Source organism: Salinivibrio sp. AR640 (assembly GCF_001995405.1).
Lineage (GTDB): Bacteria > Pseudomonadota > Gammaproteobacteria > Enterobacterales > Vibrionaceae > Salinivibrio > Salinivibrio costicola.
The window spans coordinates 1-57,671 of record NZ_MUFD01000019.1; the positions used below are offsets into that span (position 1 = coordinate 1).

The window sequence follows — 57,671 nt, forward strand, 5'->3', positions numbered from 1 at the left end:
AGTAAAAAAGTAAAAACTCTAAAAAATAAATAAAAAGATGTTTTCTTTATTGCGTTTAAATCATTAAAAAAACCACATATAAATAATTAAAATATAGAATTATTTTTAATGATTGTGCATCAGTGAAAGCTTAGTACCGCTAGCACATGCGCTAACATGCAACCTCATCCATCTGCCTACGCCCTCCTCCGTTAGTAACAAAATTGTGAATAAGCGCAGTTTCGCTTGCTGTTTTAATCCAGGTAGTGTGATCGTCGCAACGTGACAACGTCGGTCAAGACAATGTGGTGTGCGCTGGATCGGCTTAAGCTGATCGTTCAAATTAGTTCTCTCCCCCTCCTGATCTCCTCCTTATTGCAAGCGTTACAAGCGCAAATAAGGAGGATGTGCCTGTTGTCTATTTGAGCAACACTAGAAACTCTGATCGTCACCGTCGGCTCGCGTTATCTGTTGTGCCATTGCTCGCTAGCACGACACCCATCGTCACGCCGCTCGACGACCTCCGAATTTTTTCTTTGTGCGGAAAGTGATTATGAAAAAATTGCGTCACCTCTCTATCAGCCAACGAATCAGCCTAACGGCCTCTGCAATCGTGTTAGTCGGTCTGGGTTTGGTCAGCACCATCTCTCTTTCAACGCTGAATACCAGTCAATCAGCAATGTCATCTCAGGTGACAGAGAATGTGAAGCGGGATCAGGTGATAAAAATGCAGAATCGGGCAACAGCACTCAGTGAAGAGATTCATGCCTACATCGCCTCTCCCCTCGATACGGTGCGAACCATTGCTCAGATATATACGTCAGAAGCGGAAAAGAATAAGTCATCACGGATCCTCGATCGTGATGATATTCCTAGGATCATGTATTCGATTTTGAAACGTCAGCCTGAGTGGCACAACATCTATACCGAGTGGCAAAAAAACGTCTTAGGGGCCGATGCCTTTTATTATGGCGATCCAACCAGTGCAGCGGATGGACGCTATGTACCGTCTGTATCGGTGGATGAGAACGGAGAAATGCGTCTTCGAGCCGCTCAAAACTTTTCAGAATCCAACCCTTGGTATCAGTGCCCGGTGAGCACACAGAAAGATTGTATTACTGATCCAAGAACGGCTCAGATTAATGGTAAGACACAAACGGTGTTCGATGTGACAACTCCCGTTTTTCGCTTTGATAAAACGGTTGCTATGGTGGGAAGTACGCTCAAAACCTCGCAAATCCAATCACTCTTAGCCAAACGTGCCGATAATGACGGGGAACTATTTGTTATCAGTCAAAATGGTCGGATTGTGGCTAGTACCGATCAGCACGTTCAACATGGCGCTGCGGTCTCGGGACTTTCCTCTCCTGCTTACCAACCACTTTCTAACCTTCTAAGCCAGAAGGCAACAAACCAATTCAAGCAAACCGATTCGCACTTTTACGTATCGCAACCCATTGAGTTTGGCAATATGACCAAGACCTGGTCGGTGATGATTGTGACCCCTATATCTGCTGCTATGGCACCGGTGACGCAACTCAATCAAATGATGACCGAGGCCGAGACGCATATCCAAAACACCATCTATCTGGTAAGTGGTATCGTGCTGATTTTGGCGTTTATCATCATTCAAGTCGTCATCAAACGCCAATTGGCGCCGTTAACCAGTGTTGATCACTCCATTCAGGCAATTGCGCAAGGCGGTGGGGATTTAACTCAGCGTTTATCCGTCACGGGTAAAACCGAGATTGATAGTATCAAACAGTCAGTCAATCAGATGCTGGATGCGCTACAGTCGATGGTTGGCGAAATTCAGCAAGCAGGTGGACGCTTATCGGATACCTCAACGACGGCTAACCATGCGATCACCGATGCGCACCAAGCGCTATCTGAAAATACGGAGACCTTGCATCAAGCGGCGACGGCCATGGAACAACTAACAGCAACGTCCAAAGATGTGGCAACCAACTCTGAGGCCTCCAAAGAAAAAAATGCCGCGGTGGTGTCGTCACTGAATCAATGTATGGATAATGTGACCAACAACGTAGCGCGCAATCAAACAGCGAACAATGATCTACAAAAAGCCAACAGTTTTGTCAGCGAAGTCAAAGCCAGTGGTAGCGATATTGCCGCACTACTCGATGATATTCGTGGCATTTCGGATCAAACGAACTTATTGGCGCTCAATGCCGCGATTGAGTCAGCACGCGCCGGTGAAGCTGGCCGAGGATTTGCGGTGGTCGCTGACGAGGTACGCGCGTTAGCCCAGCATTCACAAAAATCTGTCGATCAAATCGTATCGACGCTTGAAACATTCAACCAACTATTGACGGATATTGAAGCGGTTATCCAGCAAGGTGAGCGCGGTGCCGCAGAGGGTTATCAAGCGAGTGTCTCCGTGCAGCAGACCTTAAACGAGATTGTTGATTTGGTACACCAGCTCGGCGATATCAATTATCAAACCGCAGGCGCAGCCGAGGAGCAAAGTGCCGTTTCGCAGCAAGTGGCCGAAAATATCCAAGCCCTTTCACAACGTATAGAGCAAACCTTATCGCTCAGTGAGCAAGCACAAGGCGCAAACCATACGCTGAACCAAGAAGCCACCACCATCCGTCAGCTGGTCGAGACGTTCAAAGTCTAATCCGGCGCACTCTCTTGATCGCAAAAAGGGCACCATTTGCAGGTGCCCTTTTTATTTGCTGTCTAGAATCGCTATGTGATGAAACGTCACTTCAAAGCTCGATTACTGCCGATCTAACTGTGCTTTCATCGCGTCACGAAAGACTTGGTCAGCGTCAGTAATACCCAATTGTTCGGCGTCACGTAATAAGCCCATGGCTTTGTCGACATCGTTATCTGCAACCGCGGTTCGAATAGCCTGGTGGTAAAAAGTCACGCTTTCTTGTTGCGGATTACCTGAATTTAAGGCCTTGATAGGATAGCTGCTTAAGCGTTCATCGTCACTTGCATAACTCGCATACTGGGTAGTGTGAATAGACATTATTAGTTTACCGACGGCGACACGCTGGTAAACGGGATCGGTGACCATAGGCATCGGCTCCCCAAACTCTTTTGCTCTTACTTTTGCTGGGTGGGGAATAACGATTTTGCTACCTAATTTGCGCCGATCCGCGTAAATGACCATATAACGGACATTTTTAGTATCAAAATTTGCGACTAACTGGCTTGGCTTAGTTAGATCAGCCGATTGTGTTTTAAATTTACTATAAGTGACTTTTTCAACAACCTCATAGTTTTTATTTAATAGCAACACATTAGGGCTGAATACTTGGCCATTTTGCATCACCGACTTTATTGTGACATGCGCTGATTCTGTTCGAGGGCTAAATACAAAACTTTTCGAATAACTACTCCCTTCGTCAAAGTTAAAGACGGCTGAGTGGTTATCCAAAGAAACATTCAGTGCTTCAGTTTCTTTTAGTGGCACGAWAGAAAGCTGTTTTAGCGATTCACAGCAACTGGCATTATCCGCCGGCATTAGCGGCAACTCTTGAGTCACAGACGCAGAACAACCGGAAAGTAATATCGTCACTATGGCGACACTTAAATATTTAATACTCATTTTATTTTTACAACAAAAATTCATTATATAGACCTCTAAAAAAGGCGACCAATAGGGTCGCCTTAATCTAAATAGTGATTGCTGAGTGATTAGAACCAGATTTCTGCTTCAATACCAACTCTTGTCTCATCACCCTCGGCATCTTTGCTCCAGTTATACGTATCTTCACTTGAGCTCATGTAGGTGACAAACGGTTTGATTTGTGGGCGCCCCCAGTAGTCGGCATTAGCTGTAAATACAGGAGCAAATGTTGCGGTGAAGAAGCTTGTATCCGCATCTTCCCTTCCCCATGTTCCATCTTCCCCCAAGCTCTCAACTGCGTAAGTTAATATAGTTTCGAAACGCAAATTCTCATTGACTTTGTAAGATGGAGTGGCTCCAAAGAAGAACCTCTGAACGCCATCTTTGGAGCCCCAAACAGATTCTGTTTTGTCGTTGTACAGCTTCCAGTAAACAACCTCTGTGCCAAGCTGCAAGTTATCTGAAACATTAGCTACACCGTAGGAAGTAAAGAATAGAGATTCATCATCTTTGCCCCAGCCATCAACCCACTGACCGAAGTTTAAGCCTTTTGTACTAGCTATTCCTTTACCATACGTTAGCGCTGTTGTAGTCCAACCATCAAAGCCGTAATAGTCACGAGAATACGTAATACCTAGACCCAGTCCATCTTCTGCTGTTTGGTCTTCGTCAACATTTTCTCGCGACATAAATTTAATATCGAAATCAAAACGTCCGTCGAGGGCTTCAAAACCAGAATAATAGAGGTCTAAAGATGTCAACGTAGTGCTACTGTCGTTATCATCAGTTTTATCCTTTTTAGATTCGAAGCTATCACCTGGGTCGACAGAGACTAAAGCAACACCCATGTTTTCGTACTGGATACCACCACCTACACCAGATGATTGCTTCCAATATTCTTTTGTAATTATGCCTGCTTGACGGTTCAAGTAGCGTTTACCAGCCCAAATGCTCGTTCCTTCAGCGAAGTAAGGTAGGTCACCTAACTCAACATACGCTTCTTTAAATTCAAGCTGTCCTGATTCACCAAATCCTTCGCTACCGGAAGAGGATGTATAGAAGCCTCGGCCACTACCTTCATTATTACCATACTCGGTTTTTACTACGTACTTGGACCAAGCTCCATTATCATAATTGTCACCGCGAGTTACCGTGAATTCAACTTGATTTGGATTCCCTGAAAAAGAGGCACCTGCGGCACGATAGTCACGACGATGTGTATATGATTCATCTAAATCCAAAGATTGACCAACATTATATAGCAAATGACCATACCCATTTACTTGCCAACCTTGTTCAACTTTGTCTTCAGCTAAAGCAGAACCCGCTGCGAAAGAAGCTGCAACAGCCGCCGCAATTAAACTTACTTTTCTCATACCTTACTCCATAATGCGCCTTTTTTACGTGTCTCTTCACACCGGCAGTGGGTAGTGGAAAAAGACAGTGTATCCAAGGCTTAGCTTTCTTCGTTATCCTGGAATTATCCTATCCCTGAGCGGTCATTTTGGCGTCATCCGGCCGTGCGATTTCAGGGGGAGGAGGAGAAAGGATGAGTGAGAGCCAATTATCTAAACTTGTCGAGCTGAGTCACTGAACGAGGGCGTAATTGGTAATTATTTTTCGCTAAACAGGCCTACAAAACGTCGACATGATCACTATTAATAGATTTATTCTTAAAGGCATGAAACTTAATTACATACTGGGCAATCATCATAAATGTGACATCAGATTGAATTGTTTATGATTAAAAGCTCTAATGGTAGCGAGTCTAATTTAATGGTGTTATTTATGTCGATTTGTTTTCCTGCTCCTTATTCATTAGGGGCTCAGTTATACGGCTCAGGTTGTCGATTTACTTTGTACGCACCAGACCAGGACTGCGTGCATTTATTGTTGTGGCATCAAGGGCACCAACCTCAGCGGCTCGCCATGCGCGAATACAAACGTGGTTATTGGACAAAAGAGGTCGCTGATGTGGTTGCAGGGCAAGATTACAGTTTTGAAATCTCACATAATGGCCAAACATGGTGCGTGGCCGATCCGTATGCGCAAGCGGTGATTGGCCCTTTAAGCTATCAGCCTCCTTATACACCATCGCAAAGTACATTACTGGCGCGCTGCCAAGTTGTGGATCATGCGCCATTTGATTGGCAAGGCGTGTCATCCCCTCAGCGTCCAATGTGCGACACTGTGATTTTTGAAACTCATGTTAAAGGGCTGACTCAGCAGTACCCGGATGTGGAGCCGGCGGAAAAAGGGCGTTACTTGGGTTTAATCTCACCAGCGATGTTGGCGTTTTACCAAAAACATCACATTAATTGCCTGCAACTGCTTCCTATCACCGCCTGCTTACCCGAGCCGCATTTACTCAGCCAGCAAAAAACCAATTATTGGGGCTATAACCCTTATGTTTGGATGGCCCCGGATCCGCGTTATGCCGAAAAGGACGCGGTTAATGAGTTGAAAACAGCAATACGCGAGCTACATCGTCACGACATTGAGGTGATTTTAGACGTGGTGTTTAATCATACCGCGGAAGGTGGCGACGGTGGACCCATACTGCATTTTAAAGCGATCGACCAGGGAATGTATCTCCAGGATAACCAACAGCTGCGCAATTATACCGGTTGTGGCAATACCCTTGATTTACGCCATCCTGCCGCGCTAAAACTGGTGCTCGATACCTTGCGTATGTGGGTCACCCACTATCATGTGGATGGGTTTCGATTCGATCTCGCCGCCACTGTGGGGCGAGACGGTGAGGCTTTTCATCCACATAGTGCCTTTTTCCACGCTATTGCCCAAGATCCGATCCTTTCTACCGTCAAACTGATTGCTGAACCCTGGGATATTGGCCCCAATGGTTACCAGTTAGGCCAGTTCCCTGCAAATTGGGCCGAGTGTAACGATAAAATCCGCGATACCACCCGCAGTGTATGGCGTGGCGATCCAGGCAAGTTACAAGATTTTGCTACTCGTCTTATGGGATCGCGTGACTTTTTCAGTGCCAGCCACTGGCCCGATCATTTGCCGATTAACTATGTCACCTATCATGACGGTTTTACCCTGCAAGATATGGTCAGTTACGCCAAACGACATAACCACGCGAACGGTGAGAATAATCGAGATGGTCACGGTGACAACCGCTCTGCGAACTATGGCATCGAAGGACCGACAGACGATCCCACAATCATGACTGTTAGGGAGCAGCAAAAGCGTAATATGATCGCGAGTATTTTGTTCTCATTGGGCACCCCGCATATTCTGACCGCGGATCTCATCAGTCACTCGCAACAAGGCAATAACAATGCCTATTGCCAAGATAACCCCACGAGTTGGCTAAACTGGCAAACGCAGAATCACGCTTGGTCAAATTGGTTTGCTACCATGATTGCGCGTCGCAACGCTATTGTGCCGCGCTTTATTGATGCATTGAGTGGCACACAGCGCCATTTAAATCAGATTGCGTGGCGCCATTCGAATGGCGATCCGATTCAAGATCACCAATGGCCAAACCTGCAAGCGCTCAGCTGTCAGATCACGCTCGGCGCGCATCACCCTGACGCGGGTCAATCAATGCTTATAGCCATTAATAGCAGCGACACCGCCCAAGCGTTACGGCTACCGAGTGATCACCAATGGCGCATTGTCTGTGATACGGCGACCGATGAGACGACTGTCACTGCACCAGAAGCATTCCAACGCTTGGCAGCAAAGAGCTTTTTAGTCTGTATTGACGGTGATTGGCTTTAGCCTAATATCCCCCGCATCAAAAAAGGCAGCTGTTATCAGCTGCCTTTTACGTGGTTCTTAACAATCAATAGTGGGTTGAGGGTTACCCTTTCACGCCACCTGCGGTCAAACCACCCACTAACCAACGTTGCGCTAGCAAGAAGACACCGGTAATCGGTACAGCTGACAGCACGGCTGCCGCCGCGAAGTCGCCCCACAGGTAATTTTGCGGATACAAGTACTGCTGCATCCCTACCGCCAAGGTATAAGAGTCGACATCCGATAACAGAATCGAAGCCACCGGTACCTCACCCACGGCCATAATAAATGCCAGAATAAAGACCACCGCCAAGATTGGTACTGAGAGCGGAAGTAGTACCAGCCTAAAGGCTTGCCATGGCGTGGCCCCATCCAAAGCCGCAGCCTCTTCGAGGGAGCCGTCAATGCTTTCAAAGTACCCTTTAATGGTCCAGACGTGCAACGCAATCCCGCCTAAATAGGCAAAGATCAAGCCGCCATGAGTGTTGAGCCCTAAAAATGGAATGTACTGACCTAACTTATCAAACAAGGCGTAGATAGCCACCAATGCCAGCACTGCCGGGAACATTTGGAAGATCATCATTGCATCGAGGATAGTCTGCTTACCTTTAAACCGCATACGGGCAAAGGCGTATGCCGAGGTGGTAGACAGCACTACAATAAATAACGAAGTAATGCCTGCAACCTTCACCGAGTTCCATAACCACAATAAGACGGGGAATGGTGGAGGAGTGACTGTGCCATCCGGATTAGTCACCGAGAAACCCAGTGCTAACTTCCAGTGCTCCAGTGACGGATTTTTCGGGATCAAACTCCCGGTAGCAAAATTACCCTCACGGAAGGAAATCGCAATAATCATTAACAGCGGGAATAAAATCAGCGCCAAAAATAAGCACAGGCCGATATGGGTTGCCCAGACGCGATATTTTAAGGATTTACCTTGTACCATTGCCATATTAAATATCCTTACTGCGTGTTTTTATGTGCCAAGCGCAGATTCACCAGAGCTAAAGCGCCAACTAAAATGAAAATCAGCGTCGCAATCGCACTCGCCAAACCAAAATCCTGACCGCCACTGCCTTCAAACGCAATTCGGTAGGTGTAACTGACCAGCAAGTCGGTATAACCGGCCGGTTCAGATGTACCAATTCGACTCGGTCCACCCTCTGTCAGCAACATAATCATCACAAAGTTATTGAAGTTAAACGCAAAGGCTGCAATCAGCAGAGGCGTGAGAGGCTTGATCATCATCGGCAATGTGATGCGGGTAAAGTTTTGGATGAAATTCGCGCCGTCAATGGCCGATGCCTCATAGAGATCATCCGGAATGGCCTTAAGCAAGCCCATACAAAGAATCATCATATAAGGAAAGCCCAGCCAAGTATTGACCGTTATCACCATACTTCTGGCCATTACAGGATCTGAGAACCAATTAGGACTGATCCCAAACAGAGCCTCTAATACCATGTTGATTTCACCGAAGCTTTGATTATATAAACCGCGGAAAATCAAAATAGAAATAAACGCTGGCACCGCATAAGGCAGAATAAGGAGGAGACGATAAATAGACTTACCCCTCAACTCTTCCCACTGCACAAGGCTGGCAAGAGTCAAACCAATAATAAGTGAAAAGCCTACCGATAAAACAGAAAAGACAATCGTCCAAATAAAGATGCCAATAAAGGGTTCTTTAATCCCATCATCCGTCCATACACGCTCAAAGTTATCGGTACCAATTTGGACGATATACCCTGGTGAAATGGTATCGCCAACAAATTCGCCGGCATCGTTAACCGCTTGGTAATAACCGATTTCATCATTTGGCTTGAGTGTTTCACCGGTTTGGTTGTTGATCAGTGTACGACCATCATCTTGCAGGCTGTAAAGCGGTTGAATGGCAGCAAACGTCCTTAAACCGCTCATCCGAATGATTTGATCATCGCTGCGTTTAAGTTCGAGAGCGCTGAGTGCGTCTCGATTTTGGATCACCGCTCGTAATGTCGCTTTTTCGCCCGAGATACTGTCGACTGGCGTTAACGCCAGTGTTTGGGCCGAGAGGGTTGCAAACTCAAACGGTTTGGTGGCGTAACGAGCCTCCGGCATCTCCACCACAAGACGCGCGCCTTTATCCGTTTGGTAAAGAGAAAACGGATAGCTATCACCACCTTGGAAGGTTCGCTCTAGCAATACCGACTGAGCGCGTTCGAAAGATAACTGGTTGGAGGCACTATAATTGGTAAGTGAAAGCCCCACGGTGTATACCAATGGGAAAATGATGAAAAGAATCATTCCCGCGATACCTGGATAAATGTATCGGTGGGCATATGTCTTTTTACTACCAAAAATGTACAGCGCTAACGCGGTTAACACCACGGTTAACAGGGCAAAAGCAGTTTCACCACGCGAATACATTAAAACGGTGGCATAACCGTTAATAATAGCCACAGAGGCCAGCAGCGCCCATTTGATGAACGCTTTTGTGCTGCTGGGCAAAGAAGAGCCTGACGTTGTCATAGCTTGAGAACCTTGGACTGACTGCATAAGGAACGCTACTCACTTAATTCTGAAGTGTGCAGGGAGGACGCATCCCCCCTGCAGATAGAGCTTATTTAACCATTTGTTTTTCTGCGTCGTTAAGAGCAGCTTCAACGCTTTGACGGTCATCAACCACGTTGATAATTGCGTTTTTGGCTGCCGCCCAGAACGCGTTCATTTGCGGAATGTTTGGCATTACCTCGCCATGCTTAGCGTTTTCCATGGTTGCCGCAATGCGCGGATCTTTAGCAAGTTCCGCTTGATAAGCATTTAACGCCACCGCACCCAGAGGCTTATCCGCATTCACAGTTGATAGGCCTTCATTGGTCAGCAAATAGTTTTCAATAAACTCGACGGCGAGTGCCTTGTTTGGTGACGCGGTGCTAATACCGGCACTTAACACGCCAACAAAGGGCTTAGAGGCTTCACCTTGGAAAGTTGGTAAGGTAGCCACACCATAATTAATGCCTGACTTCTCAACGTTCCCCCACGACCATGGGCCATTGATGGTCATCGCTGTGTCACCCTTGTTAAACGCAGCTTCAGAAACGGAATAATCCATATCAGAAGAAATCACGCCATCTTTGACCATCTGCTTCATGAAGTTCAGTGCATCGTGAACCCCTTTATTATTGATGCCCGCATCTTTGACATCATAACCCGTTGCGGTTTGTTTAAACGCATAGCCGCCATCAGCCGCCATTAGTGGCCAAGTAAAGTAGGGTTCTTTTAAGTTCCACATGATGGCCGATTTGCCTTGCTCTTTGAGCTTGGCATCTATCGCAACCACGTCTTGCCACGTTTCTGGCGGGTTAGGGACAAGATCTTTGTTGTAGATAAGAGACAGTGACTCCACGGCCACCGGATAACCGACGTATTTGCCTTTGTATTTGACCGCATCCCAAGCAAAATCGACCATGCCGTCTTTTAAACGATCCGACGGACGGATTTCTGTCAATAAGCCTGACTCGGCATAGCCGCCAAAGCGATCGTGCGCCCAAAATACGATGTCTGGACCATCGCCCGTTGAAGCAGTTTGCGGGAACTTGTCTTGCAGGCCATCAGGGTGAACCACGGTTACAGGAATGCCCGTGTCTTGTTCAAAACGGTCACCCACTTCGGCAAGGCCGTTATAACCTTTGTCACCATTAATCCAAATGGTCAGCTGGCCTTCTTCGATATTCGCATTTGCACCAAATGAGCCAAGTGCAATCAGGGTACCGAGGGCAACAGCACTAAGTGATTTATTCATCTTTCTATCCTTCTTCTACTGAGGTGTAGCACGATTCCATGGAGGATGAGCTGTGTTTCAGGCTCTATCATGGGTAATTCCTCTTCATTCCTCATCATCCTGGTCTCTACGCCCTACACCTATGCGAGCGAATTCGTGATCCATATCGCTCGTCACTAATGATGCGGCTCACAAAAATAAACTGAACGTGATCAAGTTCAACTAATTAACTCAGATTTTTGTGAAGTACGCCCTCAAATTATTTTAGGTAGGAGAAAATCCTCCTCCCCGCCTACTCCCCCTGTAATAATTGATGATAGGAGGATGCAGGGCTAGCGCAGATAAGACACACTGAGTCTCATCAAAAAAGCATGAGTGGTATTTTCCCTAGTGTGGCTAATTAATCATCAACGAACGTTAAACAAAAGCGGTAACGCTTATAACGACCCACATTGATAACATAACCACGTATCATGCAAATTGAGCCGAATTAATGAAAAGCGATTGAGGGCGAGCGACATGGCAAGTGTCACGTTTAAAAACGTTTGTAAAGCGTATGACAACGATGTAATGATTTCTAAAAACGTTGACCTAGAGATTAAAGATGGCGAATTTGTCGTCTTTGTCGGTCCTTCTGGTTGCGGTAAATCCACCTTATTGCGCTGCGTTGCCGGGTTGGAAGATATTACGTCGGGCGACCTTTACATTGATGATCAGCGAGTAAATGATATTGAGCCATCTAAACGTGGCGTCGGCATGGTGTTCCAATCCTATGCTCTTTATCCCCACTTAAACCTCTACGACAATATGTCATTTGGTTTAAAGCTGGCAAAAGCCAATAAGGCTGAGGTAGATAAACGCGTGCATCAAGCGGCGGAGATTTTGCAACTTGGTCACTTATTAGATAGACAACCAAAATCCCTGTCGGGCGGCCAACGTCAGCGCGTCGCCATTGGCCGCACCCTGGTGTCTCAACCACAGGTTTTTCTACTTGATGAACCCTTATCGAATCTCGATGCCGGGTTACGGGTGCAGATGCGTGCACAAATCACCAAGTTACAACGTCAGCTTGGCTGTACCATGATTTATGTGACACACGATCAGATCGAAGCCATGACCATGGCCGATAAAATTGTGGTGCTAGATGAGGGCCGTGTCGCGCAAGTGGGCAAACCGCTTGAGCTATACCACTACCCACAAAACCGCTTTGTGGCCTCGTTTATTGGCTCACCAAAAATGAATTTCATGAGCGTATTCATCGCAGATGTTGAGCCGACTCGGGTCAAAGTGCAGCTAAGTGAGGGGGCTAGTTTCTGGATACCGGTCGATGGCAAAACCGTCACCCGCGGTGATCGTATGTCGCTAGGCATTCGCCCAGAGCACTTAATCGCCGCCAAAGACGGTGATGCCAAAATCGAAGGAGACGCGACCATCGTTGAGAAGTTGGGTAACGAGACGCAAATTTATCTCAACCTAGAAAGTGCCGATGCAGATGTGATCTATCGTCAACTCGATACGGTTGAGATTGAGCCCGGCGAGAAGTACGCAATTGGTATTCCCGCTCACCGCTGTCACTTGTTCCACAGCGACGGCCGCGCGTGCAAGCGTCTACACCGTGAAAACGGCGTGACCTTCGTTGACGAAGAAGATGCGGCATAAAATGGCGCCTTAAAGATAATGATTAGGCCGCATACGCGGCCTTTTTTGATGGATTCAACCTAGAACAAGGCGGTAAACGGTACAGTGAACATCGCGGTGCAGTCTGCGCGAGGCGACAAATAAAAACGCACCAAGAATTAACTTGGTGCGTTCCTCGTTGGGTCGTCTAGCGTGGTTTGAAGTTGTTCACCCTTGCCAGCGATAAAAAACCGTGGCTAACGGTGGCAAATTGAGCGTCAGTGATTGGGGTTGCTCATGTGCTGATATTTTATCCGTACTCACTACTTGGTAAACCGGATAGCCACTGCCCCAAAATGCCTCATCATCGGAGTTTAATACCAGTTGGTAGTCGCCACTCATCGGTACACCTAGGTGAAAACCATCACGTGGTACAGGCGTGAAATTACTCACCACCAGCACTCGCGAGCCATCATCGCCCAACCGCTCATGGGCCATGATACTGATATCTGCCGCATCTTTAACTCGCCATTCAAATCCTGTCGGATCGCAATCGAGTCGGTACAATGCTGGCGTCGACACATAAAGATCATTGAGGGCTTTCACCAGAGCCTGAACACCTTGGTGGCGTTCATACTGCAACCAGTGCCACTCAAGTTGACTATCGTGATCCCACTCTGCTGTTTGACCAATTTCCGCCCCCATAAAATTCAGTTTTTTTCCGGGTTGACCATACATATAGCTCAAATAGGCGCGTAAATTAGCCGTTTGTTGCCACTCATCGCCAGGCATTTTGCCCATCAGAGAGCCTTTACCATAGACCACTTCGTCATGCGATAGCGGTAACACATAGTTCTCACTAAACGCATAAACTAATGGGAAGGTCAGCGTATCGTGATGATAGCGTCGATGCACCGGTTCTTCACGAATATAAGTCAAGCTATCGTGCATCCAGCCCATATTCCATTTGAATCCGAACCCAAGCCCTCCCATATACGTGGGCGCAGACACGCCAGGAAATGTGGTGGACTCTTCAGCAATCGTCATCGCATTGGGAAAATAGTGATAAACCGACTCGTTCACCCATTTTAGTGTCGCAATCGCGTCGTAATTCTCGTTTCCACCGTCAGCGTTGGGGAGCCATTGGTCATGCTCACGCGAATAATCGAGATAGAGCATCGACGCGACGGCATCCACGCGTAGACCATCAATGTGAAATTGATCGAGCCAATACAGCGCATTATTAACTAGAAAACGGCGCACATGATCTTTACCCATATCGTAGAGATGGCAGTGCCAATCATTATGCCAACCGCGACGCGGATCAGGATCGTGATATAAAGGCGTACCATCAAAGTACGCAAGCCCATGATCATCGGTGGGAAAATGCCCCGGCACCCAATCAAGGATCACGCCAATCCCTGCCTGATGGCATTGGTCGACAAAATACTTAAAATCATCCGGCGATCCGTAGCGGCTGGTCGGTGCAAAAAGCCCTATGGGTTGATATCCCCACGACCCATAAAAAGGGTGCTCACTGACGGGCATTAGCTCCACATGGGTATAGCCCATATCAACCAGATACGGCACTAAGCGCGCAGCAAGGTTGCGATAACCCAGCATTTGGCCATTTTCATCATGTTGCCACGAGCCAAGATGTAACTCATAAAACGACAAGGCTTGTTGATGCTTTGCGGTTATGGGTCGTTGCTGCCACTGATGATCGTTCCATTGATAAACAGACTGATCATAAGTCAGTGACGCAAACGAGGGATAAGGCTCAGCGTACGCCCCGTAAGGATCGGCTTTATGGGGTAAACCCTGTCCGTCAGGACCGGTTAAGGCGTATTTATAGCGTTGGTGTGTGCCAAGGTTGGCAATAAACCCGACCCAAAAGCCATCTTCAATGGGCGTCATCAAGGCGGTATCAGCTTGCCATTGGTTCCAATCGCCAATCACGCTAACCGATTGCGCATGAGGGGCAAAGACAATAAAACGCACGCCTTCAATAGGCTCACCGTTAACCGGCAAGGTCATAGGATGCGCACCCATGAGCTGATGCGCATAGCGAGGATTGTGCAAGGCCGCGAGATCGATGTCGTAGTGATCGGGGTGCGTATAGTATGGTGTCATCGAGGAAGAGGAATGTGACACAGAAGGCTCCTTATAGAAAAACGCTCCATCCCATGTGTGTTGGCTAGCACTAAGGATAGAGCGTGGTCGCGTGGTGATCAGGCGATCAAACGGATAGATGACTCGCGTGTAAGCGTACCCGCGAAAGATCCTTCGCCAGTTGATTTAACTCTTCGCGGCTAAACAACGTATCTAGGTTCACAGAGAGTTTACGTCGCCAGTTAGGATACTCATCAACCGTACCAGGGATATTAACTGGCTTGTCCATTTCTAACCAATCTTCAAGCTGCACACTCAACAGCGCAGATTGGCCGGCTGCGACATGCAATTGTAGTGCGCGACACAAATAGCCATCCATCGGCACATAACGCGCATCTGCCCCTACACCTTCCGGCAACATGCCATGCCAACGAACACTGTCTAAGATCCCTTGTTTCGCTTTTAAGCGATCATCAAACAACTGCTGAAGCTGTGCTTCGTCCGGATACAAGCCCAGCTCTTGACCCATTTTTAAGTCATCACAATGCCAAAATCCCCGAATAGTTGGCATATCATGAGTGGAAAGTGTTGCCATCGCTTGCTCGGTATAATGGGCCGGTGAAATAAATCCACCATCTTCTTCTGACGTTTCAAAGAAGAACACTTTATAAGAATGCACACCCGCATCGCTCAGCAACGCACCAATTTCGTCAGGCACCGTGCCTAAATCTTCACCAATCACACTGCATTGATGACGGTGTGATTCAAGTGCCAAAATAGCAAGCATGTCTTTTACTGGGTAATATAAATACGCGCCTTCGCTGGCATTTTTGCCTTTCGGGATCCACCATAAACGCAACAGACCTAGCACATGGTCAATCCTTAATGCACCACAGTGACGCATATTGGCACGCAACAGTTCAATATAAGCATGATAACCCGAAGCTTGCAGCGCTTGTGGATCAAACGGTGGTAAGCCCCAATTTTGTCCTCGCGGCCCCAACATATCGGGTGGCGCGCCAACACTGGCGTCAAGCACGAGTGGCGAGTTATCTGACCATGTTTCACTTCCCGCATCTGAAACACCCACCGCCAAGTCGCGATATAAACCGAGCGCCATACCTTGTTCTTCGGCGATCGCTTGTGCCTCTTCGATTTGGATTTGAGCAATCCACTGTAAATACATATACAGCTGGATGTCATCATGGTGCTGTTCAATAAAGGCTTGCGTCGCCGCATTCTCATAACGACGGTACTTTTCTGGAAACACCGGCCAGCCCCACATATTCTCGTCGTCTGCGCGCAAGTATTGATGCAATGCATCAAAGGTCGCTTGCTGTTTTAAGCTGTCACCACCTTGCTCAATAAAGTCTAAGAAAGCGCGGCCACGATGCGTCTGTTGCAGCAACTCCCGCTGTTTAAACTCCTCAAACAGTAACGGCAATACCGCCATCTTCAATGCGGCAACTTCACTATAATCGACCCAATGGGTATCACGTACGGCCTGTAATCGACGTTGAAACGCGGCACTGCCCACCAGTTGCTGCGCTTTGGCGCTCAATGAAAACTCTCGCACCGCGCTGACATCGATATACAAAAGATTAAGCCAGCGACGCGATGACGGGCTATAAGGACTCGCGGCTTCAGGATTGGCAGGGAAAAGCGCATGAATGGGGTTCAGACCAACAAAATCTGCCCCGCGTGACGCCAATTCACTGACCAACTGTTTGAGATCGCCAAAATCACCGATGCCCCAATTATGTGGAGTGCGTAAGGTGTAGAGCTGAATACTCGGCCCCCACATTTTTTTGTGCGCATTCAGTTCAGGTTGTTTATAGCACTGAGAAGGCGCCATAATTAACGTCATCTGATAGGGAGATTTGCGGCGCTTTCGGTTTACAAAGAGACGGTGGTAGCCCCAAGGTAGCGCGCACGGTAAGCTAAAAACGAGCGGGCCACCCTCACTGCGTTCATCGCGAATAATTTGTGACTGAAGATAACCTTCAAAGCACTCGCCCTGTTCGGTTTCCAAACGCCAACTAAAATCACTGTCTCTGGCACTGGTGCCAAGGTAAAGCGCAATTTCAACCGGTTCGTTGTCTTGCACCACCTGTACGGGGGCAAGCACATCCGTTTTATGTTTTCTCTCCGCTGATGCCAACAACGCATCATCATGACGTGTGTCATAGCCAAGTGACGTTAATAAATCATGTAAGGTACTGTCTGGCACCGCCGCTTCTGTGCCCCAAGCACTGATATAACGGTCGGCAAGGTTCGCCATGTGTGCGACTGTCTTTAATGCAGATTCTTTCATCGCTTTCTCCGAGGGGTCTGCCCCCTTCTTTTATTGGGCAATATTGTTGTCATTATTATCAGGTGGCAAGGCGAATCCCTTGCCACCTATCAGGTTGTTAACCCGTTATATTGCAATTAGCAATTAGCGTTTGATCGCTTTTAGCTGCCAAATATTATTAACATAATCACGGATGGAACGGTCAGAGCTAAACTTACCAACCAGCGCGGTGTTAAGAATGGCTTTGCGTGCCCACTGCGACATGTCTCGATAATCACGATCAATGTCATTGTGTGCGCGGACATAATCAGCAAAGTCAGCCAAACATAAGTACGGGTCACCACTTGTCATCACGCTGTCAAAGACAGGGCGCAGCAAACCAGGCTGCCCTGGCGTGAAGGTTTCATCCAATAGGCTATCTAAAGCGGCTTTTAGAAGCGGTTGATTTTGGTACGCTGTTTCGGGTTGATAGCCTTTTTGGCGTAATTCGGTGACCCCATCAACATCTAAGCCGAAGATATAGATATTATCGTCACCCACTTCTTCACGGATCTCGACGTTAGCGCCATCCATGGTACCAATGGTCAAGGCACCGTTAAGGGCCATTTTCATATTACCCGTACCCGACGCTTCTTTACCGGCCATAGAAATCTGCTCAGACACATCGGCGGCTGGAATGATAATTTCTGCCATGCTTACGCGGTAGTCTGGAATAAACACCACTTTAAGCTTATCGCCAACGCGTGGATCGTTATTGATCGTTTCGGCCACCTTGTTGATAGCGAAAATGATCGATTTTGCCAGTTCATAACCTGGGGCTGCTTTGGCAGCAAAAAAGACCACTCGTGGCGCCATGTCAAAGTTTGGCTCGTTGAGCAAGCGCTGATAGAGCGAAATCACATGCAATAGATTCAAGTGCTGACGCTTATATTCGTGTAGACGCTTGATCTGAACATCGAAAATCGCATCGGTGTTAAGCGTGATATCGAGGTTGGATTTTACCCAGTCAGCAAGGCGCTGTTTATTGCGCTTCTTGACCGCCATAAAGGTTTTCTGAAAATCAGCGTCGTCAGCATATTGTGCAATCTGCTCGAGTTGCTCAAGCTGTGCTGGCCACTGCTCGCCAATTTTTTCACTGATCAAGTTTGATAAATCAGGATTACAGAATTTCAACCAACGACGCGGTGTAATGCCGTTTGTCACATTTTGAATGCGACCTGGATAAAGCGCATCAAACTCAGGGAATAAATCACGTTTAACCAACTGTGAGTGCAAGGCCGCGACACCGTTGACAGCATAAGAGCCAATCACACACAGATTCGCCATGCGCACCATGCGCTCACCTTGATCATCGATCACGGATAACACTTGCTGTTTGCGCACATCACCAGGCCACTTTTGCTCCACGTCTTGTAAGAAACGATAGTTGATCTCGAAAATGATCTCCATATGGCGAGGAAGAAGCTCTGCCATGAGCGATTCACTCCACGTTTCAAGCGCTTCAGGTAATAACGTATGATTCGTGTAAGCGAAGGTACGGCTAGCAATGGCCCACGCTTCATCCCAACCTAAGCGATAATCATCTAGCAACACACGCATCAGTTCCGGAATGGCGATCGTTGGGTGAGTATCGTTAAGCTGAATGGTTTCATACTCCGGCAACGCCGCCAGCGCATGGCCGGCTTCCAAGTGACGGCGAAGAATGTCACCCACTGAGGCGGCGCTATGGAAGTACTGCTGCATTAAACGCAGCGTCTTGCCCGAATCATGGTTATCGTTGGGGTAAAGGACTTTAGTCAGGTTACCCGCATCAATATCTGCTTGCTGCGCATGGGTGTACTCGCCCGCATTAAAAGCATCAAGCGCGAACGGTGTCAGTGCTCGACCTTCCCACAAACGCAATGGATAAACGGTGTTACTTTGGTAACCGACAATGGGTAAGTCCCAAGGCATTGCCTGGATTTTCAAGCTTGGCACCCATTGACGATAGGTATGCCCCGCTTCCTCAACAACCTCAACATGGCCATAGAAACCAATGGTTTGAGTCAGGTCCGGACGGACGACTTCCCAAGGGTAGCCTTCTGGCTCACGCCATGCATCAGGCGCTTCTTGCTGCGCCCCTTGATCGAAAGATTGGCGGAAAAGGCCATACTCGTAGTGTAAGCCATAGCCAACTGCTGGATATTGCTGTGCCGCAAGTGAATCCATAAAACAAGCAGCGAGACGCCCAAGCCCACCGTTGCCGAGTGACGGGTCACGCTCTTGCTCTAATAAGTCGGTAAGACCCAGGCCGAGTTCACCAACGGCCTCAGCAATCACATCGTATAAACCCATGCTAATCAGGTTGTTGCCCGTCAAACGGCCAATGAGAAATTCAAGAGATAAATAGTTAACGCTTTTTGCCTGTTTGATCGCTTGATCGTTTTCAGTCGCCACCAAGTCGCCTGTTGTGTGCTCAGCCAATGCACGCCCTAAGGCAAGGTACCAATCGCGTTGTTGAGCGGTTTCAGGTGCGTGACCTAGCTGGGTCAAGTGTTGGACCATGCTGATTTTAAACGCACTTTTATCAAAGGCATGTTGCTGTTTTGGGGTCATGTCATAACTCTCAATAATGGAATGAAACCTTGATGGCTATTCATCCTGCCCAACTCGAGAGTAACAAACATCCTCCCACTCACAGTGACGGAAAGGAGGAGATAGCAGGGCGTAGAGAGCTGTGTCACACACCAACAGTGAGCCGCCTCTCATCAATCCTAGCATCCACATACAAGCCAGTGATCAACATCACGTTATGGGACAAAAAGCATTCGAAAAGCAGCATGAAAAGTAAGAAATCACTTTTGTTATTTTTGTGCGCCAGCGCAAATTCTATATTTTCCAGGACACATAAATGTACAAAGCTATTTTAAAGGATAGCGAAAACAAAAAACTATTGTGATATAAATCACAAATATAGGGCGTAGATGCACCATTCTAGAGCAATCAACACAAGAGTGGAGAGAGATCATAGTTTGCTATCTAGGAGTCGCATAGACTCCAAGGAGGATAAAGCAGTGTCGCGCTGAGGGGCCGGCACCGTATTTGAGGTTAAGGACAGTGTGTTATGTGGATCCCATCAAAACTTACTCGACCAGGTCGGCTTTATAACGCCATATTGCGCCCTCGGGTGCTCGATATGCTACAACAAGCGCCTCACTATAAATTAGTGATGTTCCGCTCCCCCGCCGGCTATGGCAAAACAACCATGGCCGCACAATGGCTGGCTGATCAGTCCCATGTTGGCTGGTTTAGTATTGATGACAGTGACAATGATAGCTTCCGCTTTATTAACTACTTGTTACAAGCCCTGCATCAAGCCACGCAAGAAGGCTGCGCAAACACCATTAAGCTTGCTGAGAAGCGCCAATTCTCATCGCTTCGTGCACTTTTATCCGATGTGTTTGCCGAGTTAGCGAATTTTCATGCCACCAGCTATCTGGTATTGGATGATTATCAGCTTATTGATAACGAAGAAATCCATGAAGCCATGCGTTTTTTCATCAAGCACATGCCGGATAACCTCACTTTGGTCGTCACTTCACGAGCCAACCCGCCATTGGGCACCGCGAACTTGCGTGTTCGTGACTTAATGATCGAAATCGGGAACGAATTACTCGCCTTTGATAACGAAGAGACCACCCGCTTTTTTAATCAACGCGTGGCCGATGGGGTCGATGAGTCAACCGCCAATGCCTTGTGTACCTACGTTGAAGGTTGGCCGTCAGCATTGCAACTGATTGCGATTCAAGCACAGCACCAAAAGCGTACGCTCATGCAAAGCGCGGCCTCGTGTGCCAGCTTTAACCATGCCCACCTTTGGGACTATTTAGCGGAAGAAGTGTTTGATTTACTTGATACTGAAACCCGTCAGTTCCTGATGAAAGTGTCGGTATTGGAAATGTTCAACGATGAATTAGTCTATGCCTTAACGGAGCGCGGCGACGCGTTGGGGATGCTGGAGTCTCTGAACCGCTACGGTTTATTTATTTATCCACTCGAAGGCGACAACAACTGGTTCCGTTTTCACCATTTATTTGCTGAATTTCTCGCCCATGAGCGCCAGGCTCGGATCCCACAGCAGCAACAAACACTGCATCGGCAAGCGGCCTTAGCTTGGCTCAAGCTTGAATCGCCACATCAAGCACTGCGCCACGCACGTTATGGCGAGGATGATGCCCTGTTGGCAGATATTCTGAATCAATATGGTTGGCGGATGTTTAACCGTGGGGAGCTGTCGACCCTCGAAGCGGCTATCAGCAAGCTAAATAACGAGTACTTGTACCAGTATCCGAGTTTAAGCCTACTTCGAGCTTGGCTTGCACAAAGCCAGCATCGCTATCATGAAGTGGGTGAGCTATTAGCAAGTGCAGAAAAAGCCTATCAAGCTCGCGAAATACCGCTCGACATTGATTATCAAGGCAATGCCAATGCGCTACTTGCACAGGTGGCAATTAATGCTAACGACCCAGAGCGGGCCATGCGCCTGGCTGAAAAAGCACTTGAGCAACTAGATAGCGCGAATTACCGTGGCCGTATTGTCGCGACATCTGTCGTTGGCGAGGTGAACCATGTGCTCGGCGAGCTCGATCGTGCCTTATCGATGATGCAACAAACCGAAAAACTCGCTCGCCAGCACCAAGTGTATCACCAGGCACTTTGGGCAATTTTACAACAAAGTGAAATTCTCCTGGCACAAGGCTATGTGCAAGCGGCATTTGAACTGCTCGACAGTGCCGATCAACTCATTGAAGATCAGCAATTACACCAAGTTCCTTTACATGAATTTGCTTTACGCCTTCGCGCACAAATTCTTTGGTGTTGGAACCGTTTAGACGAAGCCGAAGCCTGTGCCTACAAGGGGCTCCAAGTGCTAGAGAATCAGCCCCCGAGCATGCATTTACACAGTTATTCCATGCTCGCCCGCGTCGCTGTTAGCCGCGGTGAACTCGACAAAGCTGCCAAGCACATTGAGCATATTGAGCATCTATTACGTGAGTCGGTTTATCATGTCGATTGGACCGCTAACGCGTCTTTATCGTTGTTACTCTATTGGCAAGCCAAACACGAACTTCCTCATACGGAGGAGTGGCTGCATCAAGCCGTTCGCCCCGCGTCGGCCTGTAATCACTTTAGCCAGCTTCAATGGCGTAATATCGCCCGGGCGCACCTCCATCTAGGTCAGTATGATCAGGCTCGCCAAGCCATTGATTTTCTCCGTCGCGAGGCGAACCAAGCCAATCTCGTGACAGATAAGAACAGAAATCTTATCGTGGAAGCGGTGCTCGCCAGTAAAGAGCATGAAACCGAGTATGCGAAAACGCAGCTTCAAGAAGCGCTTATACTCACCAATCAGACGGGTATGATGGGTAACTTTTTAATTGAGGGTGACGCTATCTCATCGCTGTTGCATGCATTGATCGAACAACAAGCGCTTGGCGCGTTAGAACGTCATCGTGCACAACAGTTACTGAAAGAAATCGCCAGCCATCAACGCTCTCGCTCAACCCACTTTGATGAAGCCTTTGTCGAAAAACTGGTGAAGCATCCAAACGTTCCTGAGTTAGTACGAACCAGCTCATTGACCCAGCGGGAGTGGCAGGTGCTGGGCTTGATTTATTCAGGATTCAGTAACGAGCAAATTGCTCATGAACTGGATGTCGCCGGGACAACCATTAAAACCCACATCCGTAACCTTTATCAAAAACTCAACATTGCCAATCGCAAAGAAGCGGTCGTCACCGCCGAAAACCTCTTGCAACTGATGGGCAATTAACCTCGCACCACTACGCCCTCAGAGGTTTCTGGGGGCATTCTATGCGCTCTATTGTATAATTTTCATTCACCCCAAAAACTAAAAAAACAGCACCAGAAGATATGAAGTTGTTTAGTTTTCGATTTTGTGTGACCAAAACCAACCTTTTTTTAAAAAATATTGATTGGAGTCTCATTTCTTGTTTTAATCACTTTCGTTAATTAGCCCGGCATTTAGTTTAAGTTGGCATAAGCTTTGTCTAGAAAAAGAATTCATATTGTGCTTTGCACGCTAGCATTGGCCGTCGTAACAGTATGTTTCAATAGCCATGCATCATCACAAGTCGAAGTAAAAAAAAGTTCCATAATGAAGGCTTCATCATCCTCTGTTTGGCTAGGACTACTTCATTACAATAATAAAGAGTCAAGCGAAATAATGTCATCTGATTTTTTCATTCATGACCAAGGATCAATTATCCCTAGTTCTGAGATGTCTGCAACGGTTAATGCCTTCTTTAACAGCCCAAAACAACAGTGTCGATTTCCTGCTCGAAAAATATTTATTGAAAAAGAACTGGAAATAAACTTTCCTCATGTAAACTGTGAAAAATTTAACGCTTATAAAAATGGGCTTGAGGCAAAAAGCATCAGCCTTGTTTATGCGTCTGGTTATCTTGGCAATCCAGCATCAATGTATGGCCACTTACTTCTGAAAATAAACAAAGAAAATCAACATGACTTGCTAGACAACACGTTTAGTTATGGTGCACGTGTTCCAGATAGCGACAACAAATTAGAATACATATTAAAAGGTATCTTTGGCGGCTACCAAGGCTTTTACTCCAATCAAAAATATCATCACCAAAGTCTAACCTATAATGAGTCAGAGCTGCGTGATCTTTGGGAGTATCGATTAAACGTAAGTGACGAATCGATAGATTTTATCATAGCTCACCTTTGGGAAATGCAAGAAGTTGGGATGACTTATTACTTTTTCCGCGAAAACTGTGCCTATCAACTAGCTCAACTAATCGGAATGGAGAGCAATCTTAATTTAAACCGCTTAAAAAAACCTTGGGTTATGCCTTATGATATTATTAAGAATGCAAAAAAAACAGGCCTCATAGAAAAAACCTTTTATCATGAATCGAGACAGGAAGCGCTTTATAACAAGTACGATCAATTGATAGCAGACGAAAAAATCATCGTTCACGATATAATCGAGAATGGAGACACTAAACGTTTAGATTACCTCTCTGAAAAATCAGCTAAACGAGTTATAGAAACGCTTTACGATTATTACTCATACATTTCGAATAAGAATGACGGGCTAACACCTAACCAGAAAAAAATAAGACAGTCATTGATTCATAAACGCTTTATACTAAAATCAGGCGCCAGTAAGTGGCAAGACAGAGCTCCAACGTCACCAGAAGGTGCAACACCCAGCACCTTACTGCAATTAGCTGTTTTTAACAATAATAAATTAGGATCAGGTCAAGAAATAAGATTTAGAGCCAGCTACTATGACTGGTTGAATATTAATTCGGCGCGAATACCTTTTTCATCACTTGAGTCTGGTGATATTCGCTTTCGATACTACAACCAGGAAAAAAGCTGGAGATTGGAACAGCTTTCTCTTTTTGATATAAAGAGTTTAAATGCATCCGAAACAGGTCTGCCAGAAGATAATGAATATGCCTGGCGTCTTGCAATGGGATACGGTAGTGTCGAAAATAGTTGTCAATCTTGTATGACTGGTTACCTCGAAGGCTTTTGGGGTGAAAGTAAAAGAATTACCACTAATTCAGCAGCGTATGTTGCCCTTGGGGCAAACGTTCAAGAATATAGTGAGAGCAATTCATGGTTCTCGCTAGGGCCTGAGGTTGGCTGGATATGGAATCCATCTAGCACTTGGGCATCGTCGCTAACTTTGGCTCACCATCGCTTTATTGATGATATTGACACACATATTCATCATATAAAATTTGACGCGCGCTACAGTATTAACCAGTCATGGGATGTTAGAAGCGCTTACTCTTTTGATGGTGACTCAGAGTATTCACTTAAACTTTCTTACTATTGGTAGATAAAATGAAAAAGTTAATGATTTCTGCTGTTGCAGCTGCAACTCTTTTTGCTGGTAATGTTTCTGCACAACAAGAAACAATTAACCCTTGGAAACACTGTGGTATTGGTGCAATGATTTTTGACAATAACGGAGCTGCTGCTGCTATTTCTAATATTATCTGGGATCTAGGTACAACGGCGGTATCGTCAAAGATCTCATCAGAAGATAGCTGTAATGGTAAACGTGTGGAGGCTGCAATGTTTATCCAAGACAACTTCAACAACGTAATGGAAGAAACTAGCCAAGGAACCGGTGAGCATTTAAACGCCATGCTAGACATCCTTGAAGTAAGCCCAGATAAACAAAGCCAGGTTATTACTCAAGTTCGTAGTGAATTATCAGAAAAAAATGATATTCAGCCCGAACAGTATTACAACACTGTAATTGCTAATATTTAAGCACTTCACTCCTCAATAATCTTATTGCTCTGCTGAGCTGCATGAACAATGAGATTTCCACTACGCCCTCAGAGGTTTCTGGGGGCGTAGTTATTATTCCGCCTCAGCCTACACTTTGTGATACCTTATTGAATTATCAAATAATTTTCTCATCGATGTACTGAGTTATAGCGCGATCACAGTTGGTGCAATTCACTTCTCAGTAAGCTTGACCTCCCTACAAAACATTAAAGGTCAACCTGATGAATTATCCGTTAAAAAAACATCCTCTTGCACTACCTTTTACGATTGCCTCGGCGATTGTATTAACAGGCTGTCAATTGAATGACGATAACCCTGATGTCGATACCAACGTCGATACCAGCCCAACCCCCAGCGTTCGTGATGCGGGCACCAGCGATGCCAGTGTGCTATTTGCTGACGCCGATACCCTGCTCACTCATCAAACCCACGCCACCTCGCTGACCTTGTATTACTCCGCCGATGGCACGATGCGCTATAACCCAGACACGCAGCAGGTGGAAAACGCCACCGCGAGTGTCGAATCTACCCTTGCCACCCGCGATAATTGGCAGGCATCGTTTCCCCATTTGCAAGGTAACGTCAAAGGGTTCGATTTTGACTTTGTTAGCGCCGATATCGCGCTGAAGCAATGGCTTAAAGGACAGCTTCTCGCTATCGCGAAAGACGGTGATACCGTATTAACCGCAACCGATGTGCAACCGGCCCGCGCGCTCGATGCCTTGTACGCAGAACACGCCGAAAAACTTAACTTTGGTGCCATTCCTGACGCTGGACACACTGAGTTTCGTCTCTGGGCTCCTACCGCACAGCAAGTGTCACTCGTGCCTTATCAAGCTGCGAGCGAAGAAGGCGCGCCAAAACAGCGCCAAACGCCCATTAAAATGGATTTCGACGCCGAGTCGGGAAGCTGGCATGTCGCCACCAGTGCGCTAACCCACGGCGACTATTACCGTTATCAACTGTCGGTCTATCACCCTGCCACACACCGTGTCGAGCGTCTCGAAGTCACGGATCCTTACTCACATAGCTTGTCGACCAACTCAAGCTATTCACAGGTGGTCGATCTGAATGCATCAGCGCTTAAACCCAGTGGTTGGGATACGCTGAGTGCGCCTCACTCGCAGCAAAATCCCGCCAACAGCGTGATTTATGAGGCGCACGTGCGTGATTTTTCCGCGCTCGATCAATCTACTCCCCAAAAACTGCGCGGTAAGTACCTTGCTTTTACACAAAACACCACTGAGCCGGTCAAACACGTAACCGCGCTTGCGCAATCTGGAGTCACTCACTTACACCTGCTCCCCGTGTTTGACATTGCCTCCATCAACGAGGACGCGGCACAGCGTATCGATGTCACCGACCGCTTCTCCGCGCTATGTGACAAAGCACCCTCGCTAAAAGATACCCCGAGGCTGGCCAGTGAGTGCGACAACAATCAAACCATCCAAGCGGCATTAACGGATTTAGCCGCCCAAGACAGTGCTGATACCCCCTATGTGCAAACGGTAATGGCGGCGATGCGTCAATACGACAGCTTTAACTGGGGTTACGATCCTTTCCATTACACCGTGCCCGAAGGCAGTTATGCGACCGAGCCTGAAGGCACCGCGCGTATCCTCGAGTTTCGTAAAATGATCATGGCCATCAAACAAAATATCGGCATGAATGTGGTGATGGATGTGGTCTACAATCACACCCACCAAGCAGGCTTAGGGTCCTATTCTGTGCTAGATAAAGTCGTGCCTTGGTATTATCAGCGCCTTAACCCCGTTACTGGGGACGTTGAGCAATCCACTTGCTGCTCAAACACCGCACCTGAGCATCGTATGTTTGCCAAACTGATCGATGACTCGGTTGCCACTTGGGTGAAAGACTACAAAATCGATGCCTTCCGTTGGGATTTGATGGGGCATCACCCATTAGCGCAGATTGAGCATACGCTAGACGTTGCCCGCGATATCAACCCAGATGTGTATTTCTATGGTGAAGGTTGGAACTTCGGTGAAGTCGCCAACGAACGCCAGTTTGTCCAAGCCACCCAAGCAAACCTGGCAGGCACAGGTATTGGCTCATTTTCTGACCGACTTCGGGATGCAGTTCGTGGCGGCGGTCCGTTCGATGGTGGCGAGTCTCTGCGCAAAAACCAAGGTTTTGGTAATGGTCAATGGGTCACCCCTAATGATTTACAACAGCAAAACAGCGGGGAAAGAGCCAGTGCCCTGCATAATGCCGATCTAGTTCGTTTAGGTATGGCGGGTAACTTAAAAGATTTTCAGTTACAAATTGCCAATGGTGATGTCGTGCGCGGTGACGAGGTCGATTACAACGGTCAACCGGCTGGCTACGCGCAAGATGCTTGGGAGGTTCAAAACTATGTCTCCAAGCACGACAACCAAACCTTGTGGGATAACCATCAATACAAATTCCCTTACGCGATGCCGCTTGCGACACGCGTCCGCGCCCAAGCCGTGTCACTCTCCACTGCACTACTGGGACAAGGGGTGCCTTTTATTCACATGGGCAGCGAGCTGCTTCGTTCAAAATCCATGCAGCGTGACTCGTACGACTCGGGCGATTGGTATAACCGCGTCGACTTTACCCGACAAACCACGCAGTGGGATCAAGGGCTACCGCGTGAAGATAAAGACGGCTACAACTGGCCGATGATTGAAACCGTGATTGCCAACCACAACAGCGAGGCCAAACCAACACCACAGGCAATCAGCAACATGGACAGCTACTTTAATGAGCTGGTGGCACTACGTATGTCATCAGGGCTGTTCCACTTAGGCCAAGGCAGTGTGATCAACCAACGTGTCAGCTTTCACAACACCGGCGTCTCACAAAAGCCGGGGCTAATTGTGATGCAAATTGATAACAGTGGCAGTCTGCACGACAGCACAATTGATGCAACGCGTGACGGGATTATCGTCGCGATCAATGCCTCAGGCGCGGCGGTCAATGACTTTGATGACATCAACGCCACCGGCTATCAGCTTCACAGCTTACAAGCCAATGCGAGCAACGGCTCGATAGCGTATAACCAACAGGCCGCTCAAGTGACCAACGGCAAACTCACCGTACCCGCTTGGTCCGTCGCCGTGTTCGAGAAACCTCATCAACCTTAACCCTCATTGGGGGAGTATTGCTCCCCCTTTTTAATCAGCTCTATCCCGCGCGATTCATCTCGGTATAATGCAGCCCTTAGCTTTTTATCGATGAATGGCATTATGGTCAAAAATCTGGTCTCAACCTATCTGAAAGGGATAGCAATGGGCGCCGCTGACGTCGTTCCTGGCGTATCTGGCGGCACCATCGCGTTTATTACTGGCATCTATACACTATTGCTGGAAAGTATTCGGCGTATTACCCCGAGCTTGTTCTCGCTTTGGCGGCGCAAGGGCTTAAAGGCCGTATGGCAACACATCAACGGCACCTTTTTGTGTGTGTTATTAGCCGGAATTTTAAGCAGTATCGCAGGTTTAGCGAAGGGCATTAGTTGGATGCTGGCCAACCATCCCATCCCTCTGTGGTCGTTTTTCTTTGGTCTTATCATTGCGTCAGCACTGCATATCGCCAAACAGCTCCCCGCCCCTAAAATCACGCTAAGAACGGTACTCGCCGCGCTTATCGGTATCGGCTTTGCGTATTGGATCACCGTCGCTAATCCGTTGCAATTGACAGCCAGCCCTCTCACCGTCTTTTTATCCGGCGCCATTGCCATATGCGCCATGATTCTACCTGGGATCTCGGGCAGCTTTATACTGTTACTGCTCGGCATGTATAGCCCGATTCTAGACGCGGTACATCAAGGCCAATGGGATATGCTCGGCTTACTCGCCTTGGGTGCCATCGTCGGCTTATTGAGTTTTTCTCATTTACTGTCCTGGTTATTAGAGCGTTTTTATGCAGTAACACTCGCCTTCCTTACCGGTTTAATGTTAGGCACATTGGGTAAAATTTGGCCTTGGAAACATACTCTTACCTGGCGGACTAACTCATCGGGTGAACAAGTCCCTTTGATGCAAGATAACCTTCTACCGGGCGCGTACGAGGCAATCGTGGGACATCCGGCACAAGTTGGCCTCGCGGTGATTGCCATGATTACGGGCTTTGTGCTGGTATTGCTGTTGGAGCGCTTCTCGCCTAAACAGGACTAAACCATGAATGTTTCATCCTCACGCATGCCCGTGAGTCGCCGTTTATTGATCCCCGCCAGTATCATTATGCTGGTGGCGCTTGCGTTTTTTACGCCAACTTGGCTAACCACTTTTGTTGAAAGTGAAAACAGCCCGGCATCCGCATCAACACACTCATCCGTGCTAACAGATGCGTGCGTGCTCAATCAGCAGACTTGCCAGTATAAAGGCTACCAAGCATCACTCGCTGAGCCGACGGTGCGCCCTATGAATGCAAATAGACTGACGGTCATCAGCCCTGAACCACTCGCGCGAGATACCTTACTGGTCAAGCTCAAAGGCGTGGAGATGAACATGGGTGAGTACCGGCTTGCGCTCAAAAAAACTGATGAGCAAACCTACCAAGGAGAATTAATGTTGCCCGTCTGCACAGAAGATAGCATGACATGGGTAGGCACGATTACGCTTGATAACGAAGCAAAAAACCATTTCCCCATTAAAGTACGCATGGAGCGATAATGAGTAAAAAAGCTTGGCTAGTCGCCATTATTGCCGTTTGTGTTGGCTTAGGCGCACGCGCCCTTTATGACAATTACCAACAAACACAACAACAAGCGCAAGCTGGCGCGTTGCAGTCCGATGGGCAGCCTTTCAACCTATATAATGTTGACGATCCCCGACCAAGGATTGTTTATTTCGGCTACACCCATTGCCCTGATGTATGTCCAACATCACTTGCGGTTTTGTCGGCGGCATTAAAGTCGCTGCCAGAGTCGACGCAAAAGGCGGTATCGCCTGTATTTATCACGCTGGATCCAAAACGTGATACCAGCGAAAAAGCCGCCGAGTACGCGCATTTTTTCCATCCTCTAATCACAGGCGTCAGCGGCTCCAAGGCGCAAATTGATCAACTTGCGAAACGCTATGGTGTGTTGTATCGCATTACCGAGCTGGAAGACTCTGCCATGGACTACGCCGTTGACCATAGCTCTTTTTTCTACTTTCTCTCGCCTGATGGCGAGCTTTTGGAAAAAATCCCACACACCTTAAACCCCGACATGCTGGTCGCCGCCGTTCAACGGGTAACTGATAACAATAAGGAATAACAATGAAATTTCTCAAGCCTTTTATTGCCGCTATTGCTTTTATACTGGCTCCCCTAGCGCATGCGCATGGCGAATTTTTTCTTCATGATGCTTATGCGCGCGCGAGTGCTCCTGGTGCGCCCAACAGTGCGGCCTTTATGGTGTTGGATAACCAAAGTAAGGTGCTAAAACGAGTGGTGAGCGCCAGCACACCAGCCGCCAAACGGGTTGAACTGCATGAACACGCCATGGTGGATGGCATGATGGAAATGCGTCAAATCGCGCAAATTTTAGTGCCGAAGGGCGAGCAAGTTATTCTAAAGCCGGGGGGCTTGCATGTGATGCTCTTTGACTTGGTAAAACCTTTAGAGGTTGGGGAACATATTTCACTGACATTAACCACCGCTGATGGCCACACGCTAACCAAGCAAATTCCGGTAAAAACCGTCATGGCTGGCATGAAACATCACAGCGGTAGCGAATAAGAGGCAGTAACGGCGGCCGTAAGGTTGTACAAAAAACAGCCAAAAAAGGCGAAAGCGGTCATCTCGTGTTAACTACGTCAAGGTATGATAGCTAAGTGAAGGGTTGGCAAGCAAAATCTCTTGTTAGCGTCTAAGGTTAGGTGTGGTCACGTCTAAGCGTGATACTTCTAACGTTATGACGATTTTAAACAACAGTCGAGGTTATCTATGAAAATCCGTCCAATGGCTCTAGCTGCGGTCGTATCAAGTGTTTTATTGATGGGCTGTACCAATACCACCGCATTACAACAAAGCGTCAATGATTTATCAGCAAAGGTCGACGCGCTCTCCAATGACGTTTCAATGATGAAAAATGACGTTAGTGAGACGAAAAACACATCAGGCATGGCCTATGATGAAGCCAAACGTGCGAATAAGCGCATTGATAATATGGCGCAGTCATACACAAAATAAACTTTTAACAACGCTTACTCATCGTTGAAATAAATAGACGCTAAATCGGTAAGCTATCTTAATAAACGGCGCACGATGCGCCGTTTGTTATTTTTTGACTCCCGGGCGATTAACTGACGGGACGAACGTATCTGCTTGAGACGTTGATTGTTGTTCTATCTGTCGCCAGATTTCCTGTTGTGCTGACGTGAGAGAAGCTACCTCAATCGGGAGCCCCTCTTGTACCACTAAAGCCGCTCGGTAACGCTGTGTTGACAGGCCAAAGTGCTTAAATAAAGATAAAATCCTTGGATCCGGTACTCGGGTGATGCGTTTATCCGCCTCATCAGGCGTATCAGAGAGCGGGCGATGCGCCTCAACCATTACACGTCCATCAGGCTCAAGACTCACTTTGGTCGGTGTATCAATAATACGCACAGGCGTACGAACATCCACGGCATCAAATAACCAAGCAATGTCATTCGGCCGCAAGCGAATACAGCCTGCACTGACCCGTAAGCCAATCCCAAACGATTTATTGGTCCCGTGGATTAAATACTCACCATGCCCATAACCCAAGCGTAACGCATGTTTACCCAGGGGGTTATCAGGGCCGGCGGGTACCACATCGGGCAAGCTGATTCCGCGCGTTTGTCGGTATTCATCTTTAATGCTCTGAGGCGGGGTCCATGTCGGATTTTTTCGCTTTTGACTAATGAAGGTATCCATTTTTGGCGTATCTCGCCCAATCCGTCCAATACCAATGGGAAAGATATGAACACGCCGACGGATGTTTTTTTCTGTCGATGAAAGAGGCTCTCCGGTTTCGGTAACCGGGGCATCCTGCGCGGGAAAGTAATAAAGGCGAAGCTCAGCCAAGTTAATCACAATCCCTTCATGGGGCGGTTTCGGCAATAAGTACTGCTGAGGTAAACGTATCAAGGCGCCCGCTTCAGGTAAGTAGGGATCCACACCTGGGTTCAGCGCCAATAGCGCTAAAAAACCGACATTATACTGTTTGGCAATGGCTTCAAGGTGTTCGCCCTCTTCAACCTGATGTGTTTCAAGGGATCCGACTAACCGACTTCCGTCCGTGGGTAACAGGTAACTTGCAGCCTGTCCAGTGGGTATATAAAGTATCCATAGCAGCAACCCTACCCGTGTCGAGAGCCGAATCATTGGCCCACGCATCGATAGGCAGTGACTAAAAATAAACACGCGCCCCAGCTGCTCCTTGATATTCACGCTTGGTTTTCCTCTCAATACCGATGACACCCGTCTATCTATCAATAACTTCAAACCCCTGTTTCTCACCAACCTAACACCAAATAGGCTCGCAACAAAAAGCAAATTCTTGCCGGACCTAGGTGCTGCGAGCCGGTCGTTAGCCGCTGGCGTAAAATGGTATACGATGAGAAAGTGCGCACAAAGTAGCGTTTCTCGCTGATTTTTTGGGTGATTTAAGTGATATACTGCATACTTTGAACAGGGCGATTTGGCCACAAACGCTGTGTCGATATTTTGGTAGGAGTAAAACGTTTTTGTTAGATGATCTGGTCTCGCTGGCACTGCGCCAGTTTCAGCAAGATTGTGTCAAACTGTGCGAACATCACTATCCGACAGTTCACAATCGAGGCATGCGCGATACGCATATGGGTAAAGCGTTAGCGCGTCGTTTGATGCGTGTGCTTGAAGCGCATGATAGACCGGCACAGTTTCATCTTCTCGACGACACTCGCCCTCATAGCCAGACCGTGTACAAACTCCAGTTAGATGACAGCGCGATTTATATCCTTGCGCACCGCTTACTCAGTGGCAATAATGCCTGTCGAGACGCGTTAGTTCGTGATGTAGCTTGGCTACTCAACAACGGTATCACTGACCCTTCTGAGCCTGGACGCGTGATCATTGTGAGCGATCACTGGATTGACCGGACGAACGCGAGTAAAGCCGTTCCCTCATGGTGGTTAGGCCACCAGCCCATTCATGCCGATGCCTATCGAGCGCAAGGTATTCGCCTCGTATCTGCAACCACTAGCCTCTCAGATGCCATTTCTCCCCTCGGATTAACCGAAGGACGCTATCGTATCTTTCATCCTCTATTTCGGATAAAAGACAGCCTACCACTGCACAAATACTTGCTCATGACAGCGACTTTTTCGCTTGGCCTCGAAGAGCACACGACGGTTTAACCGGGCTTGTGCCATATCGATTTAAAGTCAAACCATCCGACGGCATTAGACGCGACATCTTGTAAATCTGGCGTCGCCATGACTCCCATCCAAATATGGAATAACGGGATCATCTGGTGTTCAACCAGGCAACGCGCCAAGGTTTCAGCACAATGATCATCTTGTGTTTCACGCCAACGTCGTGTTTCCGTCTCTATCTTGGTAACAAGCGCATCCGTACAGGCATGTAACACCAAATCATGCGTACCAAGCCAGTTGAATAACCCAACCTGTCCGCGCTCACCGAAGCTCATCGCGCCCAACCAAATATCAATTTTGCGACTGTAACGACCACTAAAATATTCCGCCGGAGATAGCGCTAAAACATTCACCGTGATGCCCTCTTCAGATAAATGTTTGGTTATGGCTTGCGCTATCAACGGGTATAAGGGGTGGTCTGATAAATACGCGACTGTCAAAGAGGTCCGGCCCGGCGCGGTCAGCTCACGCTCCGCTTGCACATAATGCATCCAGCCTGGCATTAATCCATACGCGTTGAATAATCGATACTCCCCCATGCCGTGCGCGGCTAAGCGTGGTAGCAGTTGCAGCGATGACAACTTGGCGTGTAAGTAATCTCGCCACACTGGCTGTTTGGCGAGCCCATCGCGACAATTAAGCAACAGATATCCGGCCCCCTGATCCATTTCGAGTTTTTGACTCAACGTCGTCTGATGACTTGCCAGTCGCTCGGGTGTGAGCGTGGTACTTGGTGTGAGATAACACATGGCTGCTTCGTCGAATACCATAATTTGGATCTCATCGGTCAGTGCGCGATAGCCAAAGTAATCGTCAAATGCTTCCAGCACCAAACGATGCGCTTGCCGTTCAGCCACGCGATACGGGCCTGTCCCCACAGGCTGATAGGCAAATTGCTTATCATGATCACAATCAGCAGGGAGAATTAAAGCTTCAGGGAGGGTGAGCGCATGATCGAAAAGAGGATCCGGGCAAGAGAGGTGAATATCAATCATTCTTGGCCCAGGTGATGTCACACTTGCCACATGGGCGAAAAAGCGCCGAGTCGCGAGGTTGGAAAGACTAGCAATGACATCATGCTCCGTCATCAAGCGCCCATCATGGAACCGGACACCCGGTCGTAAGTAAAAGCGCCATTGGCTTGCGGATATGGCATCCCAATGATGCGCTAAATCGGCAACGACAATGCGATCATTGCCCCGATAGCGCACTAGGCCGTTAAATATTTGTCCCACCAAGTGCTGTTCTGAGCGGCGCAGTGGTCCACGTGGATCAAGTTCTTCTAATTGACGGTAATAAGGCAAACGCACAATTTGACGGCCATTTTGCGTGCTCGGCCCCATTTGCTTTTGAATCAAGGTGACCAGCTTGGTGGAATCGTGATCCAAGCAGGCTAAAGCCTGATCGATTTTACCTTGTGTAAGCCATTGCGCCGCCTGCTCTTCGCGCAATGCCGATTCACTGCGTAAAAAGGTTAAACGTGACAACTTGCCTCGCCCAACAGAGGGTTGCCATGTTAACCAACCATGCTCCTCTAACTTACTCAAGACCATCCGAGCATTGCGCCGCGTGCACACGAGGATGTCGGCGATCGCTTGTAACGCTGTATCTGTATCTTCGCCGTTAAAGTGGTGATAAAGGCGGGTAAATTGTGCACGCAGTCGCTGACCAGACATAAAAGAGGAACTCAATCATCGCAATAAATGGGATTTCTATTTCCTATTTTACGCAACTCAGCACATGACGTCTGCTCATATTTAAATCACTCACACTTAAGCTGTGATCTCTAGCAGGCTATATTGGCGGGCATTGGCGAGGGGCGGTTTGTTCTAGACGCCGACTCGGTTATGATACGTTTCCTTTGTAGGCAATGAAAAGGGTGTTTATGAACGCGCCGGCAATTATTTCCCATTTTGATATCAAACAACGTTGGATGGCTTGTCATGTCAAACAAGCTCAGTTTCCAACCAAAGAAAGCCTCACTGGCTATGATATCTATCACGCCGCCACTCAGTCACCTGAACCCTTCGTTATGCCTGCGGCCCCAGCCACTCATCCATTAACGCTTTACTGGGTTGATAGCCATCCACTAATGATCCAATACGCCAAGCTTCAAGCCAAACAGTGGCCAGAATCAGATCATGCAAACATGCTGGCATACTTCGCACAATTAGCGCTTCAAGATGGCGTAGAAGTCGCTGAGGCCGGCGTTTCTTTATGCATTGGCACCCAAAATGGTGAAACCTGCGCCGCCGCCATGCGGGTCGACACTCAAGAAAACGGCCAGCCGATAAGCGGTATTTATGATCTGATTGCACCCACTGACGACGCCCGCGCACAACTTCTACGCGCAATGATGGAGGCGACTGACGACAACCACCAATGGGTGATTGCGCGTTAAGCAATCATGACACATTGAGCGTTACTTTCGTCGCGATTGTACCTACTTGCGTCAATGACTCGACGTTTTGATTGATGCTCATCTTGGCGCTTTATCATGGCGAATCAAAGGCTTAACGACGTTGTCTAAGCCTTCGACCTTGAGTGCCAAGCACAATTGCATCAAGTCACCGAGCTCGCCGTCGGGGAATTCCGCTTTGTTTTGAAACCACAGCAAGTATTCTTCAGGCAGATCAATCAATACACGGCCGGCGTATTTGCCAAACGGCATGGGCATGTTGGCCAATTTAATCAGTTGCGCTTTGTCCATGAAGGGGTCCTACCCGATTACGCTGTGGCTTGCTGGGTGCTATCACGTTGCTGAGCAATCATCTCAAGGAGCATGGTTTCTCGTACCAACGATTGGCCCGCTTTGTCGCTGTTTGCCATCACCGCTTTGTTATGCGCAATCGCGTGATCCAAACGTACCCATACCGGGCGCATCCCATTATGTCGCTCATAATGTTCAAATGTCGGCGTTCCAAGCTCACGATCCACCTGGCAATAAAAACAGTAAGAGAGCATGTGCATCACATCGGCGCCGTCGCGATGCCAAGGACGATATTCCTCAAAACAGCCAAACGGTTCAATATCCCGGATACCTCGAGCACCCGTCTCTTCTTGCAGTTCGCGGATCATGCCTTGCTCTTGGGTTTCCCCTTGGTCAATTCCGCCACCGGGTAACGAATAATCATCATAGCGTGCGGTATACATCAGTAAGATCTCATCACCCTGCAAAACAATCGCGCGTGCTGCATCACGCTTGATAACGGTTTTACTCTCTAGCGGTAGCACCCGCTCATCTGTATGTTTGGCAATAATCTGCATAAAACGCTCAGAAAGATAGATATTAAGCGCGAGAGTATATCACACATAGCGCATCACAGAGCTACTGGTCTTGTCCGCACAGAAACTTAATTTTCTCCGCATTTAAATAGCGTGGGTACGCCCTTTGAGCAATACTGTTTCCGATATTCATATCGGGATGATGATGCAGGAAGGGCAATCTAGGATGTTGCAAAAAATTAGTATACAGCAGCTAACCCTTGGCATGTATGTTGAACACATCGAAACTGAACACTCCCGCACACGCATGGCAAAGCCTGGCTATGTGCGTCGACCTGAAACGATTGAAAAGCTGCGTCAAAGTGGGGTGCAGCATATTTGGGTTGATGCGGACCAACTGTTAAACTTGGATGAGATCCACTACAAAGGCCCTTTGGTCAGAGGGAAGTATGCCGCGACAGGCGCGGATATGGATAAAGCCCGAGAATTAATCGATGCCTCAAAACAACAGCTTTGTCGGTTATTAAAAGATATCTACGCCAATAAGCCTATCGATATGACGCCTATCGAGGATTTAGGGCTCAGTATTGTTGATAATATTTTTGAACGACAGCACGCTGTTGCCTGGATCAGTGGTATTCGAGATAAAAGTGCCTACTTGATGGAGCACTCGCTTAACGTCGCGTTTTTGCTGGTTAATTTTGGTAAGCATTTAGGATTCGAACACCATACTTTACAAGAGTTGGCTGTGGGTGGAATTGTGCACGATATTGGTAAAGTATTAGTTGCCGATGAGGTTTTGAATAAGCCTGGCAAACTGACCGCTGAAGAATTCGATCACATGAAGCTCCATCAGGTCTTTTCTCAACCGGTGTTAGACAGTATTCCCGATTTATCGCAAACCGCACGTGATGTCAGTTTGATGCATCATGAAAAGCTTGATGGCAATGGCTACCCTAACGGATTACAAGGTGAAGAAATACATACGATTGGCCGCATGAGTGGCATTGTCGATATCTATGATGCGCTCACCGCCGATCGTTGCTATAAGCGAGCCATGTCACCGTCAGAAGCGTTTAAAATCATGATGGGACTGACTCCGTTTCATTTGGATCCCACTTTGTTGCGTGCGTTTATTCAGTGTATTGGCTTTTATCCGATTGGTTCGTTAGTGGAACTTGTCGATGGGCGTATTGGTTTAGTGTGGCAAGAGAACCTTGATGACATCACGCGTCCAGTTGTGAAAACCTTCTACTCCGTGCGCAGTAACCATTTTCGCGAGGTGGAGTATATCGACTTGGGTAGGCGCCACGATCTGCGCATCGCACGCGCTACCAGTGAAGGGGCACTAGATATCTGTGTCGACGCATTTCGTTAATCCTGTGACGTCGCAGGCGCTTTTGCGTATACTGCCCCGCCTCAGTGACCATTTTGGCCAAAGGTTGTTTTGGCCAAAGGCTGTGTTTCACCAAAGACTGTGGCTTTGCTAAATAAACGATAGAGAGAAAACAATGAGAGTATGCGCGGTTGATCTAAAAGGCAACGAAGCCAACCTGGTATTGCTAGATAGCGAGAATGACCTTTTTTCGGTACCTGATTGTCGAGCAAAGAAAATCAATGTGCCATCACCCGAATCACAAGAAAGCATTCAACATTTCCACCGCACCATGAGCAAGCTGGTCGAAGACTATCAAGTAGAAACGATTGTGATCCGCGAGCGTCAAACTAAAGGTAAATTCGCCGGAAGCAGTGCGGGCTTTAAAATGGAAGCGGTCTTGCAGCTTATCGATGGGGTTGAAGCAAAAGTGCTGCCTAATAACATCATGAAGCAAACACTCAAACGCCACCCGATCGATGTCAATCTAAAAGAATTGGGCTTAAAGCAGTTTCAAGAGCATGCGTTTTTAACAGCCTGCGCCTATTGCAATCAAGATAAGAAATAATCATCGACCACAGGGATGTGTCATGCCAGTTATCCGATATCCATCGCCATTAGGCATGCTGACATTAGAAGCGGATACCAATGGGCTCACGGGGCTATACTTGCCTCGCCGAGCACCGTCATCCTCAGCGGCAAGCATCGCGCCCGACGGTGACCCCATACTGGATGAAGCATGCCGTCAACTAGATCAATACTTTGCAGGAAAGCGGCAGGCATTTTCTCTGCCACTTGCCCCGCATGGTACATCGTTTCAACGCCGTGTGTGGGCCGCTTTGCAAACCATTCCGTATGGGCACACTGCCAGCTATCAGACCATTTCCAATGTCATCGGCAATCCAAAAGCCAACCAAGCGGTGGGCGGTGCGAATGGCAAAAACCCGATTTCTATCATCATTCCTTGCCACCGTATCATTGGCCGCCAAGGGCAATTAATTGGCTACGGAGGCGGCCTCGCGGCCAAACAAGCCTTGTTAATCTGGGAAGCGACTGGCGAATGGCCAACCACGCTCCCCAGTCCGCAAAGTGGTAAAGAGAAAGCCTTTGGCGCGTGACTACGCCGCTAACGCTTTAATCAGTCGCTCTGGCGTGAGTTGAAAACCGCAGTGCAGGTAAAAGCTTTGCGCATCGGCTTTGTGATAACTCGGGACCACTTCAATCTGATCACACCCTCTTGCCAGTAAATAGGTCTCCGCGGCACTGAGTAACTGGCGGCCGAGGGTCATATCCCGAAAGTGCTCATCCACCATAATGGTGCTGATACGCCCTAAATGGTTGGATTTATCCAGTTGTAAGATCACGTTGAATGCCACCACGCCTGCCACCAATCCACATAGTTCTGCGACCAAGACATTAGCATCCTCTGCGTGAATCAAGTCGGTGAGCGTTTTCTTCATTTGACTCAACGAAAGGGGATCAGGCTGACAGCGCACACACAAGGCGCAAATAGCATCAATATCGTGAAGGGTTGCCGGTCTAATCATGGTGTCTTCCTTGGTTGCCGAAGATAAGTCTCTAACATTTGCTATGGGCTAGGCCGTTGCATGGTAGCCCAGCCCCAAAACGATAAAGCGACGATTACTGTGCCTGTGCCATTTGCCCGCCTTTGACACGTGAAAGGGTGACACGACGGTCAAAGAAAAAGCCCTCATTGCTGGCTTGATCGGCCAGTGGCTGACTGTCGCCATAGGCAATCGTCTCTAACTGGTTCGCGCTAACCCCGACTGACACCAAGTAATCTCTCACCGCCTGTACACGGCGTTCAGACAGATCTTGATTGTAAGATTGACGTCCACGCGGATCCGCGTAACCGGCTAACTGCCACTGTGCCTCGGGCATTTGTTGGATAAAATTCGCTAATTCATCCAGCTGAATCATAAAGTGAGGTTCAATCTCGGCCGAGCTGGTTCGAAACTGAATATTCATCGCCAAGTCTATGTCCTCAATAGAATGTTGCTCTGCACGCAGGCGGGCAAGCTCTAACTGCGCCTCATTATATTTTTGCGTGACAAGGCTCAGTTGCGTATTTTTCGCATTCATGGTTTCAATCGTATCTTGCTGCTCAGTCGCAAGGGTTTCAAAACTCGCATTTTGCCCCATCACTGTGCCTATGATGGCGCCAGCCACCGCACCGACCGGTCCTGCGACCACTGCACCAGCAATAGCGCCGCTGCCCATACCGATCAATTCTGGCTTTTTGTCTCGCTCGACTTGCGTGGCGGCCATGCCTTGTGGTGTTGCAACAACAAACATAGAAACCGCAAATACAGAATGTGTGAGTGCTTTTTTAATATCCATAGTGTTCTCGTCCTCGAAAGAGTGGGTGTTGTGCCGTGCTGGCAATGAGGACATTAAAACAAGTAGATCAGGCAATTTACGGCTATAAAAATGGCAATGTGACGATCAATAATGGCAAAAATATGGCAATTGCGCGGAATCCGGCAAAAGGGGTTTTCTCTGCGCTGAGTTTGGGTATAGTCACTGCAACACTCGTGACCTATCCCGTACCATGAAGCAGATAGCAATTGTTGAAGATGAAGCCGCCATTCGCGATAACTATGCCGATGTGATTCGTCGCCAAGGCTATCAGGTTAATACCTACGCCGATCGTCCATCCGCCCAAACCGCTTTTGAGCAGCGGCTACCTGATTTAGCCATTATTGATATTGGTTTAGGCAATGAAATTGATGGCGGCTTTGCGCTATGCCAAGCATTACGCGCACTATCAGCGACCGTGCCCATTATTTTTCTGACCGCGCGTGATAGTGATATCGATACCGTGGTGGGATTGCGGATGGGAGCAGACGATTATTTAACCAAAGATGTGTCGCTCCCGCATTTGATGGCGCGTATTGCCGCTTTGTTTCGCCGTAGCGATCTCTTAGCACAAGCACCGTCGACAGAAGACAAACGCTTGCAATCTGGGCCGCTCTATCTCGATCTTGATCGTATGCGTGTGTACTGGCATGACCAACTGATTGATCTTACCGTGACTGAATTTTGGATGGTCCATGCCCTGGTTAAACGCCCGGGACACGTGAAGAGCCGACAAGCTTTAATGGATGAGGCACATGCTGTTGTGGATGACAGTACCATTACCTCGCACATTAAGCGGATTCGGAAGAAGTTTATGGCCATTGATAACCAGTTTGACTGTATTCGGACGGTCTATGGCATGGGGTATCGCTGGGATGAGGCACCAATATAATGGCAAGATGGCGTCGGCTGACTCAAGGTTTATGGCCTTATTTGGTCGGGATCCGGACTAAAATTGTCGTGCTCTCTAGCTTTTTATTGCTCTTGCCTTACCTGGGTTATCAATATGTCTGGGAGATGGAAAGCGTCTTACGTCAGGGCCAAGAACAAACTCTGATGGGCACAGCTCGCGCATTTGCAATGGGGATGAACGACCGACCGGCACTTTTCACTCATCGTCACTCACCAACGCGCCTCGATCCAGGTAAAGATTTGCATGCTTTTCGGCTTACCCACCCCATTACTCTGGATGGTGATCTACGCGAGTGGCAACGCTATCAGCAGCATCAGCGCAACTATCAGCGTGACGGGTTAATTTTCAATCAACGCCCCTATCACAGCGAGCAGCTATCCCTGTCGGTACTGACAGCAAGCAATGACCACGCCGTCTACTTAGCGCTCGATATTGTCGATGCGACCCCCACCCCTTCGCAAGATCAGAGCGATCTCACCAGTCAGGATCATCTTATTGTTGCACTAACCTCTCCCCAAGGCGCGTTTTACCGCGTGGCCCTCAGCCAAGATCCGCGCTCACGCGATGCTCATGTGACACATTTAGCAAGTGGATTGCCTGTAAAGTCCAATCAACATGAAACTGAGGGGCCGACGCAACCTTTACCCATTGCCGCCAAATGGCGTACGACAGACACTGGCTATCAAGTTGAGATAAAACTTCCATCAGATTGGGTGGGTCAACAACTCGGGCTGGCCTACTACGATCTGGACGATAGTTTCGAGCGCCCATTACGTGCCATTATTGGCACAGCCTCCACACGCACACCGACGTCACTTGGCAGTTTTATGACCCCCTCTGCCGCGATTCAAACCCTTATTGAACGCATGAATAATGACGCGTCGCGCGTTTGGGTCGTAGATACACATAGCCGAGTGCTTGCTAAAGATGGCGATATCCAAACCTCAAACGGTGTCTGGCAGTCATCATCAGCGCCACAAACGCGCCACGGATTGATTGCTTGGCTTACCGATACACTGCTCCGCCCTTGGTACGATCGCTTGCTAGTGACACCACCTGATCATTTTATCGATGCGATGCAACAAGCTTCTATTTACAAAGGTGTACAGGCACAGCAGGCACTACAAGGGCGCCCTTATGCAGGGTGGCGCAGTTCGGATGATGGCCAAGCCATGATTCTCTCCGCCGCCTATCCCATTTGGCTCAACAATGACGTCGCGGGCGCGGTGATCGTTGAAGAAACCACCAATGGCATTCGCAGTTTACGTAATGACGCTCTCGAAACGCTTTTCTCGGTGATGCTCGCGGTGATCTGCACGGGCGTTTTATTGCTGTTGTTATTTGGCTCGCACATTGCTAAGCGTTTACGTCGCTTACAACATGAAGCGGATCACGCCATTGACAGCCAAGGACGCGTCACAGGCGCCATCACAACCGCAGACAGCCAAGATGAAATTGGTCGCCTGTCACGCACCATGGCCGATATGGTCGGACGCATTGCTGGCTATAATCAGTATCTAGAAAAAATGGCCTCGCGCCTGTCCCATGAGTTACGCACGCCCATTGCCGTCGTACGATCCTCGCTTGAAAATATGGCGTACACCCAAACCGATCCCAGCCAGCTTACTTATATCAATCGCGCTCAAGATGGGGTTCAACGCCTTGCCGGCATTTTATCAACGCTAACCGAAGCGACGCGTCTAGAACAAAGCTTTGACAACGCCGATAAAGAGCCTGTTAACCTCAATGCACTGCTAGATGGATGCACTCAAGGGTATCGACTGGCGTATCCAGAAAAGACGTTCGCGCTGACGCTCCCTGAACAGATCATCACGCTTGAAGGTGTCCCCGATTATTTGGCGCAGTTGCTCGACAAATTGATCGCCAACGCGGTGGAATTTGACGACGGTGCGGCGCCCATTACGCTTGCGCTTAGCGTGCATGCTGACAAGGTGACCATGACCGTCACTAATACCGGGCCACTGCTTCCGAGTGATATGCGCACACAGCTCTTTCACTCTATGGTGAGTGTTCGACCCGCTCATCACGGCACCGATAAACCTCATCTCGGTTTAGGGCTCTATATCGCGCGTCTTATTGCCGATTTTCATCAAGCTCAACTCACCGCGGCTCACCGTCCGCAACAAGATGGCGTGACACTGTCACTTACATGGTCAATCACACAGATAACAATCCATTGATTGATCTAAAACGCATTGGCCCCAATACTGAACCGAACAGCCTTATCGCGATCAGAGCCAATTCATTAGCCTGGTGGCGAATAAATCTCCTACCGATAAAGCAAGGAGCAACGATGATTGAATTTTATTCTGCTGCGACCCCGAACGGTCAAAAGGTCGCAATTGCACTGGAAGAAATGGGATTGGCCTATCAGCTCCATCCCATTGATTTAATGGCTAACGAACAAAAACAACCTGACTTTCTCGCCATTAATCCCAATGGGCGTATTCCTGCGATTGTCGATAAAAGTCATGGCGATTTTCCAGTCTTTGAGTCTGGGGCAATTTTGCTTTATCTCGCGGAAAAAACAGGGCAGTTTTTACCTGAAGATACTAAGGCGCGGTCACAAGCGATACAGTGGTTGATGTTTCAAATGGGGGGCGTTGGACCCATGATGGGGCAAGCGAATGTCTTCTATCGTTATTTCCCAGAAAACATCCCCGCTGCCATTGAACGCTATCAAAAAGAGGGGCGCCGCCTGCTTGAGGTTGTTGACCATCAGTTGCAACGTCACTCTTACCTTGCCGGTGATAGCTATACGATCGCTGATATGGCCACGTGGCCTTGGGCAAGAATTCATGCATGGAGTGGTATTGATGTCACTGGACTCGACGCGTTAAAAGCCTGGATCGATAAACTGGCTGAACGCCCGGCGTGCCAAACCGCGTTAGTCACCCCAGCGTCCGCCGAAGCCAGTGATGAAGAGCGTGCTCAGCAAGCCAGAGGCATGGTGACACGTTAAACAACGCGATATACTCAAAACAAAGAGCCATAACAAGGTAACGGGTAGCCAACCGGGCTGTCCGTTACCTTCCCGTGATAGGTTAAGGAGCGTCTGTGTTAACCCCGTGTATTGGTCATTGTCGTCGTGAAGACGATGTCTGTGTCGGCTGTAAGCGCACACTCGATGAAATCATCAACTGGGGCAAAATGACTGACGACGAACGTGCGGCAATTATGGCTCAGCTCTCACAAAGGCCTGATCCACAACGGCCAGAACCTGCTCGTCGCTCAAGAAACCCGTTCAAGCGTCGTATCATCTGATGGCGCCAGCGGCTTACGGTATTCGATAATCACCGTATGGCCCTCGTAGTAAACCGCTTCAATATCACCATCAACAACGACTTTGTTGGTGACTAATACGTCTTGGCTAACTTGCTCACGATTACGTAAGCTGGGCAAAATTTTGTTTGGCTCAACGCCCATGACATGACAAAAGGCGAATACAAACCGGCTCTCTAGTACACCATCCCCATGGATACTGCGAGAAAACGTTAGGTGGCTCACTTCCAACTTTTTTGCCATTTCGCTTTGTGTGATCCGTGCTTTGGCTTTGTAAGACATCCAAGTTTGGTGCAGAGCTTGTCTGTCTTGCTCGTCAAACGTCATTCTATTTTCCAGTCGGTATACAATACATGGCGACCAGCGTAACAGACACATAGATTATAATGTCAGTACCTCGTTAATCGCGGGTAAATCTTGCCGAGCACACCCTGCTCGGTTAGGATCGATTCATTCCGATTACCATGAGAACGCACTAATGGATATCAACTTAGCCAACCTTCCAGCCGACGAAAAACAAAAAATAGAGCTTGATAAACAAGCTGCGTATGCCGTCTGGAAAGTGGTGAATAACCAAGCGCCACAAAGCCTTTACGAACAAGAAGCCAATGTTTTGGTGGATTGGCAACGTGATGTCTATTTATCATCTGTTAACAAGTATCGCGCTCAACCTGAGGCCTTTATTATCCCTGAAACGGCGACCGATACGACCGAGCGCTGAAACCGTCCTTCACTCACACTTACCGTGATCAACGTTTTACACACTCAGGCACCAAACACGGTGAGTTGGTGCCGAACCGCACTCAGCCTGCAAATACGATAACGTTTGTCCTCCCTCTCTACCACACGTACCGTTTTAAACCATCTTCTTCTGTCTGATTTTCATGACTCACTCAAAGCTAAAATGACGCTAGATTGTCATACATTTTTTGTTTTTTAAGTTGGCAAAATCGTAGAACCCACTCTAGTGTTATTCTTATCAAGAAATCTTCTTTGTTTATGAAGCAACTTGTACTGACAGTCTTTTAAAAGAAAATGACAATCTTGTAAAAGAAAGTGTTGGCTGGGTGACTCCTTGGTGGTCTTATCATAACCGCATAAAAAAGCGGGCAATAAGTTCCTACCTTGCAAGGAATTCACCCTTACTTTTTAGACAGTTTACTGCACGCTCAGTAAGGGGTAATCGCTATGACCTTAGGGTTCAAATCTCGCATTATTTTGGGAGTGGGTTTGCTCGTGACCCTCTCTCTGGTCGTCCTCGGTTCGCTGAATGCGATGTCATTACGTGACAACATGGTCAGTGCCCTAGTGAAACAAACGCAAAATAAGGTCGATCACCATGTGCTTGAATTAGAGCAATTAGTTCAATCCCAACTCAACGCGGTTGAAAAAGGCGCCGGGCACTTCGCCAGAAATTTGACCGAATCAGAGAATGTTGCCCAAGTACGGATGCTTGCCGATACGGCAGGTATCGCTAATGTGATTATGACTTACGAGAGTGGCCGTTCGTATATGTCAAATCACTCAAGCGACGGGATTACCACTAATGAATACGATTTTCGCGATCGTGATTGGTACCGTGCAGTTAAATCCAGCCAAGACATTCATTTGTCTGAAATTTATACAGACAAAGTAACAGGTGAGAAAGTGATCAGTGCCGTCGCACCCGTGTTTGAGAATGGACGGTTTATTGGTGCCTTACTGGGGGACATTCCGCTACAAAATGTGATCACTCAGGTAAGCCAAATGCGCTTTGCGGGCGGCGCAGCCACACTCACCGATCAAAACGCGGTCTTTTTTGCCAGTGATGATCCGAATGATATTGGTAAAACACCGTCGCAAGTCAGTGCAAACTTCTCTGAAATGGAGAGTATGTTCCGCAGCAATGAAAAAGGTCACCTCACGTTTCCCTATAGCGGCATCCAATTTGATGGCTACTTTCAACGGGTAAATTTGACCGAGGGGAGATACTGGACCTTGATGGTCTTTGTCGATCAAAAAACAGCACTGGCTGAAGTCACCGATGCTCAAATCGAATCGGTAGGCACAGGGATATTACTCTTGATCGTCAGCCTGGGCGCCATTTATGGCATTATTCAGGTCTCTTATCGACCCCTCCTTAAGCTTAAAGAAGCGGTCCTTGATCTCTCTCGCGGCGAGGGCGACCTAACAACACGCCTCGACGTTAACGGTAATGATGACCTAGCCCAGATCAGTGATGGCTTCAACCGGTTCGTCGAAAACTTACAAAATATGATGTTGAGCGTGGCAGAGTCCAGCCAGGCGATTTCGGCCAATATCAGCCAGTTATCACAAACGACCAGTGAAAATGAAGCTGTGTTAGATGCTCACTCAGCAGAAACCGAGCAAGTGGTCACCGCAATCACTCAAATGAGCGAGAGCGCACGGAGTATTGCTGAGAACGTATCTCAATCTAACAACATTACTGCAGCGGCCAGCAAAGAGGCCAATCAGTCACTAAAAGTAGTTGATAACGCTGTCGTCACGGTCAGTGCGCTGGTTGATGAAGTGGAAGAAATGTCGGGCCGTATTACCAGCATGAATACAGATGCAAACCGGATCAGTGACGTCTTAACCGTGATTGGCGATATTTCAGAGCAGACCAACCTCCTTGCGTTAAACGCGGCGATTGAGGCGGCACGTGCTGGTGAACAGGGCCGTGGTTTTGCGGTTGTCGCTGATGAAGTCCGCGCGTTAGCGGCGCGTACACAAAGCAGCACAACTGAAATCTCTGACATGCTCACTGCATTACTCGATGGCACGTCCAGCGTGGTTGAAGCGATGGAAAAAACCAAAGAGCAATGTCAAACCACGGCTGATAAAACCTCGGAAGTCTCAAATAGCTTGACGATTATGAGCGCGTCGGTCACTGAAATTGACGATGTGAGTACACAGATTGCAACGGCTACCGAGCAGCAAAGTTCAGTTGCTGAAGAGCTCAGTAAGAACATGTTGTCGATACGCGATATGGTGAGCAAACTCGTGGATAGCGGGAATCAAACCTCTGCCGCCACCAAGTCACTCACCCACTCTAACGAAGAGTTGGATCGGATGGTTAATAACTTTAAATTGCGCTGAGTGTCACTGGCCAAAGGCCATCACTCTCTATTGCTTTAAGCATCGTGATCAGGCGGCACTACCGCTGCCTGATCATCATCGTTAAAGGTTGTTGTTATGTCCCATTCACTGATATCCCACGCGTTAACGCCCGTTTTTTTAAGTCAGTATCAAACAATCCGCCAACATTTTTTTAATCGTGATCCTAAGCGTTGGCCTATTTATCACACACCAGAATTAGCGCACTGGCTTGCGAATGGCATGCAGCCTGCGTTTGAAAGCAGTGATGTGTTACTGAAGCAACAAAACGAGATCCCCACACAAAGTGACTTAGGCGCCACCACCTTTCCCAAGCTTGCATTACAAGCGGCAACCCATTCGAAAGACTGGACGTCACCTCGATCGGTCGAAAATGTGATTACCGCACCGTGCGATCCTGCTATACACGGTGCATTACTGGCCACAATGGCCAATCCTAACCTAGTCTACAGTGAATATGCGGGTTTATCGGTCGAATTAGAAAAGACGTTAGTCCGGCAAATGGCCAATCTCATTGGCTACGAACCTGATCTATCTACCGGTATATTCACGCAAGGTGGTACCTTTGGTAATTTGTATGGATATTTAATGGGATTGAGAAAACAGTTCCCCTATTCCGGGCAACGCGGGTTGCAAGGGCAAGACTTCCGCATGATTAACTCACTTGCGGGTCACTACTCCAATATGACGAACTTAGGCCTATTAGGCACCGATATCCCCAGACAAGCGCTCCGAATCGAAGTCGATAGCAATAATCGGCTCGATCTGGATGACTTTTCTCGCACCCTCAATCACTGTTTTGCCGAGGGCATTCCCGTCCCTACTGTCTTACTCACCTTTGGTACGACAGATACATTTGCGATTGACGATGTTGAGCGTGTCTGTCGCATTAATGAGCAAGCTTGCCAACGCTTTAATGTCACGGTGAAACCACATATTCATGTTGATGCCGCCGTCGGCTGGCCACTGATCATGTTTAATGACTACGCGTTCGACAACAACCCTATTGGTTTGAACAACAATCTATTAGAGAAGCTTCACGCATTAGCGCCAAAAATTCGTGGACTCCGTTTTGCGGATTCTGTGACCATCGACTTTCAAAAGTGGGGATATGTCCCCTATACCGCAAGCTTGGTGATGTTTAAGCACCAAGCCGATATGGAGTACCTAAAACAAGATCCGCACTACTTCTCTTATTTCGAGTCAAACAAAACAGCGCAAACGCATTTGCAGTCGACCATAGAATGTTCTCGTGGTGCCGCGGGTGTCTATGGGAGTTATTGCGCGTTGAATATGCTTGGCAAGCGCGGCTATCAAACAATGGTAGGACACGGCTTACAAAATGCCGAATACCTGAAAGCACACTTATCGTCACTTCCTCACTGCAAAGTTGTTGCGAAAGATAATCTCGGGCCAACAGTCGCCTTTCGTCTATATCAACCTTCAGCAACCCTAAACGTCGATGCCGTTTTTCAACAAGAGCAGTCACTTCACCACGTTGGTGATAAAGTGGGTAGCATCACTCAACATAGCTTGTTTCATCGTCAACACTTCCTCAACCGCAAAGGCAAACAGCTACAAACAAATTGGGTAGAATCCATTGCCCATACAGAGTTTGATCATCACGGGCAGTGTTTGTTTATTCCTGGAGAAAAAGCTGTATTTTTAAACCCCTATACGCGCTATCACCATATCGAGCAATTTGTTGCTTCATTGCAACCCGAATCCTCGACACAGCTTGTTTAAACGCCAGGTTCACCAACGCCAAAAGTGAGGCATAAACAGTGCAAGGACGGTGAAATACTCCAAACGCCCAAGGATCATGGCAACATTGAGTATCCAAATCCCGGTGTCTGTAACCGGCTGGAAGTTGCTACCCACTTCGCCAAACCCAGGGCCAAGGACATTAATACATGCCACAACAGCGGTAAAAGAGGACCAAAAATCGAGACCGGTTGTCATCATTAATAGTGTGAAGACACCGGTCGTCAGCGAGGCAAGTGACATAAACGCCATGACCGCTTGGGTCACATCGTTCGACACCACTTTATCTTGATACCGAATCGGTAATACTGCCGACGGATGAACCAATTGATGAAGTTGGCGACGAATAATTTTAAACGTAATGATGTCACGAATAATTTTATTCCCGCCCGCGGTTGAGCCAGAACAGCCACCGAGATAGGCACAAAACACCAAAAACAACGCCGTGGCCGCCGGCCAAGTACTTAAGTCAGCAGCACCGAAGCCGGTACTGGTAATAAACGACACCACGTGAAATGCAGCAAAACTAAGAGAGGCCCACAGCGAGTCGTAGCGTGCTTCACTATAAAGATACAAGCCAAGTATTGCCGACATGCACGTCACGACAATGAGAAATACACGTGATTCCTCATCGTCGATGTAGAGCTTCAAACCACGCCAACCGATGCGAAAAATACGAAAATGTAGCGCGAAGTTAATCGCGCCCAATAGCATAAAGACATTCGCAATCATAAGCAGCGTATGACTTTGAAAATACCACATACTCGCGTCATGGGTTGAAAATCCACCCGTTGATACCGTAGAAAAGCTATGTGCAACCGCATCATATGCGCTCATTCCCGCAAGGTAATACGCCAGTGCGCAGGCCAAGGTAATCACCAGATAAACCCCCCACAAATAGTGCGCGGTCTTAGCGATACGTGGCGATAGCTTTTCATCTTTGATCGGGCCTGGCGTTTCTGCTTTAAGCAACCGCATGCCCCCCACGTTGAGCATGGGTAACACCGCAACCACAAAGATAACAACGCCTAAACCTCCCATCCACTGGAGAAATTGGCGATACAGCAGAAATGCCGCTGGCATGTCATCGAGACCACTGAGAATAGTTGCTCCGGCGGTGCTCAGTGCGCTAATAGATTCAAACGTTGCATCGGCAAAGTTAACGCCTGTCACTAGCTTTATTGGTATTCCGCCAAGTAGCCCCACCAACACCCAGGTCAGCGTTGAAAACAACAAGGCATCGCGAAAGGTGACCTGATTGAGCTTACTTTTACGAAATAACCAAGAAATCACTAATGATGCCAGCATCATGAGTAAGGAGGGATAGAAAAAGAGTGTCGAGACACCGTCGCGAAAAATAAACAACGACAAAAGCCCGAAAACAAATTGCACGATGCCCATCCATAAAACAGGCATGCCAAGAAGACGCAGTGTATTTTGAAAGTTAATCATGACAGGGGCAACTCATCATTAACACGCCGTGGTGTGTAGGCTCCATTACCTACCACGCGTAACAACAGTGGCATGGCGAGTCCACCTCGCCGTCTAACTCTATCGGCCTTGTTTCATCATAGCAATATCAATGAAAAGCCCTATATCCACGTCGTTAATACCCTGCGAACAAGGCATTACATCGCAGACACAAACAAAAAAGCCGAGCATCACTGCTCGGCTTTAAACTATTTATTGTGCTTGACGACGCTCACCGCGTGCAGGCGCGCGACGCTCATTACCACGATCGCGGTTAAAGCGACGTTCACCACGGCCACCGCGGCTATCACGGTCACTACGGCCTCGGCCACCGCCGTTACGGTCACCACCACGACGTTCACGCATGATCTGACCTTCAACACGTTGTGCATTGGTCTCTTTTTGGCGAATACGCAGTTTTTGCAATTGCGCAAAGACTTCTTTCGGCATGGTTTTTGGCAGCTGCACAAACGTATGAGCAGGTGCGAGTTTGATTGCACCAATATTCTGCTTGTTCAAGCCAAGTTCGTTAGCAATCGCACCTACGATGTCTTTTACTTGTACGCCTTGCTCTCGGCCAACATCTAACTGATACGTATCCCAGTCAGCTGGGTTGGTATCACGGCGATCAGTACCACTTGGACGTTCATCACGGCGACGTTCACGACGCTGCTTTTCACGATCCATTGCCGCGATCATTGGGTCTGGGCCTTTATAGAACAAAGGACGTTTACCTTGCTGGCGCTGGAGTAACATAGCAGCCAGTGTGGTTGCATCAACGTCAATATCGTTTTGTAGTTGCTCAATCAGTTCAACGAATGGACCCATCGCATCGCCATCTTTCTTCTCAGCCAGTTCACTGGCCAGTTGAGCGACACGTGCCTCAGCGACCTTATCGCGATTCGGCAGTTGGATTTCTTCCATTTTAGTCTGAGTAACACGCTCGACGGTACGCAGCATCCGCATTTGGTTGGTGCGGACCAACAAAATTGCTTTACCCGCACGACCGGCACGGCCAGTACGACCAATACGGTGAATATACGATTCAGCATCAAACGGGATATCATAGTTAAATACGTGGGTGATGCGGGCTACATCAAGACCACGCGCAACCACGTCGGTTGCCACTAAAATATCAATCACACCACGTTTCAAATGATCGACCGTGCGTTCGCGCAATGATTGCGGAATATCACCATGCAAAGCTGCCGCTTTAAAGCCGCGAGCTGATAGCCAGTCGGCCAGGCGCTCAGTGTCTTGGCGAGTACGCACAAAGACGATCGATGCATCCGTGTCTTGGGTTTCGAGTAGACGGCTCATCGCTTCGTCTTTTTCGACACCTTTAACCACCCAGAATTGTTGCTCTACTTTTTCAACAGTGCGGTTGCTACCGGCTACGTCAACACGAGCGGGATCACGCAAAAAGCGATCAACAATTTGTTTTACGATTGGCGGCATGGTCGCAGAGAAAAGAACACGCTGTGCGCTTTCTGGTGCCTGCTCCATGATCCAAGTGACGTCGTCGACAAAGCCCATTTTGAGCATTTCGTCGGCTTCATCAAGAATAAAGGTATGAACTTCGTCAAGCTTAAGACGGTCACGGTTAATCAAATCTTTTACACGACCCGGTGTTCCCACCACGATGTGCGCGCCACTTTTTAGCGCTTTCATTTGATCAACAATCGACGCACCACCATAGATCTCAAGAATTTTGAGGCCTTTGATGTTTTGTGCCAGCGTTTTCATCTCTGCAGCAACCTGAATCGCCAACTCTCGCGTTGGTGCCATCACAATCGCTTGTGGTTTGTGTTGGTTTAGGTCAACTTTGTTCAACAACGGTAGTGAAAAAGCAGCGGTTTTACCGGTACCGGTTTGCGCTTTACCGAGTGCGTCACGACCTTCGAGGAGTGCAGGAATGGAGGCGGCTTGGATAGGTGTTGGTGTTTCAAAGCCCATTGAGTCAAGCGCAGACAAAAGGGTGTCGGCCAGATCTAACTGGCGAAATTTGGTTACAGATTCTTGCATTGGGATCCCAATCTATGAGTGTAGCGAAACGGGGCCCCTTCAGCGTTCTGCTCAACCATGAAACACTGTCTTTTATACAGTGTTAGTCACCAGCGCTACGGGCCTCAGTCATTAAGGGTGAATATACTGCGCTATTTACACCAAAAAAGCCAGAAAAAGTTGAACAAGTTCACAAAAAACAGACCTCATGGACATATATCTCGCAGCTTGTCGATGAAGCCAACAAATAGTGGACAAAAAAAATACAAACAAAACAGAGCACGAGGAGCCTGGTGTGGTTCACAGGATTTTATTGCCACGGGTTGGTTTTGAAACAGTGAATACGTATAGTGTGGCGATCCGTTAATCGAGACCCAAGTTATGTTTCAAGACAATCCCCTGCTCGCGCAGTTAAAGCAACAGATCCAAGAAACCCTGCCCAAAAAAGAAGGACAGGTAAAAGCCACCGAGAAAGGCTTCGGCTTTCTCGAAGTTGACGACAAAACCAGCTTTTTTATCCCACCACCGTATATGAAAAAGGTACTACATGGCGACCGCGTAGAAGCCATTGTTCGTACTGAAAAAGATCGGGAAGTGGCTGAGCCAGAAACACTGGTTGAACCAAGTTTGGATCGCTTTATCGGTCGCGTACAGTGGGTTCGTAACCGTCTGAATGTCGTGCCTGATAATCCACAAATGAAAGACGCCTTACGCGCGAAAACAAAGCGCGGCCTGTCACAAGACGGCTTAAAAGAAGGTGATTGGGTCGTTGCATCGCTGACGCGTCATCCTCTTAAAGGAGATGACCACTTTTTGTGCGAAATCAGTGAAAAGATCACCGACGCAGAAGACAAAATTGCCCCTTGGTGGGTCACCTTAGCCAAGCACAACCTACCTAACCAAGAGCCTGCGCCTAAAGACGCATGGCCAATGTTAGAGCAGGGGCTTACGCGTCGTGACCTCACCGATCTTCCCTTTGTGACCATTGATGGTGAATCGACCAAAGATATGGACGATGCTCTGTATGTGGAAGCCAACCCACAAGGTGGCTTTAGCATGACAGTGGCAATTGCCGATCCTACCGCCTATATTGATGCGGATGATGAACTCGACCAGGTTGCACGTAATCGCGGATTCACCATTTATCTACCTGGGCGCAATATCCCGATGCTACCGCGTGATCTCAGTGATGATTTGTGCTCCCTCCGTGAAAACGAACAGCGCCCTGCACTTTGTTGTACCTTCAATATTGCCGCGGATGGCACCATTGCCGATGACGCAGAGTTTTTCTCCGCATGGATCCAATCACATGGCCAGCTAGCCTACGACAAGGTGTCGGATTACATCGAGCAAGGCGAGCAAGCTCAGTGGCAACCGCAAACACCGGCGATCGCTGACCAGATTCATCAGCTTCACCAATTTGCGTTAGCACGCATTCAATGGCGTGAAACTCATGCAGTGACCTTCCCAGATCGCCCTGATTATCGTTTTGAACTCAGTGAAGATAACGATGTGATTGCTATTCACACGGATCAGCGTCGTATTGCTAATCGCATTGTGGAAGAGTCGATGATCAGCGCTAACATTTGCGCGGGTCGTAAGCTAAGCGAATCGTTTGGGTTCGGTATTTTTAATACCCATGCTGGCTTTAACAGTGAAAAGCTCGACGATGTGGTCGAGCTGGTAAAAGCGCACGACGGCGAGGCGGACAGCGAAAGCCTAGCAACCGTCGAAGGCTTCAGTGCACTCCGTCGCTGGTTAAACAGCCTAGACACCACCTATCTTGATAACCGCTTGCGCCGCTTCCAAGCATACAGTGAGATTGGTCATGAGCCAGCGCCACACTACGCAATGGGCTTAGATGTCTATGCCACGTGGACATCACCTATCCGTAAATACGGTGATATGATCAACCACCGCTTGCTTAAAGCAATTATTCGCGGCGAAACCGAAGCCAATGCCCCGGCCGATACCGTGGGTGAAGAGCTTGCCGGCCACCGTAAACATCACCGTATGGCCGAGCGTGACGTGGCTGATTGGCTTTATACCCGTTTGCTCAAACCAGAAGTTGAAGCACAGACTCGGTATACCGCAGAGATCTTTGATATTAACCGCGCAGGTATGCGTGTCCGCCTACTCGAAAATGGTGCACCGGCGTTTATCCCTGGCTCACTGATCTTGGACAACAAAACCCGGATTGCCTGTGATAAAGAGACAGGTACAGTGACTATCGACGGTAACGTTGAGTTCAAGCTTGGCGATAGCCTAGAAGTGGTTATTGCTGATATCAAAGAGACCACCCGTTCGATTGTTGCCAAACCAACACAGGTATTCACGCTCTCGGACACGACTGAAAGCTAATTACTGTTGGTAACTTGATAGAAAGCCAAGCCATTGCTTGGCTTTCTTTTTTCCTGGAGAATGATAATCTAATCATTAAATAACGTTTATCATTAAACCATTGCAATTATCACAGCCTACGTGCCTAGCGAGTCGTTAAAAAGTGATAGCTAATGGTGTTACCTCAACCCGTTGAAGAGGTTTCATGGGGCTTTTACGTTCATCTGCGGTCCGAATGGGGACCCCGATTGCTTTATTGTTACTCCTCGCGGCAGGTTATCACCCTTTGGTCACCTCACTCGCCCCCTATTACAACCTCATCTATGCTGCCCCCTATTTTCTTTTGCTCACTGCGCTGCTTTTAAGCCATCTGTTCAAAAGCGCACGCGTGGGCATGATGGTCATTATCTTATTAGTGGGATACACGATTATCCTAACGCGACTTCAATCCCCGCTTGAGCAAGGGACGACTTATCTTGAGTACTTGCTTTTAGCAGTCGCGCTGCCCATTAATTTGCTCTATATGATCATCGTACGCGACCAAAAGCTCACCTCTCGGTTTGGGGTGTTCTTTTTTCTCGCTATAGGTATGGAAATCGGGTGGTGTGCGCTACTGGTGCAGCAATTCGGCGAGTTATCTTCCTATTTTCAGCAGCATCCTATTTTAGTCAGGGCGGCGTCGGTTAGCCCCATGCCCGTGCTGCTGATTGTGCTGCTCTCTATTTTAATTTGTATCAGTACTCTTCGCCTTTTGCGCAAAAATAGCATTGAAGATCATGCGGCTTTCATTAGCGTATTATGCAGCACGATTACCTTGGTGTTTTTTTATGTGCCGTTTATATCGTCACTCGTATTTTCGCTCGCAGGCCTGCTGTTGGTTGCCAACCAAGTATCATTCAGCCATCAATTAGCGTTCGTCGACGGGCTCACCGAAATTGCGGGACGACGCGCACTCGAAGATGAACTAAAACACCTTGGTCGTCGCTACACTTTAGCCATGCTCGATGTTGACCACTTCAAGCAATTTAACGACACCTATGGCCACGAAATCGGTGACGATGTACTTAAGCTTGTGGCTAAGCAAATGGCGTGCTGTGAGGGAGGCGCCAGTGCTTTTCGTTATGGCGGCGAAGAATTCACCTTATTGTTCAAAGGCAAAACCACTGAGCACTGTTTACCTTTTCTCGACGCATTACGCGAAGATATTGCTCACTATCCGTTAGTGCTACGCGATCAATCTCGCCCTCATGATGACAAACAAGGCCGACAAAAACGCGGGCGAGCGAGCGATAAAAAGCCCGTTAACATTACCGTGAGTATCGGATATGCCGATGCCTCGCAGGCAGATACGCCCGAAGACGTTTTACAATTAGCGGATAAGGCGTTATATAAAGCCAAAGAGGCAGGGCGGAATTGTATTAAGGGCAGTGCGTGAAACCACTTTTATTGATCAGCGTTGTCAGTGTATTGTTTACCGGCTGCGCAACCCAGCATGATTCGCCTGCGGTCTCGCCTTTGCCGTCGTCAACCGACAACGTCAGCGATCAAGCCTTAACCCATACGCTGAACCAAGTGTTTAATCAGTGGCAAGGCACCCCTTATCGGTGGGGAGGCACCTCACGCCAAGGCATCGATTGCTCAGCGTATACGCAACGCGTCTATCAAGAAGCGCTCGCCACGCCACTACCGCGCACCACCCATGGCCAAGCAAAAACCGGCTATGCCATTGACTATCAATCCGCACGACAAGGCGACCTGGTGTTCTTTCATATCCGCCCAGGCTTGCGTCATGTTGGTGTTTACCTTGGTGAGCAGCGATTTATGCATGCGTCAGCTTCCAAGGGTGTGACAGTGTCACGAATTGATAATCCTTACTGGCAAGCGCGATTCTGGCAATTCCGCCGTTACTTCTGAGTGTGCGCTTTTACCGAATCGGCCAGTTCGC

45 protein-coding genes (1 of these 45 running past the window's edge) are annotated in these 57,671 nt (G+C 48.1%); 27 read left to right on the plus strand and 18 right to left on the minus strand.

All coding sequences use genetic code 11. The features are described from left to right. Positions 1-532 precede the first annotated feature (532 nt). Positions 533-2,620, plus strand: a complete 2,088-nt coding sequence (locus BZG75_RS10410; protein WP_077576901.1) for a methyl-accepting chemotaxis protein — start codon at positions 533-535, stop codon at positions 2,618-2,620. Between the two features lie 102 nt (positions 2,621-2,722). Here BZG75_RS10410 and BZG75_RS10415 read toward each other — a convergent pair whose 3' ends face one another. Next, positions 2,723-3,562 carry a MalM family protein gene (locus tag BZG75_RS10415; protein WP_158009979.1) on the minus strand — a complete coding sequence of 280 codons (840 nt, stop codon included), beginning with the start codon at positions 3,560-3,562 and terminating at the stop codon, positions 2,723-2,725. Positions 3,563-3,651: 89 nt separating this feature from the next. Then, positions 3,652-4,959 (minus strand): carbohydrate porin, encoded by a 1,308-nt coding sequence (locus tag BZG75_RS10420; protein WP_077576903.1) that lies wholly within the window; start codon positions 4,957-4,959, stop codon positions 3,652-3,654. Positions 4,960-5,323: 364 nt separating this feature from the next. On the opposite strand from BZG75_RS10420, the gene glgX reads away from it, so the two are divergent. Further along, positions 5,324-7,336: a glycogen debranching protein GlgX gene (gene glgX, locus BZG75_RS10425; RefSeq protein WP_077576904.1), complete on the plus strand. Its 2,013-nt coding sequence runs from the start codon at positions 5,324-5,326 to the stop codon at positions 7,334-7,336. 82 nt (positions 7,337-7,418) lie between these two features. Here glgX and malG read toward each other — a convergent pair whose 3' ends face one another. From malG to malE, 3 genes are all read right to left on the minus strand, one after another. Next, positions 7,419-8,309, minus strand: a complete 891-nt coding sequence (gene malG / locus BZG75_RS10430; RefSeq protein WP_077461349.1) for a maltose ABC transporter permease MalG — start codon at positions 8,307-8,309, stop codon at positions 7,419-7,421. Between the two features lie 11 nt (positions 8,310-8,320). Beyond that, on the minus strand, positions 8,321-9,895 hold the full coding sequence (malF, locus tag BZG75_RS10435) for a maltose ABC transporter permease MalF (protein ID WP_077576905.1): 1,575 nt from the start codon (positions 9,893-9,895) through the stop codon (positions 8,321-8,323). 64 nt (positions 9,896-9,959) lie between these two features. After that, positions 9,960-11,141, minus strand: coding sequence for a maltose/maltodextrin ABC transporter substrate-binding protein MalE (gene malE / locus BZG75_RS10440; protein ID WP_077576906.1), 1,182 nt, complete (start codon positions 11,139-11,141; stop codon positions 9,960-9,962). Positions 11,142-11,639: 498 nt separating this feature from the next. On the opposite strand from malE, the gene malK reads away from it, so the two are divergent. Beyond that, positions 11,640-12,779 (plus strand): maltose/maltodextrin ABC transporter ATP-binding protein MalK, encoded by a 1,140-nt coding sequence (gene malK, locus BZG75_RS10445; protein ID WP_021023898.1) that lies wholly within the window; start codon positions 11,640-11,642, stop codon positions 12,777-12,779. A gap of 186 nt (positions 12,780-12,965) precedes the next feature. Here the strand turns inward: malK and glgB are convergent, their stop codons facing one another. From glgB to BZG75_RS10460, 3 genes are all read right to left on the minus strand, one after another. Beyond that, positions 12,966-15,035 carry a 1,4-alpha-glucan branching protein GlgB gene (gene glgB / locus BZG75_RS10450; protein WP_443216195.1) on the minus strand — a complete coding sequence of 690 codons (2,070 nt, stop codon included), beginning with the start codon at positions 15,033-15,035 and terminating at the stop codon, positions 12,966-12,968. Continuing rightward, positions 14,977-17,163 carry a 4-alpha-glucanotransferase gene (gene malQ, locus BZG75_RS10455; RefSeq protein WP_077576908.1) on the minus strand — a complete coding sequence of 729 codons (2,187 nt, stop codon included), beginning with the start codon at positions 17,161-17,163 and terminating at the stop codon, positions 14,977-14,979. Before malQ ends, glgB begins: the two co-directional genes overlap by 59 nt. A gap of 123 nt (positions 17,164-17,286) precedes the next feature. Beyond that, positions 17,287-19,737, minus strand: coding sequence for a glycogen/starch/alpha-glucan phosphorylase (locus BZG75_RS10460; RefSeq protein ID WP_077576909.1), 2,451 nt, complete (start codon positions 19,735-19,737; stop codon positions 17,287-17,289). Positions 19,738-20,245: 508 nt separating this feature from the next. On the opposite strand from BZG75_RS10460, the gene malT reads away from it, so the two are divergent. The 9 genes from malT to BZG75_RS10505 all read left to right on the plus strand — a co-directional run bounded on the left by malT (position 20,246) and on the right by BZG75_RS10505 (position 31,647). Next, positions 20,246-22,954, plus strand: coding sequence for an HTH-type transcriptional regulator MalT (gene malT / locus BZG75_RS10465; protein WP_077576910.1), 2,709 nt, complete (start codon positions 20,246-20,248; stop codon positions 22,952-22,954). Positions 22,955-23,299: 345 nt separating this feature from the next. Then, entirely contained in the window at positions 23,300-25,021 is a 1,722-nt protein-coding gene (locus BZG75_RS10470; RefSeq protein WP_077576911.1) for an Lnb N-terminal periplasmic domain-containing protein, read from the plus strand. Between the two features lie 5 nt (positions 25,022-25,026). Beyond that, positions 25,027-25,461: a DUF3015 family protein gene (locus BZG75_RS10475; RefSeq protein ID WP_077576912.1), complete on the plus strand. Its 435-nt coding sequence runs from the start codon at positions 25,027-25,029 to the stop codon at positions 25,459-25,461. Between the two features lie 242 nt (positions 25,462-25,703). Continuing rightward, positions 25,704-28,613, plus strand: a complete 2,910-nt coding sequence (gene pulA / locus BZG75_RS10480; RefSeq protein ID WP_077576913.1) for a pullulanase-type alpha-1,6-glucosidase — start codon at positions 25,704-25,706, stop codon at positions 28,611-28,613. A 102-nt stretch (positions 28,614-28,715) separates the two neighbouring features. Beyond that, positions 28,716-29,645 (plus strand): DUF368 domain-containing protein, encoded by a 930-nt coding sequence (locus BZG75_RS10485; RefSeq protein ID WP_033379293.1) that lies wholly within the window; start codon positions 28,716-28,718, stop codon positions 29,643-29,645. A 3-nt stretch (positions 29,646-29,648) separates the two neighbouring features. Continuing rightward, positions 29,649-30,143 carry a hypothetical protein gene (locus BZG75_RS10490; RefSeq protein ID WP_077461356.1) on the plus strand — a complete coding sequence of 165 codons (495 nt, stop codon included), beginning with the start codon at positions 29,649-29,651 and terminating at the stop codon, positions 30,141-30,143. Further along, entirely contained in the window at positions 30,143-30,730 is a 588-nt protein-coding gene (locus BZG75_RS10495; RefSeq protein WP_077576914.1) for an SCO family protein, read from the plus strand. Before BZG75_RS10490 ends, BZG75_RS10495 begins: the two co-directional genes overlap by 1 nt. A 2-nt stretch (positions 30,731-30,732) precedes the next feature. Continuing rightward, positions 30,733-31,194: a copper chaperone PCu(A)C gene (locus BZG75_RS10500; RefSeq protein WP_077461358.1), complete on the plus strand. Its 462-nt coding sequence runs from the start codon at positions 30,733-30,735 to the stop codon at positions 31,192-31,194. A 207-nt stretch (positions 31,195-31,401) separates the two neighbouring features. Continuing rightward, positions 31,402-31,647, plus strand: a complete 246-nt coding sequence (locus BZG75_RS10505; protein WP_021023886.1) for an Lpp/OprI family alanine-zipper lipoprotein — start codon at positions 31,402-31,404, stop codon at positions 31,645-31,647. A gap of 87 nt (positions 31,648-31,734) precedes the next feature. On the opposite strand, the gene BZG75_RS10510 is transcribed toward BZG75_RS10505, so the two are convergent. After that, positions 31,735-32,805 carry a L,D-transpeptidase family protein gene (locus tag BZG75_RS10510; RefSeq protein WP_077576941.1) on the minus strand — a complete coding sequence of 357 codons (1,071 nt, stop codon included), beginning with the start codon at positions 32,803-32,805 and terminating at the stop codon, positions 31,735-31,737. Between the two features lie 362 nt (positions 32,806-33,167). On the opposite strand from BZG75_RS10510, the gene BZG75_RS10515 reads away from it, so the two are divergent. Beyond that, positions 33,168-33,818, plus strand: coding sequence for a hypothetical protein (locus tag BZG75_RS10515; RefSeq protein ID WP_077461359.1), 651 nt, complete (start codon positions 33,168-33,170; stop codon positions 33,816-33,818). Here the strand turns inward: BZG75_RS10515 and BZG75_RS10520 are convergent. Then, the gene (locus tag BZG75_RS10520; protein WP_077576915.1) at positions 33,815-35,512 is read right to left on the minus strand and encodes an SgrR family transcriptional regulator; all 1,698 of its coding nucleotides are present in this window, start codon (positions 35,510-35,512) and stop codon (positions 33,815-33,817) included. The genes BZG75_RS10515 and BZG75_RS10520 overlap by 4 nt on opposite strands. A gap of 209 nt (positions 35,513-35,721) precedes the next feature. On the opposite strand from BZG75_RS10520, the gene BZG75_RS10525 reads away from it, so the two are divergent. Further along, positions 35,722-36,237, plus strand: coding sequence for a hypothetical protein (locus BZG75_RS10525; protein WP_077576916.1), 516 nt, complete (start codon positions 35,722-35,724; stop codon positions 36,235-36,237). Positions 36,238-36,315: 78 nt separating this feature from the next. On the opposite strand, the gene BZG75_RS10530 is transcribed toward BZG75_RS10525, so the two are convergent. Next, complete coding sequence (locus tag BZG75_RS10530) at positions 36,316-36,546, minus strand: DUF3820 family protein (protein WP_077576917.1); 231 nt, start codon at positions 36,544-36,546, stop codon at positions 36,316-36,318. 17 nt (positions 36,547-36,563) lie between these two features. Continuing rightward, positions 36,564-37,103, minus strand: coding sequence for an NUDIX hydrolase (locus BZG75_RS10535; protein ID WP_077461362.1), 540 nt, complete (start codon positions 37,101-37,103; stop codon positions 36,564-36,566). Positions 37,104-37,227: 124 nt separating this feature from the next. On the opposite strand from BZG75_RS10535, the gene BZG75_RS10540 reads away from it, so the two are divergent. The 3 genes from BZG75_RS10540 to BZG75_RS10550 all read left to right on the plus strand — a co-directional run bounded on the left by BZG75_RS10540 (position 37,228) and on the right by BZG75_RS10550 (position 39,554). Continuing rightward, positions 37,228-38,439 carry an HD-GYP domain-containing protein gene (locus BZG75_RS10540; RefSeq protein WP_241827387.1) on the plus strand — a complete coding sequence of 404 codons (1,212 nt, stop codon included), beginning with the start codon at positions 37,228-37,230 and terminating at the stop codon, positions 38,437-38,439. Positions 38,440-38,572: 133 nt separating this feature from the next. Continuing rightward, the gene (locus tag BZG75_RS10545) at positions 38,573-39,004 is read left to right on the plus strand and encodes a DUF3010 family protein (protein ID WP_077576919.1); all 432 of its coding nucleotides are present in this window, start codon (positions 38,573-38,575) and stop codon (positions 39,002-39,004) included. A gap of 22 nt (positions 39,005-39,026) precedes the next feature. Continuing rightward, complete coding sequence (locus BZG75_RS10550; protein WP_077576920.1) at positions 39,027-39,554, plus strand: methylated-DNA--[protein]-cysteine S-methyltransferase; 528 nt, start codon at positions 39,027-39,029, stop codon at positions 39,552-39,554. Here the strand turns inward: BZG75_RS10550 and BZG75_RS10555 are convergent, their stop codons facing one another. Then, positions 39,555-39,983: a GNAT family N-acetyltransferase gene (locus BZG75_RS10555; RefSeq protein WP_021022999.1), complete on the minus strand. Its 429-nt coding sequence runs from the start codon at positions 39,981-39,983 to the stop codon at positions 39,555-39,557. A gap of 94 nt (positions 39,984-40,077) precedes the next feature. Next, positions 40,078-40,797 carry a sortase-associated OmpA-like protein PdsO gene (gene pdsO, locus BZG75_RS10560; RefSeq protein WP_158009981.1) on the minus strand — a complete coding sequence of 240 codons (720 nt, stop codon included), beginning with the start codon at positions 40,795-40,797 and terminating at the stop codon, positions 40,078-40,080. A 211-nt stretch (positions 40,798-41,008) separates the two neighbouring features. On the opposite strand from pdsO, the gene pdsR reads away from it, so the two are divergent. The 4 genes from pdsR (at position 41,009) to BZG75_RS10580 (ending at position 45,013) form a co-directional block, all read left to right on the plus strand. Continuing rightward, entirely contained in the window at positions 41,009-41,707 is a 699-nt protein-coding gene (gene pdsR, locus BZG75_RS10565) for a proteobacterial dedicated sortase system response regulator (RefSeq protein ID WP_077461367.1), read from the plus strand. Further along, complete coding sequence (gene pdsS / locus BZG75_RS10570) at positions 41,707-43,929, plus strand: proteobacterial dedicated sortase system histidine kinase (protein ID WP_077576922.1); 2,223 nt, start codon at positions 41,707-41,709, stop codon at positions 43,927-43,929. Before pdsR ends, pdsS begins: the two co-directional genes overlap by 1 nt. Positions 43,930-44,042: 113 nt before the next feature. Then, positions 44,043-44,711 (plus strand): glutathione S-transferase family protein, encoded by a 669-nt coding sequence (locus tag BZG75_RS10575; RefSeq protein WP_077576923.1) that lies wholly within the window; start codon positions 44,043-44,045, stop codon positions 44,709-44,711. A 95-nt stretch (positions 44,712-44,806) separates the two neighbouring features. Next, the gene (locus tag BZG75_RS10580; RefSeq protein ID WP_021023966.1) at positions 44,807-45,013 is read left to right on the plus strand and encodes a DUF1289 domain-containing protein; all 207 of its coding nucleotides are present in this window, start codon (positions 44,807-44,809) and stop codon (positions 45,011-45,013) included. Here BZG75_RS10580 and BZG75_RS10585 read toward each other — a convergent pair. Further along, the gene (locus BZG75_RS10585; RefSeq protein WP_021022994.1) at positions 44,981-45,358 is read right to left on the minus strand and encodes a hypothetical protein; all 378 of its coding nucleotides are present in this window, start codon (positions 45,356-45,358) and stop codon (positions 44,981-44,983) included. The two genes, BZG75_RS10580 and BZG75_RS10585, sit on opposite strands and share 33 nt — an antisense overlap. A 151-nt stretch (positions 45,359-45,509) precedes the next feature. Here BZG75_RS10585 and BZG75_RS10590 point away from each other — a divergent pair, with 151 nt between their 5' ends. The 3 genes from BZG75_RS10590 (at position 45,510) to BZG75_RS10600 (ending at position 49,894) form a co-directional block, all read left to right on the plus strand. Then, on the plus strand, positions 45,510-45,752 hold the full coding sequence (locus tag BZG75_RS10590) for a DUF3283 family protein (protein WP_021022993.1): 243 nt from the start codon (positions 45,510-45,512) through the stop codon (positions 45,750-45,752). A 467-nt stretch (positions 45,753-46,219) separates the two neighbouring features. After that, positions 46,220-48,130: a methyl-accepting chemotaxis protein gene (locus tag BZG75_RS10595; protein ID WP_077576924.1), complete on the plus strand. Its 1,911-nt coding sequence runs from the start codon at positions 46,220-46,222 to the stop codon at positions 48,128-48,130. A 96-nt stretch (positions 48,131-48,226) separates the two neighbouring features. After that, positions 48,227-49,894, plus strand: coding sequence for a pyridoxal phosphate-dependent decarboxylase family protein (locus BZG75_RS10600; protein WP_077576925.1), 1,668 nt, complete (start codon positions 48,227-48,229; stop codon positions 49,892-49,894). 9 nt (positions 49,895-49,903) lie between these two features. Here the strand turns inward: BZG75_RS10600 and BZG75_RS10605 are convergent, their stop codons facing one another. Beyond that, positions 49,904-51,364: a TrkH family potassium uptake protein gene (locus tag BZG75_RS10605; protein ID WP_077576926.1), complete on the minus strand. Its 1,461-nt coding sequence runs from the start codon at positions 51,362-51,364 to the stop codon at positions 49,904-49,906. A gap of 231 nt (positions 51,365-51,595) precedes the next feature. After that, complete coding sequence (locus BZG75_RS10610; protein ID WP_077461373.1) at positions 51,596-53,407, minus strand: DEAD/DEAH box helicase; 1,812 nt, start codon at positions 53,405-53,407, stop codon at positions 51,596-51,598. 360 nt (positions 53,408-53,767) lie between these two features. Here BZG75_RS10610 and BZG75_RS10615 point away from each other — a divergent pair, with 360 nt between their 5' ends. The 3 genes from BZG75_RS10615 (at position 53,768) to BZG75_RS10625 (ending at position 57,640) form a co-directional block, all read left to right on the plus strand. Continuing rightward, positions 53,768-55,747: an exoribonuclease II gene (locus BZG75_RS10615; RefSeq protein ID WP_077576927.1), complete on the plus strand. Its 1,980-nt coding sequence runs from the start codon at positions 53,768-53,770 to the stop codon at positions 55,745-55,747. Between the two features lie 184 nt (positions 55,748-55,931). Next, positions 55,932-57,161, plus strand: a complete 1,230-nt coding sequence (locus tag BZG75_RS10620; RefSeq protein ID WP_077576928.1) for a GGDEF domain-containing protein — start codon at positions 55,932-55,934, stop codon at positions 57,159-57,161. Next, positions 57,158-57,640: a C40 family peptidase gene (locus BZG75_RS10625; protein ID WP_077576929.1), complete on the plus strand. Its 483-nt coding sequence runs from the start codon at positions 57,158-57,160 to the stop codon at positions 57,638-57,640. The genes BZG75_RS10620 and BZG75_RS10625 overlap by 4 nt, the downstream gene beginning before the upstream one ends. Here BZG75_RS10625 and BZG75_RS10630 read toward each other — a convergent pair. After that, positions 57,631-57,671 carry the end of a DNA-3-methyladenine glycosylase I gene (locus BZG75_RS10630; RefSeq protein WP_077576930.1) on the minus strand. It continues 556 nt past the right edge of the window, so 41 of the gene's 597 nt are visible here — the last part of the coding sequence; its start codon lies off the right edge, out of view; its stop codon occupies positions 57,631-57,633. The two genes, BZG75_RS10625 and BZG75_RS10630, sit on opposite strands and share 10 nt — an antisense overlap.

Bases quoted from the DNA above. Each gene is read 5' to 3' on its own strand.
- BZG75_RS10490 (WP_077461356.1), top strand. From the start codon at position 29,649: ATGAATGTTTCATCCTCACGCATGCCCGTGAGTCGCCGTTTATTGATC.
- BZG75_RS10460 (WP_077576909.1), bottom strand. From the start codon at position 19,737: ATGACCCCAAAACAGCAACATGCCTTTGATAAAAGTGCGTTTAAAATC.
- pulA (WP_077576913.1), top strand. From the start codon at position 25,704: ATGAATTATCCGTTAAAAAAACATCCTCTTGCACTACCTTTTACGATT.
- BZG75_RS10520 (WP_077576915.1), bottom strand. From the start codon at position 35,512: ATGTCTGGTCAGCGACTGCGTGCACAATTTACCCGCCTTTATCACCAC.
- pdsS (WP_077576922.1), top strand. From the start codon at position 41,707: ATGGCAAGATGGCGTCGGCTGACTCAAGGTTTATGGCCTTATTTGGTC.
- BZG75_RS10550 (WP_077576920.1), top strand. From the start codon at position 39,027: ATGCCAGTTATCCGATATCCATCGCCATTAGGCATGCTGACATTAGAA.
- pdsO (WP_158009981.1), bottom strand. From the start codon at position 40,797: ATGGATATTAAAAAAGCACTCACACATTCTGTATTTGCGGTTTCTATG.
- BZG75_RS10530 (WP_077576917.1), bottom strand. From the start codon at position 36,546: ATGGACAAAGCGCAACTGATTAAATTGGCCAACATGCCCATGCCGTTT.
- BZG75_RS10510 (WP_077576941.1), bottom strand. From the start codon at position 32,805: ATGATTCGGCTCTCGACACGGGTAGGGTTGCTGCTATGGATACTTTAT.
- BZG75_RS10600 (WP_077576925.1), top strand. From the start codon at position 48,227: ATGTCCCATTCACTGATATCCCACGCGTTAACGCCCGTTTTTTTAAGT.
- BZG75_RS10500 (WP_077461358.1), top strand. From the start codon at position 30,733: ATGAAATTTCTCAAGCCTTTTATTGCCGCTATTGCTTTTATACTGGCT.
- BZG75_RS10610 (WP_077461373.1), bottom strand. From the start codon at position 53,407: ATGCAAGAATCTGTAACCAAATTTCGCCAGTTAGATCTGGCCGACACC.
- malQ (WP_077576908.1), bottom strand. From the start codon at position 17,163: ATGAAAGAATCTGCATTAAAGACAGTCGCACACATGGCGAACCTTGCC.
- malK (WP_021023898.1), top strand. From the start codon at position 11,640: ATGGCAAGTGTCACGTTTAAAAACGTTTGTAAAGCGTATGACAACGAT.
- malF (WP_077576905.1), bottom strand. From the start codon at position 9,895: ATGCAGTCAGTCCAAGGTTCTCAAGCTATGACAACGTCAGGCTCTTCT.
- BZG75_RS10495 (WP_077576914.1), top strand. From the start codon at position 30,143: ATGAGTAAAAAAGCTTGGCTAGTCGCCATTATTGCCGTTTGTGTTGGC.
- BZG75_RS10545 (WP_077576919.1), top strand. From the start codon at position 38,573: ATGAGAGTATGCGCGGTTGATCTAAAAGGCAACGAAGCCAACCTGGTA.
- BZG75_RS10590 (WP_021022993.1), top strand. From the start codon at position 45,510: ATGGATATCAACTTAGCCAACCTTCCAGCCGACGAAAAACAAAAAATA.
- BZG75_RS10585 (WP_021022994.1), bottom strand. From the start codon at position 45,358: ATGACGTTTGACGAGCAAGACAGACAAGCTCTGCACCAAACTTGGATG.
- pdsR (WP_077461367.1), top strand. From the start codon at position 41,009: ATGAAGCAGATAGCAATTGTTGAAGATGAAGCCGCCATTCGCGATAAC.
- BZG75_RS10470 (WP_077576911.1), top strand. From the start codon at position 23,300: ATGAAGGCTTCATCATCCTCTGTTTGGCTAGGACTACTTCATTACAAT.
- BZG75_RS10505 (WP_021023886.1), top strand. From the start codon at position 31,402: ATGAAAATCCGTCCAATGGCTCTAGCTGCGGTCGTATCAAGTGTTTTA.
- BZG75_RS10535 (WP_077461362.1), bottom strand. From the start codon at position 37,103: ATGCAGATTATTGCCAAACATACAGATGAGCGGGTGCTACCGCTAGAG.
- BZG75_RS10475 (WP_077576912.1), top strand. From the start codon at position 25,027: ATGAAAAAGTTAATGATTTCTGCTGTTGCAGCTGCAACTCTTTTTGCT.
- glgX (WP_077576904.1), top strand. From the start codon at position 5,324: ATGATTAAAAGCTCTAATGGTAGCGAGTCTAATTTAATGGTGTTATTT.
- BZG75_RS10410 (WP_077576901.1), top strand. From the start codon at position 533: ATGAAAAAATTGCGTCACCTCTCTATCAGCCAACGAATCAGCCTAACG.
- BZG75_RS10485 (WP_033379293.1), top strand. From the start codon at position 28,716: ATGGTCAAAAATCTGGTCTCAACCTATCTGAAAGGGATAGCAATGGGC.
- BZG75_RS10595 (WP_077576924.1), top strand. From the start codon at position 46,220: ATGACCTTAGGGTTCAAATCTCGCATTATTTTGGGAGTGGGTTTGCTC.
- BZG75_RS10615 (WP_077576927.1), top strand. From the start codon at position 53,768: ATGTTTCAAGACAATCCCCTGCTCGCGCAGTTAAAGCAACAGATCCAA.
- BZG75_RS10605 (WP_077576926.1), bottom strand. From the start codon at position 51,364: ATGATTAACTTTCAAAATACACTGCGTCTTCTTGGCATGCCTGTTTTA.
- BZG75_RS10555 (WP_021022999.1), bottom strand. From the start codon at position 39,983: ATGATTAGACCGGCAACCCTTCACGATATTGATGCTATTTGCGCCTTG.
- BZG75_RS10575 (WP_077576923.1), top strand. From the start codon at position 44,043: ATGATTGAATTTTATTCTGCTGCGACCCCGAACGGTCAAAAGGTCGCA.
- BZG75_RS10620 (WP_077576928.1), top strand. From the start codon at position 55,932: ATGGGGCTTTTACGTTCATCTGCGGTCCGAATGGGGACCCCGATTGCT.
- malG (WP_077461349.1), bottom strand. From the start codon at position 8,309: ATGGCAATGGTACAAGGTAAATCCTTAAAATATCGCGTCTGGGCAACC.
- malE (WP_077576906.1), bottom strand. From the start codon at position 11,141: ATGAATAAATCACTTAGTGCTGTTGCCCTCGGTACCCTGATTGCACTT.
- BZG75_RS10525 (WP_077576916.1), top strand. From the start codon at position 35,722: ATGAACGCGCCGGCAATTATTTCCCATTTTGATATCAAACAACGTTGG.
- malT (WP_077576910.1), top strand. From the start codon at position 20,246: ATGTGGATCCCATCAAAACTTACTCGACCAGGTCGGCTTTATAACGCC.
- BZG75_RS10420 (WP_077576903.1), bottom strand. From the start codon at position 4,959: ATGAGAAAAGTAAGTTTAATTGCGGCGGCTGTTGCAGCTTCTTTCGCA.